Raw genomic sequence first — 42,150 nt, 5'->3', positions numbered from 1 at the left:
CGGCGACCGCCTCCAGCGGTGACTACCTGTACTGGGTCTTCCCCGCCGACGCGGGGCAGCGCCCCACCGTCGACGCCACGGTGACGCTGCCGTCGCCGCCGACATCGCCGACGCCGCCACCAGTAAGGCCGCTCCGCCGCGTGGGGCGCGGGGGAGTACTCCGCCGCCGCCCGGGGAGCCCGGGGTTCCGGGGGCGCGGCCGGGTGGGGCGCCCGCCTACGTACCCACGCAGCTGGTCTCGCAGCTCGGGCCCGAGGGGCCGCAGCCCGCCGGGCCGCCCACGCCGCCGCCGCCGGGCGGGGGCGTGCACCACGCCGCGACCATGCTGGCCGACCCCAGTCAGCTCGGGTCCGGTCCCCAGCCGCCCGCGCCTCCCGGGCCGCCCGGCGCCCCCGGTGCCGCCCGCGCGCCCCAGCCGCCGGGGCCGCCCGGTGTGCCCGGCGCGCCGCAGCCCCCCGGTGCGCCCGGTGTGCCCGGCGCCGGTGGCGGTGCGCACCACGCCGCGACGATGCTCGCCGACCCCAGTCAGCTCGGGGCCGGTGGGCGGCCCGGCGCGCCCCAGCCTCCCGGGCCGCCCGGGGTGCCGGGCGCGCCGCAGCCTCCCGGTGCGCCCGGGATGCCCGGCGCTCCCGCCGGTCCCGGTGGCGTCCACCACGCGGCCACCATGCTCGCCGGGCCCGCCCAGATGGGGCCGGGCGCGCCGCAGCCGCCGAGGCCGCCCGCGTACGGCTATCCGCAGCAGCCCACCGGGGTGCCGACCGTGGGGCCGGGGTACCAGGCCGTGCTGCGCTACCGCGCCGCCGACGGGTCCGAGCAGCAGCTCATCCGGCGCTCGGCGCCCGGCATCCCGCACCCCGAGTGGCAGATCTTCCACGAGCTGCGCCAGATGAACGTGCCGCCGGACCACGTCCTGGAGCTGCACACCGAGCTGGCGTCGTGCGAGCTGCCCGGCGGCTACTGCGCGCGGATGATCCGGGAGACCTGGCCGCAGGTGCGGATCACCTCCGTCGCCCCGTACGGCACGGACCACGCCTCCCGCCGCCAGGGCGTCCAGCACCTGCTCACCCACCAGGGGGAGCTGGCACAGGTGGCGGACGGTCCCGCCCGGCCGCAGCCGGTGCGCGCGCCGCTGCCGCAGGTGCAGCCCGCGCCGCCGCTGCCCCCGGAGGGCGTGGCGCACGAGCTGGCCGGTGCCTTCGGGCCGCAGGGCGTCTTCCGCTTCGACCAGCGGGCGGTGTCCCGCCAGGGCGTGCCCGAGGCCGTCGCGGTGACGCTGGTGTGGGCGGGTCTGCCGGTGGACTTCGGGCCGTTCTTCTGGGCGCAGGCCGTGCCCGGCCAGCCGGTCCCGACCCTCGCCGAACTGGCCGCCCAGCGGCAGGTGCAGGCGGCCCCGGACGCGGGCTCGTACCTGGTCATGGGCTCCGATTTCGGCCGGGCGATCTGTGTCCAGTACGGCACCGCGCACATTGTCGCGGTGCCGGTGGAGGCGGGCCCGGGCGGTCAGTCCGTGCCGCCGCAGTTCGTGAACTCCGGGCTGCCCGAGTTCGTCCGCTGCATGGCGCTGCTCGGGCGGATGTGGCGGCTGCGCTACGGGCTCAACCCCGAGCAGGCGGGCCGCTGGACGGTCGACTTCCAGGCGCAGCTCGCCGCGCTCGACCCGGCGGCGCTGGCCTCGCCCGAGAGCTGGTGGTCGGTGCTGCTGGAGCAGTTCTGGGACGGGCTGCTCTGAGCCGGCGGCCGACGGCGTACGTATCCGTACGTAGGGAAGTGCGTTGACAGGACGAGGCGTTCGCCGCACCGCGCGGCGGGCGCCTCGTCGCCGTTCCGGCCTCCGTTCCCGTACGGCTTCCGGTCCTGACGGCAGTTGACGCATCCTTGGCCGTTGTGGATGGGCGGAGTGTCGCGTTATGACCACTTCGCTTCGATCCAGCAGGATGTGCCCCGGACAAGCCGGAGAGGTCGGAGGACGTCAACGATGAGTGCAGCGCCCGAACCACCGCAGTCACCCCGGGGTATCGCCGTCGTGCGGGGCGGCCGGGGCTACCGGACCGACCAGGTCGACCACCGGCTGGGCGTCCTCGGCGAGGAGCGCGACGCCGCGTGGGAGCGCGCGGCGCGGCTCACCGTCCTCGCCAAGCGCATGGAGGCGGAGGCGGCCGCCCTGCGCGACCGGGCCGCGGCGCTGGGCCCGCAGTCGTACGAGGCGCTCGGCCGCCGGGCCCAGGCGCTGTACGCCCTCGCGGTCGAGGAGGCCGACGCCGTACGGGCGGCGGCCCAGGAGGAGGCGGCGGCCGTACGGGACGCGGCCGACGCCGCCGGGCGCCGGGCGCGCGAACGCGCCCGCGAGCACGCGGACACCGTCCGCGCCGAGGCCGAGGAGCGGGCGCGGCACCTGCTGCTCGCGGCCCGGGCGAGCGCCGACGAGCACCGCGGGAAGGCCCGGGCCGAGGCGGACGAGTGGCGCGCCGAGGCGGCGGACGCGCTGCGCGAGGTGCGCGAGCGGACCGGGGCCGCGCGGGCCGAGCAGGAGCGCGAGCACACCGCGCGCTTCGAGGCCCTCGACCGGGAGACGGCCGCGCGGGAGGCGGAGCTCGACGCCCGCCACGCCGAGCTGACCACCCGGGCCGAAGCCGCCCTGGCCGACGCGGAGCGGGCCTTCGCCGAGGAGCGGGAGGCCGCCCGCCACGGCCAGGAGGACGCCGACGCGCGGGCCGCGGAGCTGGTCGCGGCGGCGCGGGTGCGGGCCGAGCGGATCGCGCGCGAGACCGAACGGGTGCTGCGGGAGCACGCCCAGGCCCGGGAGGAGGCCGTCGCGCACATGGCGCACGTACGCAGCAGCCTGGCGGGGCTGACGGGGCGGGCACCGGCGGAGGGCTGATCCGGCGGAGCCCCGGGGCCCGGGGGCGGCAGGGCCGCAGGGCCGGGGCGACGCGACCTGGGTCCCGGAGGACTGGGCGGCTGAGCCGCCGCGGCCCCCGGCCCGGAAGGGCCCGTCCGCCCGGACCCCGGGCCCCGATCCCGACTCGTCGGGAGCCCGGCCCCACGCGTCAGCGCCGTGCGCCCGCCAGGATCCAGCCCTCCACCGCCTCGTACCGCTGCCGCTGGGCGTAGACGTCACGGCGGCTGAGCACCGTGCCCAGCCAGCCCACCGCGAAGCCGAACGGGATGGAGACGATGCCGGTCGTGGTGAACGGGAACCAGGCGAAGTCATGGGCGGGGAAGACGGCTTGGGGCGAGCCCGACACCAGCTTCGTGCCCGTCATCACCACCACCGTGAAGAGCGTGCCGCCGATCAGCGTGCACAGCAGCCCGGCCCGGGTGTAGCGGCGCCAGAACAGGCTGAGGACCAGGGCCGGGGCCAGGGCGGACGCGCCCAGGCAGAACGAGAGGGTGACCAGCGGCTGGAGGTTGTGGCTCTGGGCCGCCGTCGCCAGCGCGATCGCCGGGACGCCGACGGCGAGCGCGGCGACCCGGGCCGTGTTCGTCTCGGTGGCGTCCCGCACCCCGGTCCGGCCGCGCACCGCGTGCGCGACCAGGTCGTGGGCGAGGGAGTTGGCGCACGCCAGGGTCATCCCCGAGATGGAGGCCAGCAGCGTCATGAAGATCGCGGTGGCGACCGCGGTGAAGAGCAGGGTGCCGGCCGTCGACGCGTGCGGGCCGACGAGCGCCTGGCTGGTCAGCAGGATGGACGTCCTGCCCTGCGGGTCCGCCGCGGTGAGGGCGCGCCGGCCCACGACGGCCGCCGCGCCGAAGCCGATCACGATCAGCGCGAAGCAGATCACCACGACGGCCGAGACCGCCCAGGAGAGCGAGCGCCGCACCGCGCGGGCGCTGCGGGCGCTGTACATCCGCATGGTGATGTGCGGCAGGCAGGCCGCGCCGATCACCACCGTGAGCTGCGAAGTGACCATGTCCAGCGCGTCGCCGCCGAACTGGAGCCCGGAGGAGAGGTACGCCGGACCCGCGCCGCTGCCCCGCGCCGCCTCGCCGAGCAGACGCCCGGGGCTCCAGCCGTACCGGTTCAGGACCAGGGCGGCGACGGTGAGCGAGGAGAGTGCGAGGACGACGGTCTTGACCGCCTGGATGAACGCCGTGCCCTTCATGCCGCCGATCGCCGCGTAGCCGATCATCAGCAGCCCGAGCATCACGACGCAGCCGGTCTTGAACCGCGCGGTGTCGAAGCCCAGGACGAACGCGATGAGGTCGCCCGCGCCGGCCAGCTGGACCACCATCAGCGGCAGCAGCGCGGCGAGCGTGACCAGGCACGCGGTGACCCGGACGGCGGGCCCGGGCGCCCGCCGCGCGAACGCGTCGCCCATGGTGAACTTCCCCGCGTTGCGCAGCGGTTCGGCCAGCAGGAACATCAGCAGCACGAGCGAGAGGGCGGTGCTCAGGGTGAGGACGAGACCGTCGTACCCGGTCAGCGCGATGACGCCGACCGTACTGAGCACGGTGGCCGCCGAGACGTAGTCCCCGGCGATGGCCAGGCCGTTGCGCAGCGGCGAGAGCGAGCGGTAGCCGGTGTAGAACTCGCCGAGGTCGTCGCGGTCGGGCGCGGTCATCACGCACAGGAGCAGGGTCACGGTGATCACCGTGATGAACGCGACCAGGGACATGGCCCGGGCGTCGGAGGCGAATTCGGTCATCGGGGGCCTCCGTCCGTGTACCGGCGGGAGTGCGCCGGCCGCTGTGCCGCCCGGTGCCGCAGCGCCGCGGCGAGCGGGTCGACGGTGCGCTGGGCGGTCCACTCGTACACGGCCGCGGCGGCGAGCGTCACGGGCAACTGGCAGAGGCCGAGCAGCAGTCCGGCGGTGAGGCCGCCGGTTATGTGCCGGGAGAGGAGCCCGGGGGCGTACCCGGAGAGGAGCAGGAAGAGGACGAAGTAGCCGAGGGCGGTGAGGGTGGAGACGCGTCGCAACAGACGGTAGGCGGACCGGAGTTGGGGGAGGCCGGGAGAGGGGTGGTGGTGCGTCATCGGCTGCTCCTTGCAGAGGGGGGACGGGGAGCCGGAAGCGCTGGTGGGTGGCGGCGAACTTACCGGTCGGTATGGAGGCTGGGGAGCCCTTGGGAGGAAAATTTCGGCGGGTGGATTGGTTACCGTGGGTAAGTTTTCTCTCGCGTCCCCGCACCCAGGCGCCGGGGCCCGGAGGAGCGCGAGGAACCGCGCGAGCGCCCGAGCGGCCGACACGCCGCAGCACCGCCGCGCCCGCCCGCCGACCCGGACCACCCGTCTCCACCCCCTCGCCCCCGCCCTGAGCGGCGACAGAGCGCGTCCGGGTGGAGACGCCCCCGACGGGACTCAGCCCTGGGGTGGAGAGCCCCTACGGGTTCCTCCCTACTTCAGGGCAGGGGGCGTTCGTCCTGGCGGAGGACGAGAAGAGGGGGAGCGGTTCTTTAACGTGGTCCTACATCGAGCGGCTGCGGGGGGCCGCAGGTGGGAGGTGGGGCTAACCCCCCACTCAAGACACCGCCGGGCACCAGGGTGCCGGGCGTCCTCGATCGCCAGACTCAAGACGTACGCACGACACGCGGCGGCGACGAGGCTCCGGGATCACCGGACGAGCCGAGCCACCGGCGCTTGGACGCACTGACTCGCAACGAGGAGAAGAACCGTGACAACGGCTGTGACCATTCCCAGGCACGGGGGCACTGGAGGGCAAACGGCGGTCGCGGCTCGGGCGCGCCAGGTCGTCAAGGCGTACGGGTCGGGCGAGACCCGCGTCGTGGCCCTCGACCACGTGGACGTCGACATCGCGCGGGGGCAGTTCACCGCGATCATGGGCCCGTCGGGCTCCGGCAAGTCCACGCTGATGCACTGCCTGGCCGGGCTCGACACGGTGACGGGCGGACAGATCTACCTGGACGACACCGAGATCACCGGCCTCAAGGACAAGAAGCTCACGCAGCTGCGCCGCGACCGCATCGGCTTCATATTCCAGGCGTTCAACCTGCTGCCGACGCTCAACGCGCTGGAGAACATCACGCTCCCCATGGACATCGCGGGCCGCAAGCCCGACCGGGAGTGGCTGGACCGCGTGGTGGAGACCGTCGGGCTCGCCGGGCGGCTCAAGCACCGCCCCACCCAGCTCTCCGGCGGTCAGCAGCAGCGCGTCGCGGTGGCCCGCGCCCTCGCGGCCCGGCCCGAGATCATCTTCGGCGACGAGCCGACCGGCAACCTGGACTCCCGCGCGGGCGCCGAGGTCCTCGGCTTCCTGCGCCGCTCGGTCGACGAGCTGGGCCAGACCATCGTGATGGTCACCCACGACCCGGTCGCCGCCTCGTACGCGGACCGGGTGCTCTACCTCGCGGACGGCCGGATCGTCGACGAGATGTTCCGCCCGACCGCGGAAGCCGTGCTCGACCGCATGAAGGACTTCGACGCGCGGGGACGGACGTCATGACCGTGCTCAAGACCTCGATGCGCAACTTCCTCGCGCACAAGGGACGGATGGCCCTCTCGGCCGTCGCGGTCCTGCTCTCGGTGGCGTTCGTGTGCGGCACGCTCGTCTTCACCGACACCATGAACACCACCTTCGACAAGCTCTTCGCGGCCACCGCCGCCGACGTCACCGTCAGCCCGAAGAACGCCAAGGCCGACGACCGCCCGCAGACCGGCCGGCCCGAGACGCTGCCCGCCTCGGTCCTGGAGAAGGCGCGCGGCGCCGCCGGGGTGAAGTCCGCCGAGGGCGGCGTCTCCAGCTCCAGCGTCACAGTCGTGAACTCCGAGAACAAGAACATGGGGTCTTCCAACGGAGGCCCCACGATCGCCGCCAACTGGACCGGCAACGACCTCAAGGCGATGGAGATCACCTCCGGCCACGCCCCGCGCGGGCCGACCGAGATGATGGTCGACGCCGACACCGCCGACAAGCACGACCTGAAGATCGGCGACGAGCTGCGCACCATCGCGGTCACCGGCGACTTCACGGCGAAGATCACCGGTATCGCCTCCTTCAAGGTGACCAACCCGGGCGCGGCGATCGTCTACTTCGACACCGCCACCGCCCAGCGCGAACTGCTCGGCCGCACCGGCCTGTTCACCAACGTCTCGCTCACCGCCGCCGAGGGCGTCAGCGACGTGCAGCTGAAGCAGAACGTCGCCGCCCGGCTCGGCGCCGGTACGTACAAGCTGGAGACCGCCGCCGAGGCCAAGGAATCGGGCCGCGACTCGCTCGGCTCCTTCCTCGACGTGATGAAGTACGCGATGCTCGGCTTCGCCGGAATCGCCTTCCTCGTCGGCATCTTCCTGATCATCAACACCTTCTCGATGCTGGTCGCCCAGCGCACCCGCGAGATCGGTCTGATGCGGGCCATCGGCTCCAGCCGCAAGCAGGTCAACCGCTCGGTCCTGGTCGAGGCGCTGCTGCTCGGCTTCTTCGGCTCGGTCCTCGGCGTCGGCGCGGGCGTCGGTCTGGCCGTCGGCCTGATGAAGATCATGGGTTCGATGGGTCTGGAGCTGTCCACCGACGACCTCACGGTCAAGTGGACGACCCCCGTGGTCGGCATGCTGCTCGGCATCGTCGTCACCGTCCTCGCCGCCTACCTCCCGGCCCGCCGGGCGGGCAAGATCTCGCCCATGGCGGCCCTGCGCGACGCTGGTACGCCGGCCGACGGCAAGGCGGGCCTGATCCGGGCGATCATCGGCCTGGTCCTCACCGGCGCCGGTGCCGCCTCGCTCTACGCCGCGGCCCACGCCGACAAGGCGAGCTCCGGCGCGAGCGTCCTCGCCCTCGGCGTGGTGCTCACGCTCATCGGCTTCGTGGTCATCGGCCCGCTGCTCGCGGGCGGTGTGGTGCGGGTGATCAGCGTCCTGGTGCTCCGGATGTTCGGCCCCGTCGGCCGGATGGCCGAGCGCAACGCGCTGCGCAACCCGCGGCGTACGGGAGCGACCGGCGCGGCCCTGATGATCGGACTCGCCCTGGTGGCCTGCCTCGCCGTGGTCGGCTCCTCGATGGTGGCCTCGGCCACCGCCGAGCTCGACAAGTCGGTCGGCGCGGACTTCATCGTCCAGTCGGGCGGCAACGACGGCCGGCCGATCGTGCCGCAGGCCGCCGACGCCCTGCGCAGGACCCCGGGCATCGCCCACGTCACCGACTACAAGTCGGTGGACGTGAAGATCACCACCCCGGACGGGAAGACCGGCGACGAGGACCTCGCCGCCGCCAGCCCGACCTACGCCGAGGACCTGCGGCGCGAGACGGTCTCCGGCAAGCTCTCCGAGGCGTACGGCAAGGACGCGATGTCGGTCGGCGACAAGTTCGCCGGGGACCACGGCGTGAAGGTCGGTTCCACGCTGACCGTCGCCTTCAAGGGCGGCCGTACGGCCCATCTGAAGGTCGCGGCGATCACCTCGGACGACACCAACGTCGACAAGGGCGCGATGTACACCAACGTCACGACCGCCGAGCGCTATCTGCCCGCCGACCGGGTGCCGAAGAACATGATCATGTTCGCCAAGGCCGAGGACGGCAAGGCCAAGGAGGCCTACGCGGCCCTGAAGGACGCGCTGAAGAAGTACCCGCAGTACAAGGTGCAGGACCAGACGGACTTCAAGAAGGACCTGAAGGACCAGATCGGCCAGCTCCTGAACATCGTCTACGGCCTGCTGGCCCTCGCGATCATCGTCGCGGTGCTCGGTGTGGTGAACACGCTGGCCCTGTCGGTGGTCGAGCGGACCCGGGAGATCGGCCTGATGCGCGCCATCGGCCTCTCGCGCCGCCAGCTGCGCCGGATGATCCGCCTGGAGTCGGTGGTGATCGCCCTCTTCGGCGCCCTGCTGGGCCTCGGCCTCGGCATGGCCTGGGGGACGACCGCGCAGAAGCTGCTGGCCCTGGAGGGTCTCGGCGTCCTGGACATCCCGTGGCCGACGATCCTCACCGTCTTCGTCGGGTCGGCGTTCGTGGGTCTGTTCGCCGCCCTGGTCCCCGCCTTCCGGGCGGGCCGCATGAACGTGCTCGGAGCGATCGCGAGCGAGTAGCCGCCGTACGGGGGTCGGCGGGGTGGCCCCGGGGAGTCCGCACGGACTCTCCGGGGCCGCTTCATTTGCGGCGCGGCCCGTTCAGAGCCGGCTGAGGCCCCGCTTGAGGCGCTTGCCCAGGGGCCGCTCCACGTACCGGTGCACCAGCCAGGACACCAGCAGCATCAGCGCGATCACCCCGCTGACCAGGGGGACGGGCTGCACCTGGGGGGAGAGCGCGCCGATGATCTCCCAGCCGATGTACTCGTGGAGAAGGTAGAGCGGATACGTCAGGGCGCCCGCGTACGGCAGCCAGCGCCACTGGATCCAGGACAGCTTGCCCGTGGCGACCAGGCCCATGACCGCGAAGCACGCCGCCATGATCGCGGCGACCGGCCAGTACGGCATGGGGTGGCTCAGGCGCTCCTGGGCGTGCTCCCAGGTGCTGCGGGTGGCGGGCAGCGAGGCGGCGAGGCTGAACAGGACGATGCCGCTGAGCATCAGGTTCGGCCGGAACCGGTACATCAGATAGAAGGCGACACCCGCGATGAAGCACCAGCTGTTGTCCGGCATGACGATCATCCGCAGGGTGACGGAATCCGACTGGTAGGCGAGTGCGCTCGCCACGGCCCAGGCGCAGCAGAAGAACAGGACGCGGCGGTAGGTCAGCCCGCGCCAGGCCACCACCGCGAAGAGCAGATAGAACCGCAGCTCCGCGAAGAGGGTCCAGTAGACGCTGTCGACGCTCTGGACGCCCATCGGCTCCTGGAACATCGTGAGGTTGGTGGCGACGACGTCGAACGAGGGCGCGCGCAGCCCGCCCGGCACGGCCGTCACGACCACGGTGGTGGCGATGACCGCGAACCAGTACGCGGGGTAGAGCCGCACCACGCGCGAGACGAAGAACGACTGGAGCGGCTTGCCCCAGCTGCTCATACAGATCACGAAGCCGCTGATGAGGAAGAAGAGCTGGACGCCGAGCCAGCCGTAGGCGGCCACCGGATACGTGAGGGGGAATCTCGCCCGGGAGTCGGTTTCCGGCCATCGGCCGGTGAGCGCCATGTAGTGGAACATGACGACCGTCAGGGCCGCGAGCAGGCGCAGGCCGTCGAGGGCGTAGATGCGGCTCGGGCGACTCCCCTCGACGACGGAGCCGGTCCGCTGCGGGATGCCGGTGCTGGAGAGCACCGGCTCGGGCTGAAGGAGCGCTGTCCGCGCCTGGTCGGGCATGTCGAGCGGGTTCCCCTCGGGCACTGATTTCATGGCGGTCTCGCCGCGACGCCGCCGTTTTGCCAGGCGTTCGGCACGTCCGCCGGAGCCTATGGGTTTCCCCATCATTTGCAAAGGCTCACCTTTTACTCAGGAATACCGCCGAAGGGGTGAACCTGGTCGCGCGCGCCCCCCGGCCCGCTTCCCGCGCGGGTGTCACACGGTCGGCGGGGGCGGCGCGCAGCACCCCGGTGGGGGGCGGGGGGCCGGGCGGCGGGCGGGCGTAGGCTGGAAACCCCGGCCCGTACGACGTGTCGGGCGGTTCGCGTTGCCCTCTCCCCGGGATGGAAGCCCTTCATGAGCCTGCACGGTCTGCTGGACGCGGTAGTACGGGACCCGGCGCTCGCCGAAGCGGTCAAGGCCGCGACCGACGGCCACCGCATGCATGTCGACCTCGTCGGCCCGCCCGCCGCGCGGCCCTTCGCGGTGGCCGCCCTGGCCCGGGAGAGCGGACGCCCGGTGCTCGCGGTGACCGCGACCGGGCGCGAGGCGGAGGACCTGGCGGCGGCGCTGCGCTCCCTGCTGCCCGCGGAGGAGGTGGCCGAGTTCCCGTCCTGGGAGACGCTGCCGCACGAGCGGCTCTCGCCCCGCAGCGACACGGTGGGCCGCCGGCTCGCGGTGCTGCGGCGCCTGGCACATCCCCGGGACGACGACCCGGCGGCGGGCCCGGTCAGCGTGGTGGTCGCGCCGATCCGTTCCGTTCTGCAACCGCAGGTCAAGGGCCTGGGCGAGCTGGAACCCGTGGCGCTGCGGACGGGTCAGTCGGCGGATCTGAACGCGATCGTCGAGGGTCTGGCGGCCGCCGCGTACTCGCGCGTGGAGCTGGTCGAGAAGCGCGGCGAGTTCGCGGTCCGCGGCGGCATCCTGGACGTCTTCCCGCCGACCGAGGAGCATCCGCTCCGGGTGGAGTTCTGGGGCGACGACGTCGAGGAGATCCGGTACTTCAAGATCGCGGACCAGCGGTCGCTCGAAGTCGCCGAGCACGGTCTGTGGGCTCCGCCCTGCCGCGAGCTGCTGCTCACCGACGAGGTGCGCGGCCGGGCCGCCGCCCTCGCCGAGCTCCATCCGGAGCTGGGCGAGCTGCTCGGCAAGATCGCGGAGGGCATCGCGGTCGAGGGCATGGAGTCGCTGGCGCCGGTCCTGGTCGACGAGATGGAGCTGCTGCTCGACGTGCTGCCCAAGGGCTCCATGGCGGTCGTCTGCGACCCCGAGCGGGTGCGCACCCGGGCCACCGACCTGGTGGCGACGAGCCAGGAGTTCCTCCAGGCGTCCTGGGCGGCGACGGCCGGCGGCGGCGACGCCCCGATCGACGTCGGCGCGGCCTCGCTGTGGGGCATCGCGGACGTCCGCGACCGGGCCCGTGAGCTCGGCATGATGTGGTGGTCCGTCTCGCCCTTCGCGGCCGACGACACCGACCCGGACACGGCGGCGGCCGCCGAGGCGGGCACCCTCAAGCTCGGCATGCACGCGCCGGAGACCTACCGGGGCGACACCCAGCGGGCGCTCGCGGACACCAAGCAGTGGCTCGCGGACGGCTGGCGCGTGGTCTACGTCACCGAGGCGCACGGCCCGGCGGCCCGCACCGTGGAGGTCCTCGGCGGCGAGGGCATCGCCGCCCGCCTCGCCGTGCTGGACCGGGAGAAGGCCGGCCCGGACGGGTTCGCCCCCTCGGTGGTCCACGTCGCCTGCGGCGCCATCGACCACGGCTTCGTCGACGGGGCGCTGCGCCTGGCCGTGCTCACCGAGACGGATCTGACCGGGCAGCGCACGGCCAGCAAGGAGCTGGGCCGGATGCCGGCCCGCCGCCGCAAGACCATCGACCCGCTCACCCTCGAAGTGGGCGACTACATCGTGCACGAGCAGCACGGCGTGGGCCGTTACCTGGAGATGGTCCAGCGGACCGTCCAGGGCGCCACCCGCGAGTACCTGCTCGTGGAGTACGCCCCCGCCAAGCGCGGCCAGCCCGGCGACCGGCTCTACATCCCCACCGACCAGCTGGAGCAGGTCACCAAGTACGTGGGCGGCGAGGCACCGACCCTGCACCGGCTCGGCGGCGCCGACTGGACCAAGACCAAGCAGCGCGCCAAGAAGGCCGTCAAGGAGATCGCCGCCGACCTCATCAAGCTGTACTCGGCGCGGATGGCCGCCCCCGGCCACGCCTTCGGCCCCGACACCCCCTGGCAGCGCGAACTGGAGGACGCCTTCCCGTACGTGGAGACGCCCGACCAGCTCTCCACGATCGCCGAGGTCAAGGAGGACATGGAGAAGACGGTCCCGATGGACCGGCTGATCTGCGGCGACGTCGGCTACGGCAAGACGGAGATCGCGGTCCGCGCGGCCTTCAAGGCGGTCCAGGACGGCAAGCAGGTCGCGGTCCTGGTGCCCACCACGCTCCTGGTCCAGCAGCACTTCGGCACCTTCTCCGAGCGGTACGGCCAGTTCCCGGTGAACGTGCGGGCGCTCAGCCGCTTCCAGACCGACACCGAGGCGAAGGCGACCCTGGAGGGCCTCAAGGACGGCTCCGTCGACATCGTCATCGGCACCCACCGCCTCTTCTCCTCCGAGACCAAGTTCAAGGACCTCGGCCTGGTCATCGTCGACGAGGAGCAGCGCTTCGGCGTCGAGCACAAGGAGCAGCTGAAGAAGCTGCGCGCCAACGTGGACGTGCTGACCATGTCCGCCACCCCCATTCCCCGCACGTTGGAGATGGCGGTCACCGGCATCCGCGAGATGTCGACGATCACCACCCCGCCGGAGGAGCGCCACCCGGTGCTCACCTTCGTCGGGCCGTACGAGGAGAAGCAGATCGGCGCCGCGATCCGGCGCGAACTGCTGCGCGAGGGCCAGGTCTTCTACATCCACAACCGGGTCGAGTCCATCGACCGGGCGGCGGCGCGGCTGCGCGAGATCGTGCCCGAGGCGCGCATCCGCACCGCGCACGGACAGATGGGCGAGTCCGAACTGGAGCAGGTCGTCGTCGACTTCTGGGAGAAGAAGTTCGACGTGCTCGTCTCGACCACGATCGTCGAGTCCGGCATCGACATCTCCAACGCCAACACCCTCATCGTCGAGCGCGGCGACAACTTCGGCCTCTCCCAGCTCCACCAGCTGCGCGGCCGCGTCGGCCGCGGCCGCGAGCGCGGGTACGCCTACTTCCTCTACCCGCCGGAGAAGCCGCTCACCGAGACCGCCCACGAGCGCCTGGCGACCATCGCCCAGCACACGGAGATGGGCGCGGGCATGTACGTGGCGATGAAGGACCTGGAGATCCGCGGCGCGGGCAACCTGCTCGGCGGCGAGCAGTCCGGCCACATCGCGGGCGTCGGCTTCGACCTGTACGTACGGATGGTCGGCGAGGCCGTGGCGGACTACCGGGCGCAGCTGGAGGGCGGGGAGCAGGAGGAGGCCCCGCTGGAGGTCAAGATCGAGCTCCCGGTCGACGCGCACGTCCCGCACGACTACGCGCCGGGCGAGCGGCTGCGCCTCCAGGCCTACCGGGCGATCGCCTCGGCCACCTCCGAGGACGACATCCGGGCCGTCCGCGAGGAGCTCACCGACCGGTACGGCAAGCTGCCCGAGCCGGTGGAGAACCTGCTCCTGGTGGCCGGGCTGCGGATGCTGGCGCGGGCCTGCGGGGTCGGCGAGATCGTGCTCCAGGGCGCCAACATCCGCTTCGCGCCGGTGGAGCTGCGCGAGTCCCAGGAGCTGCGTCTGAAGCGGCTCCACCCGCGCACGGTCATCAAGGCGCCGGCCCGCCAGATCCTGGTGCCGCGCCCGACGGCCGGCAAGATCGGCGGCAAGCCGGTGGTGGGCCGCGAACTGCTGGCGTGGACGGGCGAGTTCCTCACCACGATCCTGGGGTCGTGAGCGCGGTGCGGGCCCGCGCCGCCGTGCGCGGGCGTCCGGGCCGCCGGTGACTTTCCGCCTTCGAGCCCCTATGGAGGCCGGGTTGGCGGGTAGGAGTCCCTAGGATTCCGGGGTTCCGCCAACTTCCCTAGAGGACGGCCCGTTGTGACGCCTACGTACCGAACCGCCCTGGGCGCCGCCGTGCTCGCGGCCGCGCTCTCCCTCACCGGCTGCTCCGACAGCGACAGCGGCACCAGGACGGCGAAGCCCGGCGCGCCCGCCGCGCGGGGCGGCGCCCTGGCGGCCGTCGACACCCTCACCGTCAAGGGCCGGGCGCCGAAGACCGGTTACTCGCGCGACCAGTTCGGCCGGGGCTGGACCGACACGGACGCCAACGGCTGCGCCACCCGGGAGGACATCCTCAAACGGGACCTCAAGGACGTGAAGTACAAGGACAAGTGCGACATCGCGTCCGGCACCCTGACCAAGGACGTCTACACCGGCCGGACCATCAAGTTCGTCCGGGGCAGCAGCAAGGTCGACATCGACCATGTGGTGGCCCTGTCGGACGCCTGGCAGAAGGGCGCCCAGGGCTGGGACAAGAAGAAGCGGGTGGCGTTCGCCAACGACCCGCTCAACCTGCTCGCCGTCGACGCGAGCGAGAACCGCCGCAAGAGCGACGGCGACGCGGCGACCTGGCTGCCGACGTTCGCGGCCGGCCGCTGCACGTACGTGGCGGACCAGGTGGCCGTCAAGAAGAAGTACGGGGTGTGGGTGACGGAGGCCGAGAAGGAGGCGATGAAGAAGGTCCTCACCGAGTGCCCGCAGCAGAAACTGCCCACCGGGTGAGGCCCGTCCGTCTCCCCCGGCACGGCTGACGCTCAGCCCGTCTTCACCCAGTCCTGGCAGCCGCTGCTCTTGAAGTACGCGTCACCCGCGCCGATCCGCACGATCGCCGTGCCGCTCACGTTCTCGTTCGCCAGGACGGCCTCGGTGCTGTGCGAGGCGTCCTTGGCGCGCTCCCAGTAGCACTGGTCGTCCTTGTTGCCGGCCGACTTGTACGTGCCGGGAGCGACGTCGGTGCCCACCTTGAACATGCCCCCGTCGCCCTTGAGCGTCGTCCTGGGGGCGCCCTTGGCGGGCGCCTTGGGGTCGAGCAGGTGCCAGTCCGCGCAGTCGCTGCTCTTGAAGATCTTGTCGCTCGCCGCCACGGTGACGTAACTGGCGCCCGTGACGTTGTCGTTGGCGAGGATGGCGTCGGTGCTGCCCGAGGCGTCCTTGGACCGCTCCCAGTAGCAGCCGTCCTTGTTGCCGGTGCTCACATAGGTACCGGGCCTGATGTCCGGGCCGACCTGGAAGGTGCCGTCGCCCAGGCCCTTCTCCTTCTTCCCGCCCGCCTCCTGCTTCTTCCCGCCCGCCGGGCTCCCGTCCGTCTTCCCGGGAGCCTGCCGCGAGGCCGCGGTGGCGGGTGCCTTGCCGTCCGAACCGCCGCCCGCGCCGACCGCGCCGCCGACGGCGACGACGGCGACGACCGCGCCGACGCCGGTGAGGACCTTGTGGCGGGCGAACCAGTTGCGCTGGTGCTGGGACATGGCTGTGCCTCTCCGTCGGGCCCTGGGGCCTGGTGAACCGATGGGTCAATCACAACAGAGACTGTGAACCGAGTCAACAGGGTCCACAGGCATGGCTTTGTTCACGGTCGTGTATGGAGTGCTCCGAGGCGGATCGCTATGCTGGGCGGCACAACAGACGAGGGGAGTCGGGCCCGTGCCGGACAACGCAGGCGAGGTGACCGCCGCCGGAATCGCCCGGCTCGCCGGGGTGGGCCGGGCGGCCGTCAGCAACTGGCGCCGCCGCCACGCCGACTTCCCCAAGCCCGTCGGCGGCACCGAGACCAGCCCCTCCTTCGCCCTGCCCGAGGTCGAACAGTGGCTGCGCGACCAGGGCAAACTCGCCGAGGTCCCGCTGCGCGAACGCGTCTGGCAGCAGCTCTCCGGCCACCCCGCCGGGGCCGTGACCGGACTGGTCCACGCGGGCCGGGCGCTCCTACTGGCCCGGGACGACCCGGACGGCTGGCGCCGCCTCACCGCACTCGGGGACACCGGGTTCGCCGAGGCGCTGGCGCGGACGCTGGAGGGGGGTGTTCACAGCGACGCTGTGAACACGCCCGCCCCGGCCGCCCCCGCCCCGGCCGAGCTCGCCGCGTCCGTACCGCTGCTGCGCGGGGTCGGGGAGCTCGCCGCCGAGCTGGGCGCCCGGCAGACCTTCGAGTTCCTGCTCGGCCGCCACCTCGACGCCAACCCGCGCCAGTACACGCTCACCCCGCCCGGCCCCGCCGAGCTGATGGCCGCGCTCGCGCTCGCCTCCCAGGCCGCCTCGGTGCTCGACCCCGCGTGCGGCACCGGCACACTGCTGCGCGCGGTCCCGCACGCGGAGGCGGTGTACGGACAGGACGCCGACCCGGAGCTCGCGGCGCTGGCCGGACTGCGGCTGGCCCTGCACGGCCCGGCCGAGGTGCGCACCGCCGCCGCCGACTCGCTGCGCGCCGACGCCTTCCCCGCGCTCACGGTCGACGCGGTGCTCTGCCACCCGCCGTTCAACGAGCGCAACTGGGGCCACGACGAGCTCGCCTACGACCCGCGCTGGGAGTACGGCCTGCCCGCGCGCACCGAGTCCGAACTGGCCTGGGTGCAGCACGCGCTGGCCCGGCTGCGCGAGGGCGGCACGGCCGTCCTGCTGATGCCGCCCGCCGCCGCCTCCCGCCGCTCCGGCCGCCGCATCCGCGCCGGGCTGCTGCGCCGGGGCGCCCTGCGGGCGGTCATCGCGCTGCCCGCCGGCGCCGCGCCCCCGTACGGCATCCCGCTCCATCTGTGGGTGCTGCGCAAGCCGGGCGCGGGCGCCCACCCCGCGCCCGAGCTGCTGCTCGTCGATGCCGCCGGGCTGCCCGGCGGCGAGGGGGGCGGCCGCGACAAGCTGCCCTGGCAGACCGTGCGGAGCGCGGTCCTCGACGCCTGGGCGCCCTTCGACCGGGACGGCACCGCCGAGGAGCGGCCGGGAGTCTCCCGCGCGGTTCCGGTCATCGAACTCCTCGACGACGACGTGGACCTGGCCCCCGCCCGCCATCTGCCGCCCCCGGCCGCGGCGGGCGGCGCCGACGCCCTGGAGGCCGTCCGCGAGGAGCTCGGCGCGACCCTGCGGCGGACCGCCGAACTGACCCCGCCGGCCGCGGCCCCCGCCCCGCACCCGGGCACCCGGCTGCCGCTGACCACCGTCGGCGAACTCGCCCGGGCCGGGGCCCTGGTGCTGCGCTCCGGCGGTACGGGCGCCGCGGCCGCGGGCGTGCCGGTCCTCACCGAACAGGACGTGCTGAGCGGCACCGCCCCCTCCGGCACCCTGCCCGACGGTCCCGCCGAGGACCCGGTCCTGACCGAAACCGGGGACGTGGTGGTGCCGGTGCTCGGCGGCGGCACGGTCGCGCGGGTCGTCGACGAGGCCGCCGCCGGGGCCGCGCTCGGCCGCAACCTCCAGCTGCTGCGGCCCGCCCCGGCCGCCCTCGACCCGTGGTTCCTCGCCGGGTTCCTGCGCGGCACCGCCAACAACCGCCAGGCCAGCAGTTACGCCACCACCGCCTCCCGGCTCGACGTCCGCAGACTTCAGCTGCCGCGGCTGCCGCTGGCCGAACAGCGCCGCTACGGCGAGCGGTTCCGGGCGCTCGCCGCGTTCGAGGACGCTTTGCGGCTCGCGGGACGCCTCGGCGAGCAACTGGTGCAGGGGCTGCACGACGGGCTCACGGACGGCGCCGTACGGCCCGAATAGATCCGGGGTGGATCCGGAAGGAATCGCGAACGAAGCCCGAGGAGATCCGGACCGTCAGCCTCCGCCCAGGCGTCTCTGACCCCGGCCCCGACCTGGGTGGACCCTGACCGCGCGTCACCTCTACGCTCTGGCCAGCGATGTACGTACCGCCCTGTCAGGAGCGCAGATGCCGAGCCCCGCGAGCATGAAGGTGATCACCATCAGGGTGGTCTTCTCCGTGCTGGTGGTGCTCACCCTCGGCCTGCTGGCGTGGACGGCGATGCTGCGGCTCGCCATCCTCCGCCGCACCCGGCGCGCCTGGGCGCTGTTCTGGGCGCAGCTGGCGGTCAACCTCGGCTGTCTGTCGATGCTGCACACCCATTTCAAGGACAGCTGGGTGTCCACCGCGGGCATGGTGATCCTGCTGGTGCAGGCGCTCGTGGTGCTCATCTACTACCTGGCCGCCGACATCCACTTCCACCAGCGGCGCCTGCCGCCCGCGCCGCCGCACCCGCCCGCGCGGCCGTCCCCGCGCATCCACCAGGTCCGCGCCGAGCTCGACGAGCTGAGCAGCCTGCTGCGCCAGGAGGAGGGCCGGTGAGCACCGGACGGGTGATCGCGGGGCGCTACGAGCTGGCGGCGCTGCTCGGCCGGGGCGGGATGGGCCAGGTCTGGACGGCGTACGACCAGCGCCTGGACCGCCGGGTCGCGGTGAAGCTGCTGCGCCCCGACGCGGTGGCGGGCGCGAGCGCCGCCGACGAGACCCGGCGCCGCTTCGCGCGCGAGTGCCGGGTGACCGCGCAGGTCGACCACCCGGGCCTGGTCACCGTCCACGACGCGGGCAGCGACGGCGACGACCTCTACCTCGTGATGCAGCACGTGGAGGGCGCCGACCTCGCCGACCACCTCGCCGAGCACGAGCCCTACCCCTGGCCGTGGGCGGTGGCGGTCGCGGCCCAGCTGTGCGCGGCCCTGTCGGCCGTGCACGCGGTGCCGATCGTCCACCGCGACCTCAAGCCGCGCAATGTGATGGTGCGGCCCGACGGCACGGTCACCGTCCTCGACCTCGGCGTCGCCGCGGTCCTCGACCACGACACCACCCGCCTCACCCGCACCGGCTCGCCGATCGGCTCCCCGGCGTACATGGCGCCCGAGCAGGCGATGGGCGGCGTGGTCGGCCCGTACACGGACCTGTACGCGCTCGGGGTGCTGCTCCACGAACTGCTCAGCGGAAACGTCCCGTTCGCCGGGACCACCGCGCTCGGCGTGCTCCACCGCCACCTCTACGAGCCGCCGCTCCCGGTCCGCCAGGTCCGGCCGGAGGTGCCCGAGGCCCTGGAGGCGCTGGTGCTGCGGCTGCTCGCCAAGGACCCGGGGCGCCGGCCCGCCTCCGCGCAGGAGGTGTACGAGGCGCTCGCCCCGCTGCTTCCGGTGCGCGGGACCCCGGCCGGGCACCCGCTCGACCCGACGCGCCCCTTCCTGCGCCCGCACGCCCCCTGGCCGGACCGCGCGGCCACCCCGCCGCCGGCGCACGTGCCCCCCGCGGCGCCGCCGGTGCCGCCGCAGGCGCCCGGACCGGCGCGGCCCGATGTCGCGGGCGCCGTCGACGAGGCCAAGCGGCTCCTCGGCGAGGGGCGGATCACCCAGGCCGTGGACATCCTCGGCGCGATCCTGCCGGCCGCCGCGGCCCGGCACGGCGAGGGCTCCCCGGTGGTGCGGATCCTGCGCAAGCAGTACGCGGCGACGCTGATGGACGACGGCCAGTACCGCCGGGCGCTGCCCGAGCTGCGCCGACTCGCCGAGGAGCGGGCCGCCGAGGCGGGCCCGGCCGACCCGCAGGCGCTGGCGTTCCGCCACGACGCGGCGCTCTGTCTGGAGCAGCTCGGCGACGCCGCCGCCGCGCTCGCCGAGTACCGTGCGGTCCTGCCGTACTTCGAGAGTCCGTACGGCACCGGAGACCCGGACCGGGCGGCCGAGATCCGGCGGCACATGGACGCGCTGCTGCGCCTCCCGTCGGGCGCGGGACGCGCTTGACCTTCGCCCCGGCTTACCCGGCCCAGGCATGCGGCGGTACTTCTTCTGGCAAAAGTACGGGAAAGTCCGAACCGGACAGACGGAACAACTCATTCCACTCGTGCAATGGGTTGCTCAAGCGGCAGCCAAGAAGGGGTCTGCTGACTGTCATTTAGGTGCTCTTTACGGACAAGATCGGCGCGTTTCTGTCTTCAGGGGCGTGCTGTGCCCTGCGCGGCCTCTTCGGCCTCTTCGGCCCGTTCGCCCCGATCCCCTTGTCTGAGGAGTCGCCTCGTGCGCCCGCGCCCGTTCCGCCGTTCCCCACGGCGGCCCTCGTTGTACCGCCGCCGTCACAGACGTGTGGCGCTGCTGCTGCTCACCAGCCTCGCGCTGATGCTGACCACCCAGCAGGCCATGGCCGACGACGCCCATCTGGGCCGGATATCCCTGCCCAGTCTGCGCTCCGTCACCGCCTGGTTCAAGGACCCGCACTGGGGGTCGCTCCCCGAGCAGCAGGGCGGTACGGCCGCCGGTCACGGCCACCACACCACTGCGGCCGCCACCAAGGCGAACAAGGGCAAGGGGCACAAGCCGGGCAAGGGGCGCGGTGAGCTCGACGCGTACCACCCGTACGCGAAGGCCACCAAGGGCGGCAAGAGCCGCTCGGCGCAGGGCTTCAACTCCAAGACCAGCCGTCGCAATCCGGTCAAGTCCACCCGTACCGCCACGGTCTTCGACAACGCGGACGGCACGCTGACCCGGCAGGTCGCCATGACGCCGGTGAACTACAAGGACGGCGAGGGCAAGTGGCAGCCCATCGACGTCGACGTGAGAGCCGGGCCGGACAAGCGCTGGCACGAGAAGGCGAATTCCCTCGACGTCGACTTCGCCGCCAAGGCCACGGACTCCGCGCTCGCCTCCTTCGCCACCGACGGCTCGCACGCCCTCAGCTACGGCCTCCAGGGCGCGGCCCCCGTCACCGGCACCGCGCACGGCTCCCGGGTCACCTACGCGGGCGTCCTGCCCGGCACCGACCTGGAGCTCGCGCCCACCGCGACCGGGCTCAAGGAAGCGATCGTCCTGCACTCCGCGCAGGCCGGCAACGTCTGGACCTTCCCCCTCGACCTCAAGGGCCTCAACCCCCGCCAGGCCCGGGACGGCTCCATCGACCTGGTGGACACCGCCGGCAAGACCGTCGAGCGCATCCCCTCCGCGTACGCCTACGACGCGAAGGTCGATCCGCGCTCCGGCGACCCGGCCACCACGCACTCCGTGACCTACCAGCTGGTCCGCCAGGGCGCGAGGACCGCCCTGAAGGTGACCCTGGACCCGCGCTGGCTGCACGACCGGGCCCGCGTCTTCCCGGTCACCGTCGACCCGACCGTCACCGACGGCTGGACCACCACCTACGCCGAGTCCGGCGCCCCCGGTGACCACTCCTCCGAGCAGACGGTCAAGGTCGGCTCCTACGACTCCGGCCCGCACTCGGCGGCCGCCTACGTCAACCACTGGTACAACACCTGGGACGGCACGAAGGCCACGGTCACCTCGGCGACCCTGCACCTCTTCGACACCTGGGCCTCCACCTGCACCCCGGAGCGCTTCGACGTCGCCCTGGTCACCCAGGCCTGGAAGCCCGAGACGGTCACCGGCTACCCCGGCCCGTCCTACGGCTCCTCCATCGGCAACGCCACCCCGAGCGTGCCCAAGGCCTGCGCCAACACCGGCGCCGACCGGACCGTGGGCGACTGGGTGGACGTGCCGCTGGCCACCAGCGCCATCCAGGGCTGGTTCAACGGCACCACCGCCGACAACGGCCTCGCCGTCTACGCGGCCACCAACGACAACCTGCACTGGAAGCAGTTCGGCTCGTTCAACGACCCGGCGCTCGGCCCGTACATGTCGGTCACCTACACCGGCAACGCGGCCCCGCAGATCTACCAGCAGTACCCGAACAACAACGCCGTCGCGGACACCACCACGCCCCACCTGACCGCCTGGGCGGGCGACGACGTCACCACCACCCCGCAGTACGTCTTCCAGGTCTACGACAACACCAACACCAAGGTCGCCGACTCGGGCCTGATCGCCAACGGCGACTGGACGGTCCCGGCGGGCAAGCTCAAGTGGGGCCAGACGTACTACTGGACGGTCCAGGGCTACGACGGCTCGCTCTACACCCCGGCCGCCGACTGGTACGCGCTCCAGATCCAGGTGCCCCAGCCGGTGATCACCTCGGGTCTGTCGCAGAACAGCGGTGACCACGGCTTCGACGCCTCCAGCGGCAACTACACCACCAGCGACACCGACGCCTCGATCTCGACCGTCGGCCCCAGCCTCGACGTGGTGCGCGACTACAACTCCCGCGACCCGCGCTGGACCGGCTCCTTCGGCGCCGGCTGGTCGGCTATCTTCGACACCCGCGCCACCGAGAGTTACAACGCCGCGGGCGCGGTCACCGGAGCGGTCGTCTCCTACCCGAACGGCTCGCAGGTCGGGTACGGCAAGAACGGCGACGGCAGCTTCTCCTCCGGCTCCGGCCGCTACTCCACCTTCAAGTCGGTCACCGGCGGCTACTCGCTGACCGACAAGGACGACACCGTCTACACCTTCACCCAGGCGCTCGGCTCCGGCGGCTACGGCATCACCTCGGTGACCGACGCCAACGGCCGCGCTCTGACCTTCACCTGGTCCGGCGGCCACGTCACCAAGATGGCCTCGGCCGTCTCCGGACGCGCCCTGAACGTCACCTGGTCGACGCCGTCCGGCGCCGCCGCGGCCCATGTGGCGACCGTCGTCACCGACCCGGTCGTGGCCGGCACCCCGTCCACCGCGCTGACCTGGACCTACGGCTACACCGGCGACCAGCTCGTCTCGGTCTGCCCGCCGTCCACCACCACCGCCTGCACCAAGTACACCTACACCGCGGGCTCCCAGTACCAGAACGCCTCGCTCGACCTCGACCCGCGCGCCATGTGGCCGCTCGGCGAGGCCTCGGGCACCGTCGCCCAGGACGCGGTCCTCGGCAACGAGCACACCCTCGACGCCACCTACAAGAACGTCACGCTCGGCCAGGCGGGCCCGCCCAACGGCGGCACCGCCGCCGGCTTCAACGGCACCACCTCCGCCGTGGCGCTGCCCAACGACACGGGCAACAACACCGACTCGGGCGCCCTGTCGCTCTGGTTCAAGACCTCGGCGGGACCCGGCGTCCTCTACTCCTACGCCTCGCAGCCCATCGACGCGGGCAACGCGGCGGGCTACTACACCCCGTCGATCTACGTCGGCAGCGACGGCAAGCTGAACGCCGAGTTCTGGTACAGCGGCGGCATCGCCCCGCTCACCACCTCCGCCTCGGTCGCCGACGGCAAGTGGCACCACGTGGTGCTCTCGGCCGCCGGCAACTCGCAGTCGCTGTTCCTGGACAACGCCAAGGTCGGCTCGCTCGCGGGCACCGTCTCCATCAAGAGCGGCACCGCCTTCGGCAAGAACCAGCCGTTCAACTACCTCGGCACCGGCTTCCTCGGCGGCAACTGGCCCGACCAGCCGCACCAGAGCAGCACCAGCAAGACCGGCTACGCCACCTACTTCAACGGCTCCATCGCGGGCGCCGCGTGGTACGACCGCCCGCTGGTCGCCGCCGACGTCAGCGCGCTCTACAACTACGGCACGCACGCCTCCAGCCTGCTGTCCTCGGTCACCCGCCCGTCCGGCAAGACGTACGCGGCGATGACCTACGACCCGGGCACCGCGGCGCTCACCCAGCTCACCGACGAGAACGGCGGCGTCTGGAAGATCGGCGCGCCCACGGTCACCGGCTCCAGCCAGACCTACCGGGGCGCGGTCCTCGGCGGCGCCCCCGCCACGTACTTCCGCTTCGGTGAGGCGGCGGGCGCGGGCAGCGCGGTCGACGAGACGCGCGGCGGCGACGGCACGTACAGCAATGTGACGCTCGGGGCCGCGGGGCCCTTCGGCGACCACAAGACGGCCGCCTTCAACGGCACCAGCTCCTTCGTGAAGGTGCCGGACGTCCAGACGGGCAGCACCTCCGCCTCCGCCGAGCTGTGGTTCTCCACCACGCACGGCGGCGCGATCCTGATGAACGCGCAGAACGCGCCGATCGGCGGCACGGTCACCTCGACCACCCCGCAGCTGTGGATCGGCACCGACAACAAGCTCTACGGCGGCTTCTACACCACCTCCGGCTCCGTGCAGATGGGCACCACCGGCACGGTGACCGACGGCAAGTGGCACCATGTGCTGCTCTCCGCCACGGGCAGCGCCCAGACGCTGTACCTGGACGGCACGCAGGCGGCCACCAAGACCGGCACGGCGGCCCTGGCCACCGGCGGGCGCACCACCGACTACATCGGCGCGGCCACCACCGGCTCCGGCTGGGCCGGTCTGCCCTACCCGGCGACCGTGTACTTCAACGGCTCGCTGGCGGAGGTCGCCACCTACCGGACGGCGCTCACCGCCCAGGACGCGGCCGCGCACTTCCAGGCCGCGAAGAACTCCACGGGCCTGCTGCCGGTCTCGACGGTGAAGGTCACCTCCCCGGCCAACGCCACCCTGACGTACCAGTACGACGTCACCCACAACAACCGGACGCTGACCGAGACCGACGGCCTCGGCAACACCACCAGCTTCGGCTACGACACGGGCGGCTTCGAGCACACCGTCACCAACCCCAACGGGGCGATGACGGTCACCGGCCACGACGTCCGCGGCAACACGGTCTCCACGACCTCCTGCCAGAACCAGGCGGCCAACGCCTGTTCCACGGAGTACTTCAGCTACTTCCCGGACGACACCACCGCGCAGCTCACCACCGCCGACCCGCGCAACGACATCCTGCTCACCCGGCGCGACGGCCGTTCGGCCTCCGCGACGGACAACACGTATCTGACGTCCTTCGGCTACGACAGCGCGGGCAACCAGACCACCATCACCGGTCCGGCCGTGGCGGGCTTCCCGAACGGGCGCACCACCACGACCGTCTTCAGCGACGGCACCGCCACCTACCCGGCGGCCGACGGCGGCAGCGTCCCCAAGGGCCTGCCGGTGAGGACCATCAGCCCCGGTGGAGCGGTCAACTCCGTCTCCTACTTCAAGAGCGGCGACGTGGCCTCGACCACGGACGCCGGCGGTCTGGTCACCTCGTACACCTATGACGGTGTCGGCCAGGTCCTGAGCAAGAAGGTCGTCTCCGACACCTACCCGGCCGGGCTCACCACGACGTACACGTACGACGCGGACGGCCAGGTCGTGCAGGAGAAGGACCCGCAGCTCACCGACCGGGTCACCGGCGCGGTCCACGCGGCGGTCTCCACCACCGTCTTCGACGTCGACGGCAACATCACCTCGCAGTCGGTGGCGGACGGCAGCGGCGGCGACTACACCCGCACCGAGACGCAGACGTACGACGCGTACGACCACGTCGCCACCAAGAAGGACGCGAACGCGAACGCGGGCGCGGCCAACGGCAACACGGTCACCTACACCTACGACAGCCAGGGCAACAAGACCAAGGAGGTCTCCTCCTCCGGGACCGAGATCCGCTACACCTACGACGACAACGGCCAGCTGCTGACCCAGGGCGTCATGTACGCCGGCGACCCGGTGAGCCCGCGCTCGCCGTCGCTGCTGACCGAGTCCTCGCGGGCCTACGACCCGGCGGGCCGCCTCGCGTCGGTCACCGACGCCATGGGCTCGACGACCTCGTACACCTACACCGACAACGGCCTGACGTCGACGGTCACCAAGAAGAGCGCCGACGGCACCGGCTCCACCGTCCTGGAGTCCAACACCTACGACGCGGCGGGCAACCTGCTCTCCAGCGCCACCGACAACGGCGAGACGGTCACCACCCACACGGTCGACGCGGCCTCCCGCAACACCTCCACCACCGTCGACCCGGGCGGAGTCGCCCGGGTGACCAGCGTGTCGTACACGCCGGACGACGAGATCGCCACCGAGAACGACCACGACTCCTCGGGCTGGGACCGGACGGTCACCAACGCGTACGACGCGATGGGCAACAAGATCGCCGAGACGCTCTACGGTGACGCCGCCGGGCACCCGACCGGCTGGTGGAAGCTCGACCAGAGCTCCGGCTCGACGGTCACCGACGCCTCCGGCTCCGGCAACACCGCCGCCGCCACCGGCGTGACCTGGAACGACTCCGCGGCCACCTTCGCGGGCACCGCGGGCCAGCAGATCGCCACCAACGGTCCGGTGCTCGACACCGCCGCCTCCTACACGGTCTCCGCGTGGGTGAACATGGCGTCCCTGCCGACCCACAACGCCACCGTCGTGGCCCAGGCCGGCACCACCAACAGCGCGTTCATGCTCCAGTACAACTACGCCCACACCGGCGCGCCGCTGTGGTCCATGGAGCAGACCAGCTCGGACGCGGCCTCGCCGTCGTTCCCGGCCGCCTACTCCACGGCGAAGCCCGTCGCGGGCGCCTGGACGCACGTGGTGGGCGTGTACAACGCCTCCAACGGCGCGGTGCAGGTGTACGTCAACGGCACGCTCTCCGGCAGCGCCACCAACAGCGCTCCCTGGAGCGCGCACGGGCCGCTGATGATCGGCGCCGCCAAGTACGGCGGCTCCGTGGTCGACGCCCTGCCCGGCGGGGTCGCGAACGTGCAGGTCTACCAGCGCGCGTTCACCTCGACCGACGTCACCTCGCTCTACGGCAAGGGACGCGCGGGCGGCACCGCCGCCTCCTCGGACGAGCAGAAGACCACGTACACGTACGACAAGCGCGGTCTGCGCACGTCCATGACGGACGCCAACCGGAACACCACCACCTACGCCTACGACGAGGCCGGGAACCTGGCGGTCACCACCGCCCCGGCCGTCCAGGCGGAGAACGACGGCACCAACCCGCTGACCGTACGGCCCGTCACCACCAGCGGTTTCAACACCTTCGGTGAGGCCGTCGAGGAGCAGGGCCCCAACGGCGACGTGACCACCACGGCCTACGACGCCAACGGCAACAAGGTCTCCGAGACCCTGCCGCAGTACACCCCGGCCGGCGGTTCCACGTCGGTCAGCGCGCCCGCCACCTGGACCTACGACAGCGAGGGCAACCAGACGTCGTCGACCTCCCCGGGCGGACGCACCACCAGCTACCTCTACGACCAGCTGGGCCGGGTCGCCCAGGTGACCAGGCCCGACGGCGCCACCGTGCACACCACGTACGACAACGCCGGCGAGCCGCTCTCGGTCACCGACGGCACCGGTGCCACCACCCAGGCGACCTATGACTACCTGGGCCGCCAGCTCACCTCCACCACGCTGGAGCGGTTCCCGTCCACCCGGACGCTGACCAGCACCAACTCCTACGCGGTGACCTCGGGCAACCCCTACGGCACGCACGTGTCGTCGACCACGACCCCGGGCGGGGTGACCACCTCGTACGGCTACGACCGGACGGGCCAGACCACCTCCGTCACGGACGCCGCGGGCAACACCACCCGGTACACCTACGACTTCCAGGGCAACCCCCAGAAGACGATCCTGCCGGACAACACCTGGACCCAGACCGACTACAACGCGTCCGGGCAGCCGACGTACAACAAGCAGTACGACGCGGCCGGCACCCTGCTCGCCCAGTCCTTTGTGGACTACGACGCGGTGGGCAACGCGGTCGCCACGACCGACGCCCTCGGCCACACCTCCCGCTTCACCTACGACGCGGCGGGCACGGTCACCCAGGAGATCCAGCCGGTCTCCGCCACCGAGTCGATCACCACCAGCTTCGGCTACGACCAGGCGGGCCACCGCACCCGGTTCACCGACGGGCGGGGCAACTCCTGGCGCTACACCTACACCCCGTGGGGCCAGCAGGAGAAGGTGATCGAGCCGTCCACCGCGCAGTACACCTCGGCGGCGGACACCACCACCACCTTCAGCTATGACGCCGACGGCCGGATGGTGAAGGCCGTCAAGCCCGGTGGTACGACGACGTCCCTGACGTACGACAAGAACGACCAGGTCCTGACCATGGACGGCCAGGGCGCGGACGCGGCGACCGCCACCCGCTCCTTCGTCTACGACAAGGCGGGCCGGGTCTCCTCGGCCGACACCGCCGAGGCGGGCATCACCGGCAACGCCGATCACCAGTCGGCCACCCACGAGGCGTTCGGCTACGACGACCGCGGCGACCTGCTCTCCGCGACCGGTTCGGCCGGCTCCTCCAGCTTCACCTACAACGCCGACTCGGCGCCGCTGACCCGCACCGACGCGGCCGGCACGACGACGTACGGCTACGACACGGCCGGCCGGCTGTCCACCCTGGACGACGCGGCGACGAACAACCGGCTGACGTACTCCTACGGCAAGCTCAACGAGCTCACCCAGATCAAGTACGGCGCCACCGGCCAGACCCGCACCCTCACCTACGACACGTCCCACCGCCTGACCGGCGACACCCTGATGCAGGGCGCCACCGGTCTCGCCTCCCTCGGGTACGGCTACGACAAGAACGGCAACCTGACGTCGAAGACGACGACCGGGGTGCCGGGCGCCGCGAGCCACACCTACACCTACGACTGGGCGAACCGCCTCACCTCGTGGAACAACGGCTCCACGACGACCGCCTACGGCTACGACGCCTCCGGCAACCGCACCCGGGTCGGCGCGGACGTCTACACCTATGACGCCCGCGACCAGCTGACCTCGGACGGCAACCACAGCTACACCTACTCCGCGCGCGGCACGATGACCCAGCAGGCCGGGTCGGACGGCTCCGTCGCCTTCACCACCGACGCGTTCGGCGCCCAGATCACCGCGGGCACCCACGCGTACAACCTGGACGCGGCCGGGCGGAACATCACCGACACCGACACCGCGACCCAGAGCAGCCGCACCTTCCAGTACTCGGGCGCGAGCAACACCATCGCCTCCGACGGCACCTACACCTACACCTATGACGCGGGCGGCTCGCTGGTCGGCGTCGGCAACGGCTCCTCCGGCAGCGCGCTGGCCCTCACCGACCAGCACGACGACGTCATCGGCACCTTCACGGCCGGCGCGAACGCGCTGTCCGGCTCGGCGAGCTACGACCCGCTGGGCAAGGGGATCGGCACCAACACCGTCCTGGGCCACCTGGGCTTCCAGTCCGGCTGGACCGAGCCCGGCTCGGGCGACGTGGGCACGGCCTCGCGCTGGTACAACCCGGCGACCGGCCAGTTCCGCAACAAGGACAGCATCTCGCTGAACCCGGTCCCGAACTCGGTGTCCGCGAACCCGTTCGCGTACGTCAACGACAACCCGCTCGCGGGTACGGACCAGTCCGGCAACTGCTCCTGGTACGACGTGGTGTGCGGCGCCAAGAAGGTGGCCCACAAGGCCGCGGCGGTCGTCCACCACGTGGCGGCGCCGGTCTACCACGCCGCCGTCCAGGTGGTGCACCAGGTCGTCCAGGTCGCCAAGCACGTGGCGAAGAAGGTCGTCCACCGCGTCCGTGACGTCTACCGCGCCACGGTGCGGGTGGTGCGCCGCGTCTACCACTACGCCGTACGCAAGGTGAAGCGCGTCTACCACGCGGCGGTGCACGCGGTGCACACCGCGTACCACAAGGTCACCAAGACGGTGAAGCGCGTGGTCCACGCCGCGAAGAAGGTGGCCAAGGCAGCGGTCCACACCGTCGCCAAGGCGGCCCGCACGGCCTATCACGCCACCGTGAAGGCGGCGAAGACCACGGCCACGTTCGTGAAGCACCACGCGGCCGCGATCACCTCGTTCGTGGTCTCCACGGCGGTCTTCATGGGCTGCGAGGCGGTCACCGCGGGCGTCGGCTCCATCGGCTGCGCGGCGGTCGCCGGAGCGGTCGGCTCCCTGGTCACCCAGGGCTTCGCATGCGCCCAGAAGGGCGGCGACGAATGCAGCGTCGGCGCGTTCGCGGGCTCGGCGATCGAGGGCGCGGCGTCCGGCGCGCTGGGCGGCGTCCTCGGCAAGATCGGCGGTTCCCTCCTGGCCAAGGCGGCGCCCAAGGCGATGAAGGCCGTGGGCGGGCTGTTCGGCAAGGGGGCGGCCGCGGAGGAGACCGCGGCACGGGACGCCACGGAGACGGCGGCGTCGCGGGCCCAGGCGGAAGGGGCCGGTGGACGCAGTGAGATGGGCGGCGGCTGCAGGGTCGGCGTTCCGCACAGCTTCACCGGCAATACCAAGGTGCTGATGGCCAACGGTTCGACCAAGGCCATCGACAAGATCAAGGTCGGCGACTCGGTCGCCAACGCGGTGCCGGGCGTGTCCGGCACGGAGTCGCACAAGGTCACCGCGGTGATCGTCACCAAGACGGACCGCGACTTCGTGGACGTCACGGTCAAGGCGGCGAAGCGCGGCGCGAAGGTCAAGAAGGCCGTCCGCAGGGCGGCGCTGGGCCTCGCGGCCTCGGCGGCGGTGCTGGGCGCGCTGACGGCGGCCCCGCAGAAGGCGCAGGCGGCGGAGGTGACCGCCAAGGGCGACCACCTCACCACCACGTTCCACCACCCGTTCTACGACGCCACGCAGTCGGCGTTCGTGGAGGCGAAGGACCTCCACGAGGGCGACGTCCTCCAGACCCCGACCGGCACGGCCGAGGTCACCGGCGTCCGCCTGTACCACGCGAACACGACGACGTACGACCTGACGGTCGGTGACCTCCACACCTACTATGTGGAGGCCGGCGAGACCCCGGTCCTGGTCCACAACTGCAACACCGCGGTCCAGAACGAACTGGGCCAGATGCGGCAGGAAATGGGAATGAATACTGTCGCCAAGGAGGACGCGGACGTTGCGGCAAAGGTCAAGGGTGCGAAGAAGAATACCCTTGGCAAAATGGAGTTCGACGGTGGTCGGGATGCCGTTTACGGCCAGAACGGCAAGCTTCCTCGGCCGGTCCCGTTCCCTGGCAAGGGCAATCGTATGACGGCGACTTCATACGAGGACCACGCTGAAGGAGACATGGTCACCCAGGCGCTGTCCAAGGGCTACTCCGGTGGTAGCGCCACGATATATACGGACCGAATCACGTGTAAGTTCTGCAGGAACTCCATGGCGGGTTATGCCGAACAGCTGGACCTGGATACCCTCCATGTCTTCGACCCGGTGGGTCACGTCGGTACGTATACCAGGAATATCGGAAAGTTCATCCTCGCACCCGGAAGGTAAACCGATGTCCAACGTTGTGACCGTCGAGGTATGGAACCCCTCGTACCAAAACTCCAAGGTGGCTTTGGAGGACCTCTCACCGGTGTACGAATCGGTTCCCGAACATGCCTCTATCGGTTTGACGTTGGACGACGGCGAGGATGACTGTGTCATCGTGACCGTGGAGGCCGAGTTCTCCACGGTCACGATGCTCCGAGACCGGACCTTCTACAATCTCCAGATTTCTGAGGATGCCGAGGACGTGGAGATCGATGTCGCCGGTGAGGAGATTTCCTGGCCGAAAGGCTGCCTCCTCCCGCGGCCCATGGGTATCCAAGTTCTGCTCGAGGCGGGAGACCGTGAAGCGGCGTGGAGCCGGTACACATGGGTCGAACAGTAAGCTCATCGAGTAGCGCCTAACGCACGTCCGCAGGACCGAGAGGGGAGGAGGGCACGTGCCCTCCTCCCCTTCTTTCGCGAACAGTTGAGGAATCCTTGTGGCTCGTCACCGTCCGTCCAAGAACCACCGCACCATAGCCATGGCCCTCGGCGGCGCCGCCCTCCTCGTGGGTGGGGCGCTCACCGCCGAGGCCGCGTCCGGGAGCGGGAGCGCGTCCGGCAGCGGGGCCGCCGCGGTCGCCGGCCCGGCCCGGCCCGTCTCCCTCTCCAAGCCCGCCACCTACACCGGCCGCGCCTTCGACACCTGCACCGCCCCCACCCTCGCCCAGATGAAGGCGTGGAAGACCGCCTCCCCGTACGGCGGCGCAGCCGTCTACATCGGGGGCAGGAACCGCGGGTGCGCCCAGCCCCAGCTCACCCCGGACTGGGTGAAGGCGGTCAGCGCCGTCGGGTGGAAGCTCATCCCGCTCTACGTCGGCGCCCAGCCGCCCTGCAAGTCCGGGAGCAACCCGGAGCGGATGACCGCCTCCACCGCCGCCTCCCTGGGGGCGACGGACGGCGCAGACGCCGGGGCCAAGGCCACCGCCCTCGGGATGCGGCCCGGCAGCCCGGTCTACCTCGACATGGAGGGGTTCGACACCGCGAACACCTCCTGCAAGGACACCGTGCTCACCTACACCCGCGCCTGGAACAAGGCCCTGCACGCCAAGGGCTACCGCACCGGCTACTACGGCTTCGCCTCCTCCAGCGCCGCCGCCGTCGCCGCCTCGACGCCCGGCACCGACATGCCGGACGCCATCTGGTACGCGGCCTACGACGACGTGGAGTCGACCACCACGGGCTACCCCTTCGGGACCAAGTGGGCGGGCCACCGCCGGGGCCACCAGTACGCCATCAACAAGAAGGAGACCTACGGCGGCGTGACGCTGACGGTCGACCGCGACGCCTGGGACGCCCCGGTCGCCGTCGTGGCGAAGTAGGACGTACACCCGCGGCGGGTCAGGGGCGCACCGGCGTCCCGGCCCGCCGTTTGCGTACCGCCGCCCACACCCCCGTACCGAACAGGCCCGCAAGACCCGCCGCCCCCGCCGCCGTGCCCGCCTTCAGGCCCGGCGGGCGGAACGTACAGGAGGCAGTGGAGGGGGAGCCCCCGCGCAACTCCACCGACACCAGGCCCAGATACGACCCCGCGGGCTCGGCCGCCGCCCCGTTCACCGCGCACCTCCACCCCGCGATCCTCGGCATCGCGAACACCGCCGTCCCGGCCGCCCCGGCGGGCAGCACCGCCCGTACGCCGCTGCCGGTGACCTCCACCTCGCTCGCCCCCGTCGTCCGCAGCCGTTCCACCGCCGCCGTCAGCGCACCCCGGTCCAGACAGCCCAGCTGTGCCTTCTTGTACGCGGGGCGCAGCTCCACCCGTGACGACGGCCCCGCCGAGACGCCCAGCGGGGCCAGGGCCGCCCGGCGCTTCGGGGCGCCGCCCCGGAACTCCACCCACCGCCCGGACGTGCCCAGCCGCGCCCACCCCGTGTACTCCGGCGCCCACAGGAACGCCTCCTGCCCGGCCGCACACCCCTCGGCGACCGTACGCGGCAGCGTGTACACCCGCGCCCCCAGCAGCAACTCCTGGTTGCGGAAGGGCGAACTACCGTACTGCGGACTCCGCCCCCCGCCCCGCACCGTCACCAGCGGCGGCACCGGGGCGCGGGTGACCGTCACCGCCCCGCTCTTCTCCGCCCGCACCCGCGCCCCCACCGCGAACACCGCGTCCGTGACCGGGTTGTCCAGGCTCTGGAGGGACCGGCCGCGCGAGGTCCAGCCGCCGCCCAGCGCGGTCATGGTCCTGGTCAGCACGTCCGGTGTCAGGCTGCTGTAGTAGGACGCGCCCTCCCCGCCCACCAGCAGCGGATCGTTGCCCGTCAGCCGGCGCCGGCCGGGGTCCGTGCGGTACGCGGGCCAGCCGTCCGCCCCGGACACCGCCTCCTCGCGTGCGTCGTGCGCCGCGCCCCACGCCGGGTAGCTGTCGAGCCGGTGCAGCCGCTCCCGGTCGCCGTACGCCACCGTCACCGCCGCCTGCGCGGTCTGCGCCCCGGCCAGGAGCACCACCGCCGCCAGCGCGAACGCCCGCCGGCCCCGGACCCGCCGGGCGATCACCAGCGCTCCGAGCACCGCCGCGAGCCCACCGGCGTACAGGGGGTAGGACCACGGCGAGACCAGGTCGCTGAAGGCCGCGCCGGCGCCGATCACCCCGAGCACCCCGCCGCCGCCGAGCAGCGCGCGCCGGTCCGGCAGGCCGTCCGCCACGCAGATCCACGCGGCGATGACCAGGATGCCGCTCAGGACGAACGTCTGGCGGTACGGGCTGCCGTTGGGTGTCTGAAAGGCGTGCCAGGCCAGATGCGTCGGCTTCCACTGGAAGGAGAGCGCGACGAGGAGGGCGAGTCCCGTCCAGGCGTACCGCTCGCGGTCCGGCACCGCGCGGTGGAACGCCAGCGCGCCCGCCAGCAGCAGCGCGCCCGTGCCCAGGAACAGCGCGGGGCTGGAGAAGCTGTACGTCGCCGGGAGCCAGCGTGCCAGGAAGTCGCTCCACGGGACCGGGCCGAACTCCTTGCTCCAGCCCGGGTACGCGTGCTTGGTGCCGAGGAAGACCGTGAAGAGGAGGGGGGCGGACAGTCCGATGCCGAGCGCCGTCGTCCACCCGGCGCGGGCCAGCGCCCCCACCCGGGCCCGCACCCGGGCCCCCGTCCCCTCGGGCGGCTCCTCCAGGAACAACCGGAGCAGCAGGACCAGGGCCGCGCCGATCGTCGCCATGTACGCGGTGTAGAAGTTCGCCGTCCAGGCGAGCGCCACCACCACCGGACCGGCCAGCGGGCGGGTCCTGGTCCGGGCCCACTCGCCGACGAGGCAGAGCAGCGGGAAGGCGATCAGACCGTCCAGCCACATGGTGTTGTAGGTCGCCTCGATCACCGACCAGCCGCAGAGCGCGTACGCGGCCCCCAGCACCCCGGCCACCCAGCGCCGGCCGACGCCCGGGCGCAGGGCGAGCAGCAGGACGGTCATGGCGACGGCCGCCGCGGCCATCTTCAGGACCGTGATCACATACACCGCGAGGTCGATCCGGTCGCGCGGGAACACCCCGACCAGCAGCGCGAACGGGCTGCCCAGATACGTACCGATGTCGGGCAGGAACGACGTGCCGTACCCCGACTGCCAGTTGACCAGCGCGCCCCCGTGGGCGCGGCCGTGCAGCAGGTCCCACAGATGGGCGTGGAAGGGGACGAACTGGTTGCCCAGGTCGTTGACGCCGCGGGTGTGCCGTCCGAAGGGGAAGGTCCGGGCGAGGGCGTCGGCGGCGCAGACCGTGACCACGGTGACCAGCGCGGCGAGGGCGGACGCCCGGACGCGCGGGCGTCCGCCTCCGGGGGGCGCGGCGGGGGCGGCGGGGGGAAGCCGGACGGCTTCGAGAGTCGGCATGGGGATCCTCTGCTGTCGCTGCCGTCGAATATGCCGGACCGGTGCGGGTAAATCAGCGGGGCGGGCGCTCAGTTCACGTAATCGACGCCCCGTCGTCATTCGGTGAATCCGCCCCGGACGTCTGCCCCGGTTGTCCTTCGTTGACTGCCCACACGACTCCGTATCGACGGGGGAGAACCGTGCTCATCTCGATTGTCGTGCCCTGCTTCAACGAAGAGGAGATCATCGGTCGCTTCCACGACCAGGTGACCAGGGAAATCTCCCGGCTCGACGCGGAATTCGAGCTCCTTTACGTCGACGACGGCAGCAGGGACCGTACGTTCCCGCTGCTCCAGGAGATAGCCGCCCGCGACCCGCGCGCCCGGTATGTCTCCTTCAGCCGGAACTTCGGAAAGGAGGCGGCGATGCTCGCCGGGCTGCGGCACGCCGCCGGGGACGCCGTGGTGATCATGGACGCCGACCTCCAGCACCCGCCGGAGCTGATCGGCCGCATGCTCGACCTGCACGCCCAGGGCCACGACCAGGTGATCGCCCAGCGCACCCGCAAGGGCGACCGCGTCACCCGCACCCTCACCGCGCGCCTGTACTACCGCCTGATCAACCGCCTGGTCGATGTGGAACTGGTCGACGGCGTGGGAGACTTCCGCATGCTCTCGCGCAGGACGGTCGACGCGGTGCTCGAACTCACCGAGTACAACCGCTTCTCCAAGGGGCTCTTCGCCTGGGTCGGATTCCGCACCACCACGTTCAGTTACGAGAACGCGGTACGGGAACAGGGGCGTTCCGCCTGGACGTTCGGAAAGCTCCTGAATTACGGCCTGGACGGGATGATCTCGTTCAACAACAAGCCGCTGCGGGCGGCCGTCTATCTCGGCATGCTGCTGCTCGGGATCGCCACGGCGTATTCCGCGTGGATCGTCGGTGTCGCCCTGGTGAACGGCGTGGACACCCCCGGATATGTCACCCTGCTCGTCGCCGTCACCGCGCTCGCCGGGGTGCAGATGGTGATGCTGGGCGTGGTCGGTGAATACGTCGGCCGCATCTATTACGAGGTCAAACGCCGTCCGCACTTCCTGGTGCAGGCGACGAACGTGCGGGGCGCCACGGCCGGGGAACCGGTTGCGGACGGGCGGCTGCCGCACCCGCGCCCCGGCCGGGAGTTCGCCCGCCGATGACCCGGGGAACCGCCGCCCAGATCGTCCGGTTCGCCCTGGTGGGGGCGGTCAACACCGGGACGTACTACGGCCTGTACCTGCTCTTCCTGCCGCGAGTGCCGTACGTGGTCGCCCATGTCACGGCCTTTCTGCTGGCCATGGTCGGCTCCTTCTTCCTCACCTCGTACTTCACCTACCGCACCCGGCCCACCTGGCGGAAGTTCCTGCTGTTCCCGCTCACCAACGCGGCCAACTTCGTGATCACCACGACCGGGATGTACGTGCTGGTGGACCTGCTCGGCCTCAGCAGCACCTGGGCCCCGCTGATCGCCGCGGCGACGGCGATCCCGGTCACCTTCGTCCTCTCCCGGACGATCATGCTGCGCCCCGAGACCCGCGCGGCGCCCGAATCGTTGGACGAATCAGTGGCCCGCACCACTGAGACTGCCTAACATCGATCACCGCAAGGTCATAGGTCATCTGGTCGCTGCACTGTCGCACGATCCGCCGGGAGGCTCCTTTGCACCGCCGCCGTCGCACCGCACTCGCCCTCTGTGTCGCGCTCCTCGGCGCGGGGCCACTCCTGACCGCCTGCGGCAGCGAGGCCCATCCGGGCGCCGCCGCCGTCGTGGGGGGCGACCGCATTCCGGTCTCCGCGCTCCAGGCCCAGGTCAAGGACGTCCGTACGGCGCAGGAGGCCTCGCCGCAGTCCGCCCAGCTCATCCGCAACACCGGCCAGCTCAGCCGCGCCAAGCTGCACGGGCTGATCTTCGACAAGGTGCTCGACCGGGCCGCCGCCGACGCCGGGGTGAGCGTCAGCCGCAAGGAGCTCCAGCAGGCGCGGGCCGCGATGGCCCGGCAGGCGGGCGGCGAGCAGGCGTTCGCCGCCATGCTCCTCCAGCAGCGCGGGGTCGCCCCCGGTCAGATCGACGACGCGGTGCGCGAGCAGGTGCAGCTCACCAAGCTGGCCGCCGCGACCGGCGCCGACCTCGCCACCCCGACCGGCCAGGCCTCCGTCACCAGGACGCTCACCGAGGCGTCCAAGAAGCTGAGCATCGACGTGAACCCGCGGTACGGGAGCTGGGACGACAAGGCGATCCAGCTCGCCGACACCAGGACGCCGTGGATCGCCCAGGTCACCAAGCAGGCCCCGGAGCGGGAGGCCCCCGTCACCGGCTGACGGGGCGGAGCGGGCGCGGCGGGCGGCCGGGGTAGGTTCGAGAGGTGACTCTCGAAGAACCCGGCCGCGTCGTCCTGCTCACCGCCAGCCACCGGGTGGCCCCCGGACTGCTGTCCTGGCCCGCGTGGCAGACGCTGCGCGCCGCCGACCGGGTGCTCTGCGCCGACCCCGGCCACCCGCAGCTGCCGTATCTGCGCGAGGCGGGCGTCGAGGCCGAGATCGTGGAGTTGGACGCCCAGGAGCTGGTCGAGGCGTGCGCCGGGGGCCGTACGGTCGTCGTCCTCCCCTCCGGCGAGGGCGACCGCCGGCTCACCGAGGGGCTGGCCCGGCTCGCGGGCTCCGGCCGGGTCGCCATGCCCGACCTGGAGCTGCTGCCCGGCTCCTACGACCTGCCCGGCGCCCGGCTGCTCGACCTCGTCCAGGTCATGGACCGCATCCGCCGCGAGTGCCCGTGGTCGTCCCAGCAGACCCACAAGGGGCTGGCGAAGTACGCCCTGGAAGAGGCGTACGAGCTGGTCGAGGCGGTGGAGGAGGGCGACCGCGACGAGCTGCGCGAGGAGCTGGGGGACGTGCTCCTCCAGGTCGTCTTCCACGCGCGCATCGCGGAGGAGGGGGACGCGGAGGACGGGGCGGACCCGTTCTCCATCGACGACGTGGCCGGCGCGATCGTGGAGAAGCTGATCCACCGCCATCCGCACATCTTCGGCGACGCGCACGCGGAGACGCCCGAGGAGGTCAAGGAGCACTGGCTGCGCCAGAAGGCGGCGGAGAAGGGGCGCGCGTCGGTGACCGACGGCGTCCCCCTCGGTCAGCCCGGCCTCGCCCTCGCCGCCAAGCTGGCGTCCCGGGTCCGTACGGCGGGCCTCGACGTGCCCCTGCCCTCCGGTGAGGGCATCGGCTACCGGCTGCTCGCCCTGGCGGTGGCGGCGGAGGCCGACGGCACGGACCCGGAGGCGGCCCTGCGGGCGGCGGCGCGCGCGTACCGGGACGCGATCCGCACGGCCGAGACGAGCTGACGGTGACACACCCTCCGACCCCGCCGGGCCGGGACCCGGGCGCACACCCCGACCAGGCCCCGCACACCCCGCCGGGCCGGGACCCGGGCCAGACCCCGCCCCCGCCAGGGGCACCCCCCGCCCCCGAGATGTTCACCTGGGAGTTCGCCACCGACCCCTACCCCGCCTACGGCTGGCTGCGGGAGCACGCGCCCGTGCACCGCACCACGCTGCCCAGCGGGGTCGAGGCGTGGCTGGTGACGCGGTACGCGGACGCCCGGCAGGCCCTCGCCGACCAGCGGCTGTCCAAGAACCCGGCGCACCACGACGAGCCCGCGCACGCCCGGGGCAGAACGGGCATCCCGGGCGAGCGCAAGGCCGAGCTGATGACGCATCTGCTCAACATCGACCCGCCGGACCACACCCGGCTGCGGCGGCTGGTGGCGAAGGCGTTCACTCCCCGTACGGTCGCCGAATTCGCGCCCCGGGTGCAGGAGTTGACGGACACCCTCATCGACCGGTTCGCGGCCGGAGGGGAGGCCGACCTCATCCACGAGTTCGCGTTCCCGCTGCCCATCTACGCCATCTGCGACCTGCTGGGCGTGCCGCGCGAGGACCAGGACGACTTCCGGGACTGGGCCGGGATGATGATCCGGCACGGCAAGGGCCCGCGCGGCGGGGTGGCCCGCTCGGTGAAGAAGATGCGCGGCTACCTCCTCGAACTCATCCACCGCAAGAGGGAGAACCCGGGCGAGGACCTCATCTCCGGCCTCATCCGCGCCAGCGACCACGGCGAGCACCTCACCGAGAACGAGGCCGCGGCGATGGCCTTCATCCTCCTGTTCGCCGGGTTCGAGACGACCGTGAACCTCATCGGCAACGGGATGTACGCGCTGCTGCGCGACCCCGGGCAGCGCGAGCGGCTGCAGCGCTCGCTCGCGGCCGGGGAGTCGGACCTGCTGGACACCGGCATCGAGGAACTGCTGCGCTACGACGGGCCCGTGGAGATGGCCACCTGGCGCTTCGCCACCCGCCCGCTGTCGATCGGGGGTCAGGACATCGCCGCGGGCGACCCGGTGCTGGTCGTCCTGGCCGCCGCCGACCGCGACCCCGACCGCTTCCCCGACCCGGACACGCTCGACCTCGGCCGCCGCGACAACCAGCACCTCGGCTACGGCCACGGCATCCACTACTGCCTGGGCGCGCCCCTGGCCAGACTGGAGGCGAGGACCGCGCTGGCCACCTTGCTGCGACGCCTTCCTGACCTGCGGCTCGCGGCGGATCCTGCCGATTTGCGCTGGCGGGGCGGGCTGATCATGCGTGGACTGCGCACCCTGCCGGTCGCGTTCACGCCCACCGGAACTGACGATTCGTCAAAACTGTGACTTTGGCGTTATCGCGGGTGCATCGACTTGTGACAAGCGTTCGAGTACGGCTACGTTCACCCCTCGACTCGCCACACCGGGCGCACCGCCCGGCCCGGCGGTCACAGACGTAGTCACACGGAAGGCCACAGCATGCGCTCCGGGAACGGACGGCACCGCCGACCCCGCCAGGCTCCCGCACTCGTCGTCGCGGCGGGGGTGACCGGCTCGGCCCTCGCCCTTCCGCTCTTCGCGGCGAGCGGCGCGAGCGCCGCCACCGCGTCCACCTGGGACAGCGTGGCGGAGTGCGAGAGCGGCGGCGCGTGGAGCGCCGACTTCGGCAACGGACTGTACGGCGGGCTCCAGTTCTCCCAGGAGACCTGGCAGAACTACGGCGGTACGGCGTACGCGGAGCGGGCCGACCTGGCCAGCCGGGCGCAGCAGATAGCCGTCGCCGAGAAGGTGCTCGCGGCGAAGGGCCCGAAGGCCTTCACCAGCTGCTCGGGGATCTCCGGGCTCACCGCGGGCGGCGGCGCCCCGGCCGTCGACCCGGGCGCGACGCCCTCGCCGTACGTCCCCTCCGAGGAGGGGGCCGCGACCCCGGACGCCACGGCCACGCCGTCCGCGCCCGCCAAGAAGCCGCCGGCGTCCACCACGCCGTCCCCGTCGTCCTCGACCGCCCCCAAGCCCTCCACGACGCCCTCGGCGCCGTCCACGGGCGCGAGCGCCAAGCCCGGCTCCGCCGACGCGGGCGTCCCGGCCGGGACCGCCGACGCGGGCACCGGCTCCGCCTCCGGCGGCAAGCACCGCGGCACCCCCGACCCGGCCGAGACCGGCACGCCCGCGGCCACCGAGCCGGGCAATACGGACAACACTCATGAATCGGGGCGTCACGCCTCGCGAGGTGACGCCGAGTCACGCGAGTCGGGCGACGTACTGGCCGCCGAAGGCGACTACACCGTCCGCCCCGGCGACAATCTGTGGGACATCTCGCGCACGCACAAGGTCGAGGGCGGCTGGTCCGCGCTCTACAAGGCGAACGAGAAGACGATCGGCGCCGACCCGAACCTCATCGTGCCTGGCCAGAACCTTGATCTGAACCTGGCAAAGACGGACAACCCGGCCCCGGCCAAGGGGTAGTTCAGGGGCCTATGTCCACTTCTGTGCAAGTGAGACAAGGGTCTCTTTCCGTCAACTGCCGTGTCCCGTCCGTCCGGTACGGGTGTTACGCCCCCGACCTGCGGAAACAGGGGTTACGGAAGAGCCGGGAGGGGCGATTTCTCCCCGATGTGCCCCTTTGAACATCAGGGGTTGGTGTGTTTACGGTCGAAGCGCTCGTCACCACGGGCCCCTTCGACCGGGAACGCCGAATCCTGCCGCCGGTCGCGGGGAACAGTCGACGCTCCAAGCGCCGTAGGCAGGAGCGGGGGACCCAAGGTAAGCGCCGGGCCCGGCCGTTGAGGGACGTACGCCATACGGCGAGACGTACGAAGCGGCCAGGGAACGGCTTGGGGTGAAGACGCGCCACTGGCGCGGCCGGGCCACTCACTCGCCCGAACCCGACAGCTCACCTCGCAGGCGTCGGTGAGGAGAACTCCATGCTGCTTTCCGGCAAGGGCAAGCACCGCCGCCCGTCCAAGGCCGTCCGAGTCGTCACGCTGGCCGGTGTCACCGGTGCCGCCGTCGCCGCCCCGCTGATGGCCGCCGGCTCCGCCTCCGCCGCCTCCGTCTCCACCTGGGACGCCGTCGCCCAGTGCGAGTCCGGCGGCAACTGGTCCATCAACACCGGCAACGGCTACTACGGCGGTCTGCAGTTCTCGCAGTCCTCCTGGGCCGCGGCGGGCGGCACCCAGTACGCCTCCCGCGCCGACCTGGCCAGCAAGGGCCAGCAGATCGCCACGGCCGAGAAGCTGCTCGCCATGCAGGGGCCGGGTGCCTGGTCCTGCGCCGGCGCGGGCAACCTGACCGCCGGCGGCTCGGCCGCGGACGTCGACACGTCCGGCTCCCCGGCCACGCCGAAGAAGGCCGCGCCGAAGAAGGCCGCGCCCAAGGCCGCCCCCGCCCCCCAGCGCGAGTCGGCCCCCGCCTCGCGCGGCGAGTCCCGTCCGGCCCCGGTCAAGACCGGCGACGGCGAGTACAAGGTGAAGGCCGGGGACACCCTGGGCTCCATCGCCTCGGCGCACGGCGTCAAGGGTGGCTGGGAGAAGCTGTTCGAGCTGAACAAGGACGTCGTCAAGGACGCGAACCTGATCTACGTGAACCAGCAGCTGCACCTGAGCTGAGCGTCCTCCCGGCCCGGGGGCGCGGGACCGGCCCCGCACCCCCGGACCGCCGGCGGCCGGGCGCACGGTTCCCCGCCCCCTCCCTGGCCAGGGGCCGTCCGGGGGCAGGCGGTGGGTTGCCCGCGCGGTTCCCCGCGCCCCTTATCGGCCGGGGTTCACCTGCGGGCCGGTGGTGGGTTGCCCGCGCAGTTCCCCGCGCCCCTGTAGGCGAAGTCCAGCGTGCCGCCCCGGGCCAGCAGGGAGTGGGGGAGCGCGGTGGAGTTCCACGCCTTGCCGTT

22 protein-coding genes, 2 pseudogenes and 1 riboswitch are annotated in these 42,150 nt (G+C 72.2%); of the genes and pseudogenes, 19 read left to right on the top strand and 5 right to left on the bottom strand.

The genetic code is table 11. The features are described from left to right. Positions 1–94: 94 nt before the first annotated feature. Positions 95–1,729, top strand: a pseudogene (locus ABZ404_RS38290) (SUKH-4 family immunity protein); the annotation flags it as partial. Positions 1,730–1,975: 246 nt separating this feature from the next. Continuing rightward, positions 1,976–2,878 (top strand): cellulose-binding protein, encoded by a 903-nt coding sequence (locus tag ABZ404_RS38285; RefSeq protein WP_358991632.1) that lies wholly within the window; start codon positions 1,976–1,978, stop codon positions 2,876–2,878. A gap of 169 nt (positions 2,879–3,047) precedes the next feature. Here ABZ404_RS38285 and ABZ404_RS38280 read toward each other — a convergent pair whose 3' ends face one another. After that, a complete protein-coding gene (locus tag ABZ404_RS38280) occupies positions 3,048–4,646 on the bottom strand; it encodes a cation acetate symporter (protein ID WP_358835704.1) in 1,599 nt (532 codons plus the stop codon). Further along, positions 4,643–4,975, bottom strand: coding sequence for a DUF485 domain-containing protein (locus ABZ404_RS38275; RefSeq protein WP_358835703.1), 333 nt, complete (start codon positions 4,973–4,975; stop codon positions 4,643–4,645). Before ABZ404_RS38275 ends, ABZ404_RS38280 begins: the two co-directional genes overlap by 4 nt. A 637-nt stretch (positions 4,976–5,612) precedes the next feature. On the opposite strand from ABZ404_RS38275, the gene ABZ404_RS38270 reads away from it, so the two are divergent. Both ABZ404_RS38270 and ABZ404_RS38265 read left to right on the top strand, forming a co-directional pair. Further along, positions 5,613–6,401: an ABC transporter ATP-binding protein gene (locus tag ABZ404_RS38270; protein ID WP_358835702.1), complete on the top strand. Its 789-nt coding sequence runs from the start codon at positions 5,613–5,615 to the stop codon at positions 6,399–6,401. Then, a complete protein-coding gene (locus tag ABZ404_RS38265) occupies positions 6,398–8,977 on the top strand; it encodes an FtsX-like permease family protein (RefSeq protein ID WP_358835701.1) in 2,580 nt (859 codons plus the stop codon). Before ABZ404_RS38270 ends, ABZ404_RS38265 begins: the two co-directional genes overlap by 4 nt. Before the next feature lie 81 nt (positions 8,978–9,058). Here ABZ404_RS38265 and ABZ404_RS38260 read toward each other — a convergent pair whose 3' ends face one another. Next, a complete protein-coding gene (locus ABZ404_RS38260) occupies positions 9,059–10,219 on the bottom strand; it encodes an acyltransferase (RefSeq protein WP_358835700.1) in 1,161 nt (386 codons plus the stop codon). 303 nt (positions 10,220–10,522) lie between these two features. Here ABZ404_RS38260 and mfd point away from each other — a divergent pair, with 303 nt between their 5' ends. Together mfd and ABZ404_RS38250 are read left to right on the top strand one after the other, a co-directional pair. Beyond that, on the top strand, positions 10,523–14,092 hold the full coding sequence (gene mfd / locus ABZ404_RS38255) for a transcription-repair coupling factor (RefSeq protein WP_358835699.1): 3,570 nt from the start codon (positions 10,523–10,525) through the stop codon (positions 14,090–14,092). A gap of 144 nt (positions 14,093–14,236) precedes the next feature. After that, entirely contained in the window at positions 14,237–14,920 is a 684-nt protein-coding gene (locus ABZ404_RS38250; protein WP_358835698.1) for an HNH endonuclease family protein, read from the top strand. A 32-nt stretch (positions 14,921–14,952) separates the two neighbouring features. Here ABZ404_RS38250 and ABZ404_RS38245 read toward each other — a convergent pair whose 3' ends face one another. Further along, on the bottom strand, positions 14,953–15,663 hold the full coding sequence (locus tag ABZ404_RS38245) for a hypothetical protein (RefSeq protein WP_358835697.1): 711 nt from the start codon (positions 15,661–15,663) through the stop codon (positions 14,953–14,955). Positions 15,664–15,838: 175 nt separating this feature from the next. On the opposite strand from ABZ404_RS38245, the gene ABZ404_RS38240 reads away from it, so the two are divergent. From ABZ404_RS38240 to ABZ404_RS38215, 6 genes and pseudogenes are all read left to right on the top strand, one after another. Next, positions 15,839–17,887, top strand: a complete 2,049-nt coding sequence (locus tag ABZ404_RS38240; RefSeq protein WP_358991629.1) for an N-6 DNA methylase — start codon at positions 15,839–15,841, stop codon at positions 17,885–17,887. Positions 17,888–18,053: 166 nt separating this feature from the next. Continuing rightward, complete coding sequence (locus ABZ404_RS38235; protein WP_358833886.1) at positions 18,054–18,467, top strand: hypothetical protein; 414 nt, start codon at positions 18,054–18,056, stop codon at positions 18,465–18,467. Beyond that, a pseudogene (locus ABZ404_RS38230) lies at positions 18,464–19,849 on the top strand (serine/threonine-protein kinase); the annotation flags it as partial. The gene ABZ404_RS38235 and the pseudogene ABZ404_RS38230, both read left to right, overlap by 4 nt. Positions 19,850–20,239: 390 nt before the next feature. Further along, positions 20,240–31,045 (top strand): LamG-like jellyroll fold domain-containing protein, encoded by a 10,806-nt coding sequence (locus ABZ404_RS38225; RefSeq protein ID WP_358833888.1) that lies wholly within the window; start codon positions 20,240–20,242, stop codon positions 31,043–31,045. 4 nt (positions 31,046–31,049) lie between these two features. Further along, positions 31,050–31,424 carry a hypothetical protein gene (locus tag ABZ404_RS38220; RefSeq protein ID WP_358833889.1) on the top strand — a complete coding sequence of 125 codons (375 nt, stop codon included), beginning with the start codon at positions 31,050–31,052 and terminating at the stop codon, positions 31,422–31,424. 97 nt (positions 31,425–31,521) lie between these two features. Further along, positions 31,522–32,403, top strand: coding sequence for a glycoside hydrolase domain-containing protein (locus ABZ404_RS38215; RefSeq protein WP_358833890.1), 882 nt, complete (start codon positions 31,522–31,524; stop codon positions 32,401–32,403). Positions 32,404–32,422: 19 nt separating this feature from the next. Here the strand turns inward: ABZ404_RS38215 and ABZ404_RS38210 are convergent, their stop codons facing one another. Next, a complete protein-coding gene (locus ABZ404_RS38210) occupies positions 32,423–34,897 on the bottom strand; it encodes a YfhO family protein (protein ID WP_358991626.1) in 2,475 nt (824 codons plus the stop codon). A gap of 179 nt (positions 34,898–35,076) precedes the next feature. Between ABZ404_RS38210 and ABZ404_RS38205 the strand changes: the two genes are divergently transcribed. The 7 genes from ABZ404_RS38205 to ABZ404_RS38175 all read left to right on the top strand — a co-directional run bounded on the left by ABZ404_RS38205 (position 35,077) and on the right by ABZ404_RS38175 (position 41,872). Continuing rightward, the gene (locus ABZ404_RS38205) at positions 35,077–36,072 is read left to right on the top strand and encodes a glycosyltransferase family 2 protein (RefSeq protein ID WP_358833892.1); all 996 of its coding nucleotides are present in this window, start codon (positions 35,077–35,079) and stop codon (positions 36,070–36,072) included. Continuing rightward, on the top strand, positions 36,069–36,503 hold the full coding sequence (locus ABZ404_RS38200) for a GtrA family protein (protein ID WP_358833893.1): 435 nt from the start codon (positions 36,069–36,071) through the stop codon (positions 36,501–36,503). Before ABZ404_RS38205 ends, ABZ404_RS38200 begins: the two co-directional genes overlap by 4 nt. Before the next feature lie 68 nt (positions 36,504–36,571). After that, positions 36,572–37,231, top strand: coding sequence for a SurA N-terminal domain-containing protein (locus ABZ404_RS38195; protein ID WP_358833894.1), 660 nt, complete (start codon positions 36,572–36,574; stop codon positions 37,229–37,231). A 44-nt stretch (positions 37,232–37,275) separates the two neighbouring features. Further along, positions 37,276–38,247: a nucleoside triphosphate pyrophosphohydrolase gene (locus tag ABZ404_RS38190; RefSeq protein WP_358833895.1), complete on the top strand. Its 972-nt coding sequence runs from the start codon at positions 37,276–37,278 to the stop codon at positions 38,245–38,247. Positions 38,248–38,375: 128 nt separating this feature from the next. Beyond that, positions 38,376–39,611 (top strand): cytochrome P450, encoded by a 1,236-nt coding sequence (locus tag ABZ404_RS38185; protein ID WP_358833896.1) that lies wholly within the window; start codon positions 38,376–38,378, stop codon positions 39,609–39,611. Positions 39,612–39,743: 132 nt separating this feature from the next. Then, positions 39,744–40,730 (top strand): transglycosylase family protein, encoded by a 987-nt coding sequence (locus ABZ404_RS38180; RefSeq protein WP_358833897.1) that lies wholly within the window; start codon positions 39,744–39,746, stop codon positions 40,728–40,730. Positions 40,731–40,989: 259 nt separating this feature from the next. Continuing rightward, positions 40,990–41,186: riboswitch (cyclic di-AMP (ydaO/yuaA leader) on the top strand. Positions 41,187–41,188: 2 nt separating this feature from the next. Further along, entirely contained in the window at positions 41,189–41,872 is a 684-nt protein-coding gene (locus ABZ404_RS38175; protein WP_358833898.1) for a transglycosylase family protein, read from the top strand. The last annotated feature ends 278 nt before the right edge of the window (positions 41,873–42,150 follow it).

This window comes from Streptomyces sp. NPDC005878 (assembly GCF_040629815.1).
Taxonomy (GTDB): domain Bacteria; phylum Actinomycetota; class Actinomycetes; order Streptomycetales; family Streptomycetaceae; genus Streptomyces.
The sequence above is the reverse complement of the archived record's forward strand: the minus strand, read 5'-3'. Positions and strand labels throughout refer to the sequence as shown.

Bases quoted from the DNA above. Each gene is read 5' to 3' on its own strand.
- ABZ404_RS38285 (WP_358991632.1), top strand. From the start codon at position 1,976: ATGAGTGCAGCGCCCGAACCACCGCAGTCACCCCGGGGTATCGCCGTC.
- ABZ404_RS38280 (WP_358835704.1), bottom strand. From the start codon at position 4,646: ATGACCGAATTCGCCTCCGACGCCCGGGCCATGTCCCTGGTCGCGTTC.
- ABZ404_RS38275 (WP_358835703.1), bottom strand. From the start codon at position 4,975: ATGACGCACCACCACCCCTCTCCCGGCCTCCCCCAACTCCGGTCCGCC.
- ABZ404_RS38265 (WP_358835701.1), top strand. From the start codon at position 6,398: ATGACCGTGCTCAAGACCTCGATGCGCAACTTCCTCGCGCACAAGGGA.
- ABZ404_RS38260 (WP_358835700.1), bottom strand. From the start codon at position 10,219: ATGAAATCAGTGCCCGAGGGGAACCCGCTCGACATGCCCGACCAGGCG.
- mfd (WP_358835699.1), top strand. From the start codon at position 10,523: ATGAGCCTGCACGGTCTGCTGGACGCGGTAGTACGGGACCCGGCGCTC.
- ABZ404_RS38245 (WP_358835697.1), bottom strand. From the start codon at position 15,663: ATGTCCCAGCACCAGCGCAACTGGTTCGCCCGCCACAAGGTCCTCACC.
- ABZ404_RS38235 (WP_358833886.1), top strand. From the start codon at position 18,054: ATGCCGAGCCCCGCGAGCATGAAGGTGATCACCATCAGGGTGGTCTTC.
- ABZ404_RS38220 (WP_358833889.1), top strand. From the start codon at position 31,050: ATGTCCAACGTTGTGACCGTCGAGGTATGGAACCCCTCGTACCAAAAC.
- ABZ404_RS38210 (WP_358991626.1), bottom strand. From the start codon at position 34,897: ATGCCGACTCTCGAAGCCGTCCGGCTTCCCCCCGCCGCCCCCGCCGCG.
- ABZ404_RS38200 (WP_358833893.1), top strand. From the start codon at position 36,069: ATGACCCGGGGAACCGCCGCCCAGATCGTCCGGTTCGCCCTGGTGGGG.
- ABZ404_RS38185 (WP_358833896.1), top strand. From the start codon at position 38,376: ATGTTCACCTGGGAGTTCGCCACCGACCCCTACCCCGCCTACGGCTGG.
- ABZ404_RS38180 (WP_358833897.1), top strand. From the start codon at position 39,744: ATGCGCTCCGGGAACGGACGGCACCGCCGACCCCGCCAGGCTCCCGCA.
- ABZ404_RS38175 (WP_358833898.1), top strand. From the start codon at position 41,189: ATGCTGCTTTCCGGCAAGGGCAAGCACCGCCGCCCGTCCAAGGCCGTC.